31 protein-coding genes, 2 tRNA genes and 2 pseudogenes are annotated in these 41,004 nt (G+C 39.3%); 20 read left to right on the top strand and 15 right to left on the bottom strand.

Features of this window, described 5'->3' with window-relative positions:
- Positions 1-182: 182 nt before the first annotated feature.
- Positions 183-1,841 (bottom strand): hypothetical protein, encoded by a 1,659-nt coding sequence (locus B3B27_RS05820; RefSeq protein WP_238868673.1) that lies wholly within the window; start codon positions 1,839-1,841, stop codon positions 183-185.
- 46 nt (positions 1,842-1,887) lie between these two features.
- Positions 1,888-2,181, bottom strand: coding sequence for a DUF721 domain-containing protein (locus tag B3B27_RS05815; protein ID WP_238868672.1), 294 nt, complete (start codon positions 2,179-2,181; stop codon positions 1,888-1,890).
- 133 nt (positions 2,182-2,314) lie between these two features.
- Here B3B27_RS05815 and B3B27_RS11830 point away from each other — a divergent pair.
- The 6 genes and pseudogenes from B3B27_RS11830 to B3B27_RS05785 form a co-directional block, all read left to right on the top strand.
- Positions 2,315-2,826, top strand: a pseudogene (locus B3B27_RS11830) (alpha-L-fucosidase); the annotation flags it as partial.
- Positions 2,827-3,282: 456 nt separating this feature from the next.
- Positions 3,283-3,543: an acyl carrier protein gene (locus B3B27_RS05805; RefSeq protein ID WP_238868671.1), complete on the top strand. Its 261-nt coding sequence runs from the start codon at positions 3,283-3,285 to the stop codon at positions 3,541-3,543.
- 45 nt (positions 3,544-3,588) lie between these two features.
- Positions 3,589-5,568 carry an asparagine synthase (glutamine-hydrolyzing) gene (asnB, locus tag B3B27_RS05800; RefSeq protein WP_256448723.1) on the top strand — a complete coding sequence of 660 codons (1,980 nt, stop codon included), beginning with the start codon at positions 3,589-3,591 and terminating at the stop codon, positions 5,566-5,568.
- A gap of 23 nt (positions 5,569-5,591) precedes the next feature.
- Complete coding sequence (gene nadE / locus B3B27_RS05795) at positions 5,592-6,575, top strand: NAD(+) synthase (RefSeq protein WP_238868669.1); 984 nt, start codon at positions 5,592-5,594, stop codon at positions 6,573-6,575.
- A 24-nt stretch (positions 6,576-6,599) separates the two neighbouring features.
- Positions 6,600-8,111, top strand: a complete 1,512-nt coding sequence (locus B3B27_RS05790) for a class I adenylate-forming enzyme family protein (protein WP_238868668.1) — start codon at positions 6,600-6,602, stop codon at positions 8,109-8,111.
- 11 nt (positions 8,112-8,122) lie between these two features.
- The gene (locus B3B27_RS05785; protein WP_238868667.1) at positions 8,123-8,905 is read left to right on the top strand and encodes an acyltransferase; all 783 of its coding nucleotides are present in this window, start codon (positions 8,123-8,125) and stop codon (positions 8,903-8,905) included.
- Positions 8,906-9,412: 507 nt separating this feature from the next.
- On the opposite strand, the gene B3B27_RS05780 is transcribed toward B3B27_RS05785, so the two are convergent.
- Together B3B27_RS05780 and B3B27_RS05775 are read right to left on the bottom strand one after the other, a co-directional pair.
- Positions 9,413-9,485, bottom strand: a tRNA-Lys gene (locus B3B27_RS05780).
- A gap of 292 nt (positions 9,486-9,777) precedes the next feature.
- Positions 9,778-10,044 carry an HU family DNA-binding protein gene (locus B3B27_RS05775; RefSeq protein ID WP_238868606.1) on the bottom strand — a complete coding sequence of 89 codons (267 nt, stop codon included), beginning with the start codon at positions 10,042-10,044 and terminating at the stop codon, positions 9,778-9,780.
- 205 nt (positions 10,045-10,249) lie between these two features.
- Between B3B27_RS05775 and B3B27_RS05770 the strand changes: the two genes are divergently transcribed.
- The 8 genes from B3B27_RS05770 (at position 10,250) to B3B27_RS05735 (ending at position 16,495) form a co-directional block, all read left to right on the top strand.
- A complete protein-coding gene (locus tag B3B27_RS05770; protein WP_238868605.1) occupies positions 10,250-10,927 on the top strand; it encodes a rhomboid family intramembrane serine protease in 678 nt (225 codons plus the stop codon).
- Positions 10,911-11,798 (top strand): rhomboid family protein, encoded by an 888-nt coding sequence (locus B3B27_RS05765; RefSeq protein WP_238868604.1) that lies wholly within the window; start codon positions 10,911-10,913, stop codon positions 11,796-11,798. Before B3B27_RS05770 ends, B3B27_RS05765 begins: the two co-directional genes overlap by 17 nt.
- On the top strand, positions 11,782-12,906 hold the full coding sequence (locus tag B3B27_RS05760; protein WP_238868603.1) for an endonuclease/exonuclease/phosphatase family protein: 1,125 nt from the start codon (positions 11,782-11,784) through the stop codon (positions 12,904-12,906). The genes B3B27_RS05765 and B3B27_RS05760 overlap by 17 nt, the downstream gene beginning before the upstream one ends.
- A gap of 133 nt (positions 12,907-13,039) precedes the next feature.
- Positions 13,040-13,405 (top strand): 6-pyruvoyl trahydropterin synthase family protein, encoded by a 366-nt coding sequence (locus B3B27_RS05755; protein ID WP_238868602.1) that lies wholly within the window; start codon positions 13,040-13,042, stop codon positions 13,403-13,405.
- Positions 13,386-13,967, top strand: a complete 582-nt coding sequence (locus B3B27_RS05750) for a 7-carboxy-7-deazaguanine synthase QueE (RefSeq protein WP_238868601.1) — start codon at positions 13,386-13,388, stop codon at positions 13,965-13,967. Before B3B27_RS05755 ends, B3B27_RS05750 begins: the two co-directional genes overlap by 20 nt.
- A 1-nt stretch (position 13,968) precedes the next feature.
- The gene (locus B3B27_RS05745; protein ID WP_238868600.1) at positions 13,969-14,883 is read left to right on the top strand and encodes a ribonuclease Z; all 915 of its coding nucleotides are present in this window, start codon (positions 13,969-13,971) and stop codon (positions 14,881-14,883) included.
- An 81-nt stretch (positions 14,884-14,964) separates the two neighbouring features.
- On the top strand, positions 14,965-15,438 hold the full coding sequence (locus tag B3B27_RS05740; RefSeq protein WP_238868599.1) for a T9SS type A sorting domain-containing protein: 474 nt from the start codon (positions 14,965-14,967) through the stop codon (positions 15,436-15,438).
- A gap of 55 nt (positions 15,439-15,493) precedes the next feature.
- Complete coding sequence (locus tag B3B27_RS05735; RefSeq protein ID WP_238868598.1) at positions 15,494-16,495, top strand: aspartate-semialdehyde dehydrogenase; 1,002 nt, start codon at positions 15,494-15,496, stop codon at positions 16,493-16,495.
- 31 nt (positions 16,496-16,526) lie between these two features.
- On the opposite strand, the pseudogene B3B27_RS05730 reads toward B3B27_RS05735, so the two are convergent.
- Together B3B27_RS05730 and B3B27_RS05725 are read right to left on the bottom strand one after the other, a co-directional pair.
- Positions 16,527-17,237: pseudogene (locus B3B27_RS05730) on the bottom strand (metal ABC transporter ATP-binding protein); the annotation flags it as partial.
- Between the two features lie 73 nt (positions 17,238-17,310).
- Positions 17,311-18,198, bottom strand: coding sequence for a metal ABC transporter solute-binding protein, Zn/Mn family (locus tag B3B27_RS05725; protein ID WP_238868596.1), 888 nt, complete (start codon positions 18,196-18,198; stop codon positions 17,311-17,313).
- Positions 18,199-18,408: 210 nt separating this feature from the next.
- Between B3B27_RS05725 and mnmD the strand changes: the two genes are divergently transcribed.
- Positions 18,409-19,074 (top strand): tRNA (5-methylaminomethyl-2-thiouridine)(34)-methyltransferase MnmD, encoded by a 666-nt coding sequence (gene mnmD / locus B3B27_RS05720; RefSeq protein ID WP_238868595.1) that lies wholly within the window; start codon positions 18,409-18,411, stop codon positions 19,072-19,074.
- A gap of 111 nt (positions 19,075-19,185) precedes the next feature.
- Here mnmD and B3B27_RS05715 read toward each other — a convergent pair whose 3' ends face one another.
- Positions 19,186-19,809 carry a MarR family winged helix-turn-helix transcriptional regulator gene (locus tag B3B27_RS05715; RefSeq protein WP_238868594.1) on the bottom strand — a complete coding sequence of 208 codons (624 nt, stop codon included), beginning with the start codon at positions 19,807-19,809 and terminating at the stop codon, positions 19,186-19,188.
- 104 nt (positions 19,810-19,913) lie between these two features.
- Here B3B27_RS05715 and B3B27_RS05710 point away from each other — a divergent pair, with 104 nt between their 5' ends.
- Genes B3B27_RS05710 through B3B27_RS05695 form a run of 4 tightly spaced genes read left to right on the top strand, consistent with a single transcriptional unit; the run spans position 19,914 to position 24,163 of the window.
- Positions 19,914-20,606 (top strand): ABC transporter ATP-binding protein, encoded by a 693-nt coding sequence (locus tag B3B27_RS05710; RefSeq protein ID WP_238868593.1) that lies wholly within the window; start codon positions 19,914-19,916, stop codon positions 20,604-20,606.
- Between the two features lie 57 nt (positions 20,607-20,663).
- Positions 20,664-21,593, top strand: a complete 930-nt coding sequence (locus B3B27_RS05705) for an HlyD family secretion protein (protein ID WP_238868592.1) — start codon at positions 20,664-20,666, stop codon at positions 21,591-21,593.
- A 6-nt stretch (positions 21,594-21,599) separates the two neighbouring features.
- Positions 21,600-22,736, top strand: a complete 1,137-nt coding sequence (locus B3B27_RS05700; protein ID WP_238868591.1) for an ABC transporter permease — start codon at positions 21,600-21,602, stop codon at positions 22,734-22,736.
- 14 nt (positions 22,737-22,750) lie between these two features.
- Positions 22,751-24,163 (top strand): TolC family protein, encoded by a 1,413-nt coding sequence (locus tag B3B27_RS05695; protein ID WP_286845689.1) that lies wholly within the window; start codon positions 22,751-22,753, stop codon positions 24,161-24,163.
- Positions 24,164-24,408: 245 nt separating this feature from the next.
- Here the strand turns inward: B3B27_RS05695 and B3B27_RS05690 are convergent, their stop codons facing one another.
- The 4 genes from B3B27_RS05690 to B3B27_RS05675 all read right to left on the bottom strand — a co-directional run bounded on the left by B3B27_RS05690 (position 24,409) and on the right by B3B27_RS05675 (position 31,561).
- On the bottom strand, positions 24,409-25,053 hold the full coding sequence (locus B3B27_RS05690; protein ID WP_286847032.1) for a DUF4998 domain-containing protein: 645 nt from the start codon (positions 25,051-25,053) through the stop codon (positions 24,409-24,411).
- A gap of 87 nt (positions 25,054-25,140) precedes the next feature.
- Positions 25,141-26,400: a DUF4959 domain-containing protein gene (locus B3B27_RS05685; protein WP_238868588.1), complete on the bottom strand. Its 1,260-nt coding sequence runs from the start codon at positions 26,398-26,400 to the stop codon at positions 25,141-25,143.
- Positions 26,401-26,431: 31 nt separating this feature from the next.
- On the bottom strand, positions 26,432-28,345 hold the full coding sequence (locus B3B27_RS05680; protein WP_238868587.1) for a RagB/SusD family nutrient uptake outer membrane protein: 1,914 nt from the start codon (positions 28,343-28,345) through the stop codon (positions 26,432-26,434).
- 12 nt (positions 28,346-28,357) lie between these two features.
- Positions 28,358-31,561 carry a SusC/RagA family TonB-linked outer membrane protein gene (locus tag B3B27_RS05675; RefSeq protein WP_238868586.1) on the bottom strand — a complete coding sequence of 1,068 codons (3,204 nt, stop codon included), beginning with the start codon at positions 31,559-31,561 and terminating at the stop codon, positions 28,358-28,360.
- A gap of 1,008 nt (positions 31,562-32,569) precedes the next feature.
- Here B3B27_RS05675 and B3B27_RS05670 point away from each other — a divergent pair.
- Positions 32,570-33,571 carry a LacI family DNA-binding transcriptional regulator gene (locus B3B27_RS05670; RefSeq protein ID WP_238868585.1) on the top strand — a complete coding sequence of 334 codons (1,002 nt, stop codon included), beginning with the start codon at positions 32,570-32,572 and terminating at the stop codon, positions 33,569-33,571.
- A gap of 200 nt (positions 33,572-33,771) precedes the next feature.
- Here B3B27_RS05670 and B3B27_RS05665 read toward each other — a convergent pair whose 3' ends face one another.
- The 4 genes from B3B27_RS05665 to B3B27_RS05650 all read right to left on the bottom strand — a co-directional run bounded on the left by B3B27_RS05665 (position 33,772) and on the right by B3B27_RS05650 (position 40,955).
- Positions 33,772-35,532: an alpha-L-fucosidase gene (locus B3B27_RS05665; protein ID WP_238868584.1), complete on the bottom strand. Its 1,761-nt coding sequence runs from the start codon at positions 35,530-35,532 to the stop codon at positions 33,772-33,774.
- 383 nt (positions 35,533-35,915) lie between these two features.
- Positions 35,916-37,346 (bottom strand): alpha-L-fucosidase, encoded by a 1,431-nt coding sequence (locus B3B27_RS05660; protein WP_286847030.1) that lies wholly within the window; start codon positions 37,344-37,346, stop codon positions 35,916-35,918.
- A gap of 1,224 nt (positions 37,347-38,570) precedes the next feature.
- Positions 38,571-38,657: transfer RNA gene (locus B3B27_RS05655), tRNA-Ser, on the bottom strand.
- 237 nt (positions 38,658-38,894) lie between these two features.
- Positions 38,895-40,955: a hypothetical protein gene (locus B3B27_RS05650; protein WP_238868580.1), complete on the bottom strand. Its 2,061-nt coding sequence runs from the start codon at positions 40,953-40,955 to the stop codon at positions 38,895-38,897.
- Positions 40,956-41,004: the final 49 nt, after the last annotated feature.

Here is a 41,004-nt window from a genome sequence, read left to right as displayed (position 1 = left end):
TTTTTTTTTTGATTTTTTTTTTTTTTTTTTTTTTTTTTTTATTTGGGGGAAAAAAGTTTGGATTATAAGGGGGGGGGAGCAATAGTCCGGTGCGATTCTTACCCTGAAAACAATGTATTATGTTGATATACAGTTGTGTTTGAAAAATATTCTTACCGGAATTATTGTGGTAAACGACAGGGTCAGAAAAGCGACAACATAAATTCGGGGTTGTCAAACGCGGAGGCATTGACGTGTATTTTCTTTTTCAGGTACGATTTTTTCGATTTCAGGTTGGCCGGAGTGGTGTTAAGTAACGCCACAATGTGCTCGTTTCCGGCTCCAATGGCCAGCATAAAGAGCAGTATGCGGTCGGTTTCATTTAATAGTTCCAGCCCATTGGCGGTTTTCAGCGTTTCTGCCAACAACTCGTCAGTAAAAAGTTGCTGAGTGGTTTTATCGAAAAGTTGACGGTTGTCTTTTAATATTTGCTCGTATTTATCGGCCGTGTCGTTGTCTTTTGCCCGTATTTTGTTTGAAAAAGTAAGCAGTTCTTGCTGTAAACTGTTGTGCAACTTCAGGTAAGGCAGCACAATATTTATCATGCGGCGGTTTTCGGACGCTTGTTGCCGAGCCAATCGCAGTTTGCTTCGGGCATTGTTTTTTTCGAGCAGGGCTATTTTTCTACGGCGGTTCCAGTCGAATATGACCGCGGCCAAAAGTAAAAGAAGCGATAACGAGACGCTTGTAAATATCCTGCCCCGTTTTTGCGCCTTCAGGGCTTTGTTCTCTGCTTCGGCAAGGTTGTAGCGCTTTTCCAATTCCTGTATTTGGGTATCGAGCCGGGTATCGATGCTTTTCTCGTAGGCCTCGAACGCTTTTTGGCGGTACTCCAATGCCAGCCGCAGGTTATTTTGCCTCTCAGCTATATCGGCAACATTATCATACAATAAATAGTTAAGTTTGTAAGCAGAATCCGTAATATGTTCAATGGCAAGTTTTGCATAATACATGGAACTGTCAGCTTGCCCGTTACCGGTGTAAGCATCGGAAAGAGAGTAGTAGAGGCGAAACAACTGAGGAGTTTCTTTCAGATAAGGAATCAAATTAAAACGTTTTTTGGTGTATTCCAATTTTTTGTCATTAATGTTCTGAGTACCAAAATAAGTAGCTTGAGCATTGTGCAATTTATATAAAACATCGGGCGATTCATCGGCAGAAATTTGCGCAGAATCTAAATACACTTTACCTTCTTGGTAATTTTCTTGCTCCATTTCATTCCAAAACAACGCCAGATATGTGTCAAAAACGTGAATTGAATCTCTTTCTTGTTTTGCCGTTTGCAACGCTTTATTGAAATAGTTGTAGGCTGAGCTGAAATCATTGTTGTTCGATAATAAATCACCCAGATGATAATAGAGCATATATCCGGTGCTGGGATTGGACCGTTTTTGTTTTAAATATAACTGTTCCGCCTCTTTCAAGGGAGTAAAGACAGTGCTGTCCGCAACTCCCATCCGGTGTCGCACAATGGATAAATACGTGAGTGCACGGATGTGATTTTCGCTCCGCTTACCGTTATGGTGGTAATGGCGGTGCACGGCGTTTATCAGCGAATCGGAGGTGAACTGCACAAACCTTTTGTCGTCGGCAATAGTTTTCAACAAGCCGTAATATGCCCGGTTGGCGCGGGAGAGTTCTTTAGGGTTTAATTGAAGCAAACTGTCGTGTATGGCCTCGGGGTGTTCTTCCAGTAAGGAATCCCATTGTTGTAGCCGGGCATATATTGACCGGTTGTGATCACGGCGGCACAAAGCCAGGATCAACAATAAGGCAAGCAATATGGCTGCTTTTTTTAACATAACGGCTTCCGCTTAGGGATGTGGTTACCGCAAAAATAGCAAAATTTTAACGAAAAACAATATCCTTCACAATTTCCATTCCGACGTGCTCGTTTAGTTTATCCATCAGGGTCTGTTTGTTCAGGATCAGCTCGGCGCGCAACACCGATGAAGTAAGCTGCACGTGCAGGACGTTTCGCCGGAAATAGACGTTTTTGGTGTAGTGCGAAACCCCTTCGCCCAACAGTTCCCGCCACGCCGAGACGGCGCGATGTTCGGCCACCGATGTCTTCAATCCGGGATTTTCATCGAAGAATTCCGAAAGGATGTTGGCTATGGGTTGGGCGTTTTTTTTAAGCATACTCTGTTATCTCCCCGTCTTTCACCCAATAGATGTGGTGGCTGTTGTTGATCCGTTCCAGTATTTTATCGAACGACCCCCGGTTGGTATCGGAGATAAAAATCTGGCCAAATTCATTACCCTCAATCCAATAATGACAACAATATCATTCACATTACTAATTATCACTTTCCTTACACTGCAAAACGGCATTGCCCAACCTCTGACTAAAAACTCAAAAAGTTTTCCTGTGCCTGCACCACACCAACTCAAATGGCACGAAGCCGGATTGGGCGTGATTTTTCATTACGACCTGCACGTTTTCGACGGTAAAAAATACAATCAGACCGCAACCGTATCGCGCCGGTTGAAGATTACAACATATTCAACCCGGAGGAATTAGATACCGATCAATGGATTCGCGCTGCAAAAGCAATGGGTGCCAAATTCGCTGTGATTACCGCCACGCACGAAACAGGATTCGCCATTTATCAAAGCGATGTAAATCCGTACAGCATGAAAGCCCTGAAATGGAGCGATGGCAAAGGCGATATCGTGAGCGATTTTGTGAAATCGTGTCGTAAATACGACATCCAACCCGGAATCTACATCGGTATCCGCTGGAATTCACTTTTCGGAATTCATAACTTCAAAGCCGAAGGCGACGTGAAGCGTTTGGAAGAATTTGGTGCTCGTGTGGAGGAATTAACCGCACATCCGTTGAAATCAACTGCCGGAACTGGCAAAATAATTAACCTCAGTTTAGATAAATGCCAATTCGCTAATCAGATAATTGTTCAAGAAAATATAGCCAAAGGTGAACGCATTCGTAAATACAAAGTGGAAGGCCTGACAAGACGTGGTTGGAAAACGCTTTGCGAAGGTGAATCGGTGGGGTATAAGCGTATTCAGGCCTTTGAACCTGTAGAGGTAAGCCGTGCACGGCTTACCATTGAGCAGCAAATAGATGTTCCGCAAATTAGGAATTTCAGCATATTTAACGTTAATTTGTAGTCTCAGAAGACCATTGTTAAACTTCAGCAATTGTGTTAAACTTTTAAAATATTAAACTTAATCGCTTATTTGCTGTTTTATTATTAAAATCACAAAATATTAATTAAGATGTTTAACAAAACTGACATTACTACCACAGTGAAGCAGTATATAGCAAGAGAATCATTTTATCAAAGCAATACTGTTCAAGAGGATACATTAATATTTGAGAACGGTTTACTGGATTCTATGGGTTTTCTTTTTTTAATTGACTTTTTGAAAGATGAATTTCATATTGAGGTTGAAGATAGTGATCTGGTGGATGACAATTTCAAATCCATCAACAATATATCGGCATTTGTCCTCAAGAAATTGGAGCAAAAAGAATAAAAATCAATGTGTATAGGTTAAGGTATTTCACTAACATTGAGAAAAATGTCTGGATTGGTTGGATTTTTTTCTAAAAGTGGGACTGTTGATTCTTTGGCTGTTTTAAGACGTATGCTTACACGGATAAAGCACAGGGGATCAGGGCATATAGGCGTATATGTATCAGGTTGTGTTGGATTGGGTGAAGGGCAGAACACTTCAAATGTTATGCAGGGACAGGAATCGCCATTTTCAAATGAAGAGGAATCGTTATGGATTGTATGGAGTGGATCGGTGTTTAATCGTTCAGAATTAAAATCAATACTGGTCAAGAGGAGGTGTCATGTCAAATCAGATGGAGATGCTGAACTAGTTCTTCGTTTGTATGAACATTTTGGGATAAAATGCCTGAATATGATCAACGGTCAATTTGCCTTTTCCATCTTGAATGTAGCGAAAGAAGAGCTGACTCTTGCCCGCGACAGAGTGGGTATATGCCCGATATACTACAGCTTGATACCCGGCGGATTGGTTTTCGCATCTGAAATAAAAGCTCTATTTGAATATCCACAGGTTACTCGAAAGATTTCAGGCAGGTCTCTCTCACAGATTGCAACATTCTGGACAACCATAACTCCTGATACAATTTTTGAAGGAGTTTCTGAACTTTCTCCCGGGCACTACCTCACAATAAATCGTGAAGGATTGAAAATTGAATCTTATTGGGAATATCCCGTTTATTTGCCGGAAGAATACTCCGGACTTAGCCTGGCAGAGTCTATGGATCAATTTGATGAGCTGATGTGCGATGCTGTATCCATCAGAACAGAGCCTGCCCAACCATATGGTGCCTATCTAAGCGGAGGATTAGATTCTTCAGTGATTATTTCCTACATAAAAAAGATTCACCCTGATCTGGACCTCAATACCTTCTCCATTGGCTTTAGCAACCCAAAATTCGATGAGTCAGCATATCAAGATATAGCAGCCGAATTCTTTAGAACGAATCGCCACAGACTGGCCTGCAACGATGAAGATATTGCTGCTAATTTTAAAGAGGTGGTATGGCATGCTGAAACCACACTGTTACGCAGCGCTCCCGTACCCATATTTTTACTCTCTAAACTAGTGAAAAATAGTAATATCGAAATAGTATTTACCGGGGAAGGGTCTGATGAAATATTGGGGGGTTACAATATTTACAAGGAGGCGGTGATAAGAGAGTTTTGGTCGAAAGAACCCACATCGAAGTACAGATACTTGTTGCTTAAAAGTCTCTATCCCTATATGTCGCAGATGGGAGATACAAACGAGATGGCGCTGAAGATGTTTTTCGGATACAAATTAAGTGAAACATCTTCCCCCATCTACTCACATTTGTTGCGGTGGAACAATACATCACGTATCAGGAGTTTTTTTTCATCCGATATAAAAGCTGAGACTAATGATTATCACCCTGTAGATGAGCTCTCAGATAAATTGAAGTCAAAACTGAAAGGAGTCGATCTTTTGTCACGTGCCCAATGGCTTGAAGCAACCATTTTCACTTCAGGGTATCTATTGTCTTCACAAGGTGAACGCATGGCCATGGCTCACTCTGTTGATGGGCGATATCCTTTCATGGATCACCGTGTAATTGAATTTTGTATGAAGTTGAGACCCTCTTACAAACTGAAAGGGTTGCAAGAGAAATATCTTTTGAAAAAGATGATGAGAAACAGGGTGCCTGAAAAAATTATTGCCAGACAAAAGCAACCTTACAGAGCACCCGTTGCATCTTCTTTCCGTTCAGAATACCTGCCAGACTACCTACAGGAACTTCTTTCTAAAGAAAAGATACAATCTATCGGCATTTTCGACTATGGAAGGGTGAAGTTACTTCTTGATAAGATGGAATTGATGCATCACATAACTGAAATTGATGGTATGGCATTCACTGCTATTTTGTCGACTCAGATTTTGAATTCCTGTTTTGTTGAAAAATCAGTTCCAACATTAATAGAATCGGAGCTTGTAAAGTTGGACAGGGTTGTTTATTCCAGATAACATCAATATAAATAATGAGATGAATGGGAAAAAAGCTGAAAAAAAAATTGTCTCATGATCTTTTATATATTGAAGACATTGAGAGTGCGTGCAATGCTATAGTAAAGAAACTGCATGACACTGTGGTTCACCGATTTAATCGCAAGGGTGCAGTTGTGGGAATTAGCGGAGGCATTGATTCATCAACAACACTGGCTTTATCTGTAAGGGCATTTGGTCCTGAAAATGTGCTAGGGCTAATATTGCCGGAATCAGAGTCAAGCTCTGAAAGCGAACAGATGGCCAGGCGACTGGCAATACAATTTGGAGTAGAGGCGGTTGTTGAAAACATAACTGATGCCCTAAAGGGGTTTAACTGCTATGCACGTCGCAATAGAGCTATTTCAAACGCTATTCCAGAGTTCAATCCACTGGCTGACAAGTCGAAAATCGTCATCAACCAATCTGCTGAAAGGAATATTCCCCCTCTCTTTTCTGTAACAATAGTCACCCCAAATGGTGAAGTAAAGAGGAAAATTCTCTCCAGGAAAGATTACTTGCAAATTGTTGCATCGTCTAATTTTAAGCAGCGTGCAAGGATGTCTATGCTTTATTATTACGCAGAGAGCCTTTACTATGCCGTGATTGGCACACACAACAAACAAGAATTTGAGCAAGGTTTTTTTGTCAAATATGGAGATGGAGGTGCAGATGTGATGCCAATTACCCATCTTTACAAAACGCAAGTGTATCAACTGGCTAAATACCTGGGTATACCAAAGGAAGTAATTGACAGAACTCCCACTACCGACACATACAGCGCGGAACAAACGCAGGAAGAATTTTTTTTTCAAATGCCCTACGAGACTTTGGATTTAATTATGTATGGTACGGAGAATCATTACACTGTAAAGGAAATTGCAGATTCGGTAGGCAAAACTGAGGAAGAGGCAGGCAGTATTATTGCAAACTTGCAGAGAAAAAGAAAGACAACCGAATATTTAAGATCCAAGACAATATACTTTTGAATTCATAATCAATTTTTCATTGCAATGAATCTTTTCGATTATCTGTTCAGTGAGGGTAAAGAAATGGATAAAAAATTCATTTTGAATGAAGGAGAAAAAATTTCCTTCAAAGAGCTTTATTGGAGAAGTTTGACTCTGGCAGACTATCTTTCTGATCGATTAGGCGAGGATAACAAGATTATTTTAATCAGTCAGAACTCACTATTTTTCATCACCTGCTACCTGGCTATCATCAAATCGGGAAATGTTTGCGTGCCATTGAATCCATCGATAGAGCAGGAAAACCTGAGTTACATCGAAAGTCTAACCCAGTGCAAATATTCGTTTGCGTCTGATCAATCAATGAAAAATCATACATTCAGAAGTGAATTATTCAATGAATCGAAGCTGGATGAGATCATACAATCCCAGAAGGAGCGCAATGGAAACAGCAGAACGGAACTTTCGCAAAATAGTTTGTTTAATGAAAACAGATTAGCTGATATCTTGTTCACTTCCGGATCTACGGGAGCTCCCAAAGGGGTAATGCTGACTCATAGGAACCTTCGGGCCAACACGGAATCAATTCTCTCCTATTTAAAACTGAGGTCGGATGATTCCATCTTGTTGGTTCTTCCACTCTACTATTGTTATGGTTTATCCATTCTACATACCCATCTTAAAGTGGGTGCAGCCATTCTGTTGCATAATAATTTTGCATTACTGGGATCTGTAATAGATAACCTTGTAAAGTATCGATTAACCGGTTTTGCCGGCGTTCCGAGTCATTTTCAACTGTTATTGAGAAAATCACTCACTTTTAAAAACACAAGATTCGCTCATTTGCGGTATGTTACTCAAGCAGGGGGAAAACTTCATGAAGCTTTTATTGAAGAGTTTGTCAATGCTTTCCCTGCCATTGACTTTTATGTGATGTACGGGCAAACGGAAGCAACAGCAAGATTGACCTACCTACCCCCAGCATTGCTAAAATTAAAAATCGGATCCGTCGGCAATCCCATACCCGGGGTTACCTTGGATATCGTGAACGAAGATGGTCAATCAACTAAGGTTGGAGAAGTTGGCGAAATAATTGTGAAAGGAGAGAACATCATGAAAGGTTATTTTAACGATCCGGTTGGCACAAGCGAAACGTTGAAAAATGGATGGCTATACACAGGTGATTTGGGTTATTTTGACGAAGATGGGTTTTTATTTCTGACTGACCGCAAGAAAGGAATCCTGAAAATAGGGGGGTATCGCATCAGCCCCAAAGAGATTGAAGAGGTAATCACAACAATTCCTGAAGTTATTGACTGCACGGTAACGGCTATTGAGGATGAATTACTGGGGGAAGCAATAAAAGCAAAGGTTGTTGTAAATGAAGGCTGCGATCAAGAGGAGTTGAAAAATAAAATTTCGATGTTGTGCAATCAAAAACTTTCCAGTAATAAAATGCCAAAAATAATTGAGTTTTCATTGATGTTTGATCTCAATGCGATTGGTAAAAAAAAGTCACATCCATCACATCCTTTCCAAGGGGATCAAACTCCATAAATTAAATGACGATGAGGACAAAAAGAAACATTGCGATAAGTAAATCTGCAATTATTGGATATAATGTGCAGATAGGGAGAAATGCAATTATTCACGATCATGTAGAGATTATGGATCATACCATCATAGGGGATAATTGTATTATTGGTGAACCGGATGCCCGCTACTACAAAGATGACAACTATACAAATCCCAAAACACAGATCGGGGCACATTCACTTATCAGGAGCGGATCAATTATCTATTCGGGTAGCCTGTTTGGAGAATACTTTGCCACCGGGAACATGGTTTCCATCAGAGAAAAATCAATATTTGGGAAACACTGTTCGGTGGGGACATTCAGCGATGTGCAAGGAGATGTGAAATTTGGCGACTATTGTCGTTTAAACAGTCATGTGCAAATAGGGAGCAAGTGCATGTTTGGAAGTTTCGTCTTCATCTATCCCATGGTAGTTTTCACGAATGATCCTTTACCTCCTTCCAATCACCTGGTTGGTACAACTGTCGACAATTTTTCTCAAATTGCATCTGGCTCAATCATATTACCAGGATTGACCATCGGAAAACACTGTCTGATAGGGGCCAAATCTCTTATAAACAAAAATGTACCCGATTTTGAGTTTCATGCAGGCAACCCTGCGATACGAATTGGGAAAGTAACTCATTTGTGGTCCAATGAAAACAAAAGACCACATTATCCGTGGCCCTATAATTTTGATAGGAACCTGCCGTGGAGTGGAATAGGGTTTGATGAGTGGACAAAAACAGAAGAGGGAAAAATGTATTCACTTTGAACATACTTTCAGTCAACATTCATCAAATCCCTTGTAGTGGACAATCAGTGGCAGGCCTTCTATCAGCAGTACATTCTGATGCTATACCTGCGTAAAAAAGGGTTCATTGATCAAATATGAGGATTCCAACTCTGGCAAATGTAAAGAAATTTATCAGCTTAAAGCATTGTTGCACTATAAAATAATGAATGTTCAAATATAAGCAGATTGACTATTTCAAAATTGTCAAACAGCTACAAGTTCCACAGAACATCTATTACATTCAAATATCCCCGGTAAGTCAGATCTGTTTGCCACACTATCTACAGTCAATGTTCTATACAGTGAGGGTAGTGGGCATATACAACGCCGGATCAACTTCGGAAAATACCGGAGTTACGCCTTTATAGGTCCAACAGAGAACCCTTGAAATAGTATCCAAAGATGTGGAATTGACATATTATGACCTATGTATGACATGAAAAAAAGCACCTACCGATTTGAATCGATAAGTGCTTGATTTTTTAGTGACCCCGGAGGGGCTCGAACCCTCGACCCATTGATTAAGAGTCAATTGCTCTACCAACTGAGCTACGGAGTCATTTTTAAGAGGCACAAAGGTACAGATTTTTTTTATTTTAAAAGCAATATGCAGCAAGAAATTGACTATTTTGTTAAGCCGGATGAGCATAATCCAATCAAGATTGTATTATTCCTAAACGAGCAATTTTTACGTTACGCGAAGCAGAGAAGGTAAATTCATAACAATTATGTAGCGGCGAAGAAAAAATAGATCAGAGTTCAAATATGGAATTATTGATTAACAGGTACCATAAATCAAAAAAGGAACAAACTTATACAATTTGCTCCTCTTTTATTCCACTTGCAAGTTATCAGAGATTTGACAGTTCTGAGCCCGCTTTAAATTTGGCTGTCTTCTTTGCCGGAATGTCGATTGGTTTTTTCGTACGAGGATTGATACCTTTTCTGGCGCTTCTTTCCGAAACCGAGAATGTACCAAATCCAACCAATACAACTTTTCCACCTGCTTTTACTTCTTCAGAAATTGTTTCAAGTGTTGCATCCAATGCTTTCTTGGAATCCACTTTGCTAAGGCCTGATTTTTCAGCGATAGCGCTAATTAGTTCTGATTTGTTCATAAAAAACGTAAATAAAAAAATTAAACATACTTTAAATCAAGGCTGAGCCTTATTTTGGCGTCAAATATAAGTTATAAATCGAAAACAATCAAGAAAATAGGTAAAAAGTATTTGATTTTAATAAAAAAACATCTTTTGTGAGGTAAAAAACCACAATTCAAACAAAATAATACGTATTTTTGCGCCACAACAGTATTTTACTAAGATGAATAATTCAAGAAATAGCTTTGCAGGAATACTTCCTGTAGTTACTAAAAACATCATTATCATAAACGGAATCGTATGGTTGGCTCAGTTTGTGTTGTTGCAAAGAACAGGTATAGACCTCTCAAATAAGTTCGGGCTACATTTTATTGGTTCGGAACATTTCCGTATCTATCAGCTTGTCACCTATATGTTCCTGCACGATCCCTATTCTTTCTCGCATGTATTCTTCAACATGTTTGCAGTCTTCATGTTTGGACGAACACTGGAACAAGTGTGGGGTTCAAGGCGGTTCATCGCTTACTACCTGGTTACAGGAATTGGTGCAGGACTAGTTCAGATGCTGATCATTTACTTTCGGATTCAGGCAATATTACCACAGGAGATGTTTTCACTGGTGAATAGTGTTACTGTAGGTGCATCGGGAGCCGTTTTCGGTATTCTGCTTGCATTCGGTATGCTATTCCCAAATGCTCAGCTTTTTATTATCCCTTTTCCATTTCCCATAAAAGCCAAGTGGTTTGTTATCGGTTACGGCCTGCTGGAGCTATTCTTTGGTGTAGCCAACCGCAGTGGCGACAATGTTGCTCATTTTGCCCATCTGGGAGGAATGCTTTTCGGAATTTTCATGATATTATATTGGAGAAAAACGGACAAGAGACATGGCAGATTTTATTGATACGCTGAAATATAAATACAAAACAGGTAGTGTGATGACAAGGCTGATCTTCATCAACGTTCTTGTTTTTGTAGTTATAAAAATATTCCACGTGGTTTTTACATTATTCAATGTTTACGCCATAGACCTTATTACGTTTCTGGGAATACCATCTCATATACCTTTACTGCTAAACAGGTTCTGGACACCCATAACCTATATGTTCGTTCATGAAGGGTTTCTTCATCTCCTGTTTAATATGCTATGGTTATACTGGTTCGGTCATATTTTCCAGCAGTATTTCTCCGGAAGGACATTAGGCAGCCTGTATGTGCTGGGAGGACTGGCGGGCGCCTTGCTCTATGTAGCAGCCTTTAATACAATTCCATATTACCTTGACATGGGCAGGGGATGGATGATTGGAGCATCGGCGGCAGTGATGGCAATTGTTATGGGCACCGCTTTTTATCGTCCCGACGTTCAGGTTAATCTTCTTTTTCTTGGGCCGGTGAAGATTATATATATTGCTGTCTTTGCGTTTGTACTTGATTTCATTTCACTGGGCAGTCCTACCAATCCCGGTGGACATGTAGCACATATAGGCGGAGCATTGTCCGGGTATATTTTTGCCATTCAGTACAAAAAAGGGAAAGATATAACACACTGGATGGGCAGGATAATCGACCTGTTTGTAGACCTGTTCAAACCACGGAAGAGGGGGAGTACTTTAAGAGTAAAAAGTTCCCGTCGCGAAACCGATTGGGAATACAATAAGCGCAAACATACCGAACAGGAAGAAATAGATGCAATTTTAGATAAGTTGAAACAATCGGGATACAGTAGTCTTTCCGCCGAGGAAAAAAAGAAACTTTTCAATGCCAGCAAGAAATAAAAAGCCAACATTCAAAGAGGTTGTAAAGTGGATTATTTTTGCCACTAACGTGGTAGCTATAATCTTGCTTTTCAGCTCATTCCTCTCATGGAATATTTCTCCACTGAAAACAAACCTATTCTCTTACATAGGGCTGGGATTCGGAATTATATTTTTTTTAAATGCCGGATACCTTGCATTTTGGATCATTTTCTCGAAATGGAAGCTAGCTTTTGTTTCCCTGGCAGCCATTATGCTATGCCATAAGCCTGTAACTACATTTTTCCCCTTGAATATTAAATCTCCTAAAGTCCCTGAGAATACAATTAAGGTTCTTACATATAATGTGCAGGGATTTCCTGAAGAGAGAAACAAGAATACAACTGACCACCCAATCTTGGATTATATCTCCAGCACCGACGCCGACATAGTTTGTCTGCAGGAGTACCTGGTAAGCAAAACGGGACAGTCCATTTTCTCGCAACGCGACGTGAATCGTATACTAAATAAATACCCCTATCGTTCGGTTACAGGTTTGGAATCTTCCGGGAAATATCATATCTTCGGGCTGGCATGTTTCTCAAAATACCCGATAGAGAAAACCCAAGAGGTAGTATTTGAGTCCTCTTACAACGGGGCTGCTATATATACTATTAATATTGACGGAGCGAGATATGCCGTTGCCAATGTGCACCTGGAATCAAACAGCATTAAAGATGAAGATAAAAAACTTTACAGCGATTTCCTTCAGAACTCCGATTCGGTGAAACTGGAACAGGTAACCACTAACATCAGGGCGAAACTGGGCGGAGCTTACAGAATGCGAGTGAATCAAGTAGAAAAGGTGAAACGGTTAATCGATGCACAGGATGCCCGGGGGACTATCATCTGCGGTGATTTTAACGATACTCCCATTTCGTATGCATACAGTCAGATGAAGAAGGGTTTGAAAGATGCTTACGTCTCCACCGCTTTTGGACCGGGTATCACTTATCATGAGGATTTATTCCTCTTTCGTATAGATTATATTTTGCACAGTACAAATATATATGCCTACGCCACAAAGGTTGATAAAATTAAATATTCTGATCACTATCCTCTCAGGACTCACTTAAGATTAAAAAACTGACTATGAAAGATGTTTCTGAGAAGGCGGAAAAGTAAAAAGGTAATATTGTAACAAGTCGCCCTGACATAACCATAGAAAGGAAACGCCCTAATTAATGCCAGTGGCAGTAAAAAGATAAAAATCTGAAATTTCAATGTATAAGATAAGTAAAAAATTTTCTTTCTCGGCAGCACACTCACTGTTTGGCTTGCGCGACGATCACCCCTGCAGCCGTGTTCACGGGCACAACTATGTTGTTACCATTCATCTCCGTTCAAAAGATCTGAATGAGCAAGGCTTTGTAAGGGATTATAACGAACTGAAAATCGTGAAAGAGTACATTAATAAAACATTAGATCACCGGAATCTCAACGATATACTTTCACCGCTCAACTCGTCTGCAGAAAATCTGGCAAAAATGCTCTACGAGGTTTTCAAACCACGGATACCTGAACTATACGCTGTTGAGGTAAGTGAGACGCCTAAAACATCAGCAATCTATGAACCTGACAGTAAATGAAATATTCTACTCGCTCCAGGGAGAGGGCGGCCGGGCCGGACAAGCATCTATCTTTATCCGACTGGCTAAATGCAATCTGAATTGTAGCTTCTGTGACACTGAGTTTGAGCAGGGAATAAAAATGTCACCTGAAGAGGTACTGAGCACAATAGGAAAATATGGATGCAGATGGATCATCTGGACCGGAGGTGAGCCCACACTGCAACTTACGGATGATGTTGTTGCCTTCTTTAAGGAAAAAGGATACTTACAGGCGATAGAGACCAACGGAACAAAAAAGGTGCCTGCCGGGATCGATTATATTTCATGCAGCCCAAAACAAAATTTCGAGAAAATCAGAGATCTTATTCCCGAGGTTGATGAATTGCGTTTCCCCATCAAAAAGGGGGATCCATTACCCGATATATCTATTCTCCCCAAAACAGATAGATATCTGCTGAGTCCAGTCTTCGATAATAACAACATCATTAAGGAGAATGTGGATTATTGCATATCACTCATTAAGGAAAACCCTTTATGGGCATTGAGTCTTCAAACGCATAAGCTTATCGGTATACCCTGATATGACAAATTTCCATTTAACCATATTGGGCTGCGGATCGGCTATGCCCACAACTCTGCATAACCCTCCCTCACAACTTATAGATGTGAATGAAAAGCTTTTCATGGTTGATTGTGGCGAAGGGACGCAGCTTCAAATGCGGAAGTTCAAAACACGAATGAGCAAGCTTCACAGCGTTTTCATCTCACACCTTCACGGTGACCATATATTCGGGCTTCCAGGATTGCTCTCAACACTCAGCATGCTGGGCAGGACAGGCGATCTGAATATATATGCCCACAAAGAGATCGATTTTTTGTTAAACCCTTTCCTGCTATATATGGGAAGACACCTGTCATTTAAGATTAACATTATACCCCTGAATCCCGATAGCCATGAACAGATTTTCGAAAACAGGTCTATTCGTGTTTTTTCTTTCCCGCTGAAACACCGTATTCACACCAACGGCTTTATTTTTGAAGTAAAGGAGTCGCCAAGGCATATCATTCGTGAAATGATAGATTTCTATTCCATCCCTGTCAGCCAGATAAGAGATATTAAAGAGGGAGCTGATTTTGTTACACCAGATGGAACGTTGGTAAAAAACGAGCTGCTCACCAACCCCGGCACTCCGTCACGAAAGTATGCCTACTGCTCCGATACAGCTTACAGTCCGGAGATAATTCCCTACATCGAGAATGTTGATTTGCTTTACCACGAGGCAACATTTGCCGAAAGTGAACTTGTCCGGGCCGGGGAAACCTTCCACTCCACCGCACGTCAGGCTGCCGAAATTGCCAAGGCCTCAAATGTAAAAAAACTGATCATAGGACATTACTCGTCCCGATACAACGAGCTTGGGATACTTTTGAAAGAAGCTATTACAGTATTCCCCAACACTGAACTTGCCATTGAAGGAAAAATTTTTGAAATATAAAGGAAGACGAATGCAGTATTGTTCCGGGATCGACTGGTTTGTTCACATATTTTCTCTAATTTTGTGAGCAAACATCACTCTATGAAGATAATCGGTTCCATAATAATGGCGACATATCTAATTTGCTGGCCTGTTTTCACTTTAGATGCACAGGAGAGCTCGAATTGGGCTGCAGAGATGGAATCACGAAAAGACAATACCCGCCGTTTTATCCATAAGAAGCCAATAAAAGAAGATAGCGGTAAGATTGTTATAACTGAGGCACAAAAGAATAACTCCGGCTGGAATATCACAGGTAATGCCCAAAAAGAGAATCTAAACCGACTTAATGAAAAGGAAGAGTCACAGGATGAAACAATAATCAAGCTGGTTGAAAACCGTTTAAAAATAGAAAATCTTCCAGAAAACAGCCTGCTGGAGATATTTAACATAATGGGTGTAAAAGTTTACAACAGGCGTATAAACGCTGGTACAAATGAATATACACTAGCCCTTCCAAGAGGGTATTATATAATAAAAATCGGTAAAATCACAAAGAAAGTGGCAATAAAATAATTCCTTACCCTCTTTTTTATATCTTTGCAATTCCATTTTTTAAATAACTACTAAAATGAAGACAGCTATTGTAGGCACTAGTGGAGCTGTAGGCCAGGAGCTGCTCCGAGTGTTGGAAGAAAGAAACTTCCCCCTGGACGAGTTGATATTATTCGGTTCTTCAAGAAGTGCCGGTACATCATATACTTTCAAAGGCAAATCTATTAAAGTAAAAGAATTGAAGCACAACGACGACTTCAAAGGAGTTGATATAGCATTTGTCACTGCAGGCGGAGGCACCTCTCTTGAATTTGCCGGAACCATCACCAGACACGGAACCATTATGATTGACAACTCCAGCGCTTTCCGCATGCATGACGAAGTGCCTCTTGTTGTTCCTGAGGTGAACGGAGAGGATGCTTTGAACCACCCCTTGGGCATCATAGCCAACCCAAACTGTACTACCGCTCAGTTAGTAGTATCTTTACAGGCAATTGAAAAGATAGCCCACATCAAAAAAGTGCATGTAGCTACCTATCAGGCTGCATCGGGTGCGGGAGCTGCCGCCATGCAGGAACTGGAAAATCAGCACAAACAGCTGGTGAACGGTGAAGAGCCAACAGTATCCAAATTTGCTTATCAGCTGGCCTACAATCTGATCCCTCAGATAGACGTTTTCACCGAAAACGGCTATACAAAAGAGGAGATGAAGATGTACAACGAAACCCGAAAGATCATGCATTCTGACATAGAAGTAAGCGCTACCTGTGTCCGTGTACCGGTAATGCGTGCGCATTCCGAGGCTATTTGGATTGAAACCGAACGTACTGTGTCTGTTGATGAAGCACTGGAGGCATTCAACAATGCCGACGGTATTGTAGTTATCGACAATCCGGCAAACAAGGAATATCCAATGCCGCTGGGCCTTACAGGTAAAGACCCAGTTTATGTTGGACGCATCCGCAAGGATCTAACCAATGAAAAAGGATTAAGCTTCTGGAGCGTTTCAGACCAGATAAGAAAGGGAGCAGCGCTAAATGCCGTGCAGATAGCGGAGTATCTTATCAAACATAGTTAGAGAGTTGAAATTTTTCATTTAGGCCAGTTATCTAATCGTTGGAATGCAAATCATTTTCCACATGGTCATGATTCATAAGCACCCTGTGCGGGAGCGTGCCGTGCCCAAGTATTTCTATAGGACAGGACTCATAGGCACCTGCAAGCCACTCCTGCGATATATCTGTACCCGGATGATAATGTAGCCCCTGGTTCACGCAGGCGATATTTTTCACGAGAGAGAGTATAGTTCCCACATCGTGCGATACCAGCACAATGGCAATATCTTTATTTATTTCACCTAAAAGCTTGTAAAAATTACTTTCAAAAAATTTATCCACGTAAGTACTGGGCTCATCCAGAATAATCAGTTTCGGATTGTCAATTATTGCCCTTCCAAGCAACACACGCTGCAGCTGGCCACCAGACAGCTCTCCTATGGCACGTTTTAAAAGATGGTCTATACCAAGACGTTCGGCCACCCTTCTCACGCTCTGCCTCTCTTCCAGCCTGAATCTACTTAAAAGGTGCTTCGGGGGAGTCAGTCCCGACAAGATCACTTCCGACACAGAGATAGGAAATTTCTTATCAATCTGGTTTATCTGAGGCAGATAGCCCATATTAATAGAAGGTACCTTTTTCCCGTTTTCAAAGAAACTGATTGTTCCCGAATATGGCTTTAATAATCCCAGTATCGCTTTCAACAGTGTAGTCTTTCCACCGCCATTTGGGCCGATAATACCAAGGAAGTCGCCACCGTAAATAGTAACTGACACATCCGTCAGTACTTTCGGTTTGTTATCATAGCCAACCGTAAGATTCGATATTTCTATCAGTTTATTCATCGGTTTCACGTGCTAAGATAGATGCAATACGAAGCAGTTCCTCATCCCACTCATACTTCAACGGGTCAATCTCAAATACTTTTGCGTTGATCTCTTTTGCAATCACCTCAGCATTTTTAATATCAAAGCCACGTTGAATAAAAATTGTGTTTATCTTCTCCCTCCTTGCAATGTCTATCAGATCCTTAATCTGCGAGGGAGAGGGGCTCTTACCTTCGAACTCAACACTGTATTGACGAAGGCCGTAATCCTTTGCGAAATAGCCCAGTGCGGGATGGTATATGATAAACGACCGGGAAGGCGTATGCTGTAACAGGTTACGAATAAGGCTGTCTGTCCTGTCAATTTTATCAGATAGTTTTTCAAATTTGGAGAGATACAGCTCTTCGTTCTCAGTATCAACATTTACAATAGCATCTAACATGTTCCCTGTAAAAATCTTCACAGCCCTTGGTGATGACCACACGTGGGGATCCATGGCGCCGTGCAAATGGCTATCCTCATCTGAGTGGCTATGATCATGCCCGCCCATTAATTCTATTCCGGCAGAACAATCCACAATACCCACATCTGGGTTGTTGCTGGATAAGCGTGCCGTCCACGCATTTTCAAACCCCAGATTTCCCACCTTAAAATAGAGAATGCTTTTCCCCATCTCAATCATAACCGATGGTGCAGGTTCATATGTCTCGGGACTTGTTCCGGGTGGGACCAGTGTATTAATGGTAAACGCGTCACCAACAATCTGATCAAGAAAGTAACGCTGGGGTTCAATAGTAACAGTCAACACCCTTTTATTATCAGCTTCACCTCTTTTAGAAGCTGAGTTACATGCCTGAGCAAGCGTAAAAATCAAAATAATGCAAAGATATTTATTCATCCGATTAAATTATTTCTTTGTAGTGTAAATCACCTGATTGCCTGTTTTTCTTATCCTGCAGAACTAAAAATAATTTTAGCAAAACCTCAATCTGCCAATATGTATTAAGTAACACACGACTTCAGGCCATTTAAATACAAAATTAAAAAAATTCACCCGAGGATGAAATAGTAAACAAAGATTTCCTAATTTTGTTTGTCAGATAAATATATGAAGGCCATTATTGAAACAACTAAAGATGGATCGCACACACTGTTTGTGCCTGAACTGAATGAACATTACCACTCCACGCACGGTGCCATTCAGGAGTCGGGCCATATATACATCAATGCCGGGCTCAATTATTGCGATAAGCAGACGGTCAACCTCCTGGAAATTGGGTTCGGCACGGGCCTGAATGCTTTCATGACTCTCCTGGACAGCGAAAAAAAGAACAGAAAGGTAAATTACACAACTTTTGAGCTCTACCCACTCCCGGTTATAAATGCTGAGAAATTAAACTACAGCAGGATTCTGGCCCCAACCCAAAATGAAGTGTTTATAAGTCTACACAATTCGCCTTGGAATACCCCAACAGAAATAACCCCAGACTTTACACTTAATAAACTTCTGATTGATGTTCAAGAACTCCCGGATTTTCGGCCACATCAAACATTTGACGTGATCTATTACGATGCCTTCGCACCTGAGAAGCAGCCAGAAATGTGGACACAGGAAATTTTCGACACCCTCTATTCACTCAGCAACTGCGGAGCTGTACTCACCACCTATTGCGCTAAGGGGTCTGTCAGGAGAATGCTTCAAGTATCCGGTTTTTTTGTGGAGCGCCTTCCGGGGCCTCCTGGAAAACGGGAGATAATAAGAGCTGTAAAATAAAAATGATCCCTGACAAAACAGGTATTCCCTGTTGCCTTCTAATCAGAAGCCTTGTTAACATGGTAAGCTATTTTTACAAAAAAGAACATTTCTGTATTCCCCTGCTGTCTTCTAATCAGAGGCGCTGTCAAGCTCTGCTACAATCTCATCCAAACTCTTTTCTTTGCCACTCATGAATATTCGTTGATGAAAAGAGCAGAGCTCTTTCTGTATACCGGCAAACAGTCCTTTTTGTTTCGGCGAAAGAGGATAAGACAATAAAAAAGCACTTTTTTTCAAATCAGGGAAGATAGTAATAAGCTCATTTCGTCCCTTTCCGGTAATAAAAACACGCATACTCCGTCTGTCAGCCTCATCACGACGTTGATCTATCAGCTCTTTTCTAAGCAGCCGGTTTATAACTTCATTACCAGATGTCTTCTCCATTGCATTCATGTTGTTTAACTCCGTTTTGGAGAGGCTTTCACAATTCAAGAGCGAAATCAGATAGGTATATTCATCCATCGTCTGCAATAGAGAATTTTTCAGCAATTTTTTTACATAAAATTTGGAATAGCGGTGCAACAGGCTAATCTGTTGAGCTATCTGGACTTCGGCTGAAGTTCGAAGATCAACATTTTTGCTACATAAATATAGTATAAAATCGTCAATTTCCGGTGTATCATCATTCGAGAGCGTATTCTCAAACTTTTCCAGTTCATCAATAATTCCCAATAATATTTTTTTTGTCCTCATATAATACAATTATAGACGTAAATGTACTATTTATATAAATATTATACAAATTTATTTGCTATTTAGTCCGTAAATGTATTACTTTGCTGTAAAAACAATTGAATATGAATATTGCGGCACGACTTTCTGATGCCGGGAAAGAGTATAAAACAGGAGATACTACTATTGTTGCGCTTCACCCCTCTACAATTGCATTCAACAAAGGTGAGGTAACGCTTATAGTAGGCCCTTCAGGCTCCGGCAAGACAACACTTTTATCGTTGCTGGGCTGCGTGATCTATCCCACCATGGGCAAGGTGTGGGTGGGCGACACCTGTGTAAACGAGCTTTCGGAAAGAGCCCTGGGCTCATTAAGACTGAATCATATAGGCTTCGTATTTCAGGGCTTTAACCTGCTAGCACCACTAAATGCTTTGGAGAACATCATGCATCCGCTAATCTTGCAGGGTAAAAGCCGGAAAGAGGCAAAGAAAAGAGCACTTGAACTGATACGCACCTTCGACATGGAAGACCGGAAAAACAATCTTCCGCGCAACCTGAGTGGAGGACAACAGCAACGCATTGCAATTGCCCGTTCACTTATCACCGACCCCAGATTAATATTGTGCGACGAGCCTACTGCCTCTCTCGATCACCAAAGTGCAAAACAGGTGATGGATATGTTGAGTAATCTATCCCGTGATAACAGGGCGGTAATCATTGTAACTCACGACATGAGGTTAAAAAAATATGCAGACCGTACAATATATGTCTCTGAAGGAAAAATAGTCGACAGCGGTTCGGAAGAGGATTTTTAAATCGAAGATTCAGATTTCAAACATATGATTTAAATAAAAAAAGTAAACCATATATAAATGAAAAAAGATTTTTTATTGCTTTTGATATCACTGGTGATCACCTCAGCCTGCAGTAATCAAAAAGATCGGCAGGTTACCGTAACACTGTCATCCCCTTCACGTATAGTGGGAATAGGAAAGATCACTCCCCATGGAGGAGTCAGCGAGCTAGCCTCCCCCGCTTCGGGAATTGTAACAAAGGTGTGTGCCAAACCAGGTGACACGGTAAAGGAGGGAGATCTGTTGCTCCTACTGGATATGACAGACGAAATGCTTTCGGTAAAAGAGAGCGACACCCGTATCATCTCTCAGCAAAATGCCGTGGGTTCAGCAGCTGCAGCTTTGGAACATGAGAGGATTTCACTGGTCGAAAAACTTCGCCTGCTGACCGATGCCCGTGAGCTGCTGGAGGCAGGAGCCGCTACCGGAGAGGATGTACGCAAATTGCAGAATGAATATGATAAGGGTTGCGAACTGTTGAAAAAAATGGAAAACGACTACCGTGAACAACAGGCACAACTCAAAGAAATAACCATACAGCGATCTTCACGGATAAAAGATCTGGCCCGTACCCGGTTCCAGGCACCGTTCGACGGGATTCTGCTTGATATCACACCCCGTGCTGGTGAAGCGCTAAGCCTATATGAGACTTACGGACGCATCGCACCCGATGCGCCGCTCATTGTGATGGCTGAGATAGATGAGTTATATGCACGTGATCTGGCTTTGGGAATGCACTGTACAATAAATCTGCCGGGGGACTCTGCCGTTACGGCTTTGGGAGAAATCCTGCACATCTCACCCTACCTGAAGCGAAAATCTCTCTTCTCAGACAGCGGCAATGAGTTGGAAGACCGTCGCATACGTGAGATAGAAGTATCTCTGCACAGTATGCGAAAAGATCTACTTATCGATACAAAAGTGGAATGTACAGTCCATCTAAATTAACCGACCATGATCTCGACAGCCTATAAATTTGTACGATTTGAAAAATCCAAAAGCCTGGGTATCCTCACTGCTATAGTCATCAGTATCTACCTGATTGGAGTGGAGTTGGGCATGTTCTTTTACCTTGCAAATCTTATCGGCGGCATTGTAGGTAATTCAAATTCCGACTATGCACAGATTTTTGTAGTAAAGAGACAGACCAATAACGTGAATCAGCTCTCTCCTTTCGATATAAGATGGGTGAATCAGCTAAGGAGCGTTGAAGGGGTGGATGAGACCCATGGCTTTATTGTTGCGAACGTATCGGTCAAGCTCCCCAACGGCAATGATGCACCGGCAATGATAATAGGCAGTGATTATCCTGCCATGGCAGCAGGTCCTCATCCTGGACTGCTCCTGTCTGGCGACATACATAACCTTTCTTTTCCCGATATGGTATCTTCCGATTATTACGACAACAGAACATTCGGTTTTGACCTTCAGCAGGGTACTCAATTTGAAATCAACGGAAAAACGGCCACTATTGGTGTAACAACAAAAAGTGCTAAAGGATTTTCTACTCCGCTAATCTATACAACCACATCAAAAGCACGGTTCTATTCCGGATTATCAGGTTTTATGGTCAGCGGAATCATTGTCACAGTAAAAGACCCTGACAAAATTGAGCCGGTTATTTCACAGATCAACCATATTGCACCCGACCTTAAGGCATGGCGCTCCGATATGCTCAGTAAAACTACAATTGTAAATGTAATGACGGCAAACAATATGGGTATGAGTTTCGGAACTCTTATAATTTTCGGTATCATCAGCGGTTTCTTCATTATCGGGCTCACTATGTATTCTGCCACCTACGATCGGATAAAAGATTACGGAACACTGAAAGCTATAGGGGCATCGGGCCATTATATAAGCCTACTCGTTATATCCCAATCGGTTATCTACGCCGTAGTTGGGTTCACCGTTTCCCTGTTATTGCTAATTATCACCAAAGCGGGTATGGCAAAAGCCGGGCTGATTATCGGCCTGACACCTCCCTTTCTCATCTTCCTCTTATCAGTGACATTACTCATTTCAGTGGGCAGTTCATATTTTTCGATCAATAAACTAAAAAAAGTGGAACCATCATCGGTGTTTCGTTAAAATTTATTTTTCCTATGAAAAAAATTACACTCATAGCAATATTCATTCTATCGGCTGCTTCTGTTGCACAATTACCCGCAAAGGAAGCTGTGTCACACGAGCATTCAAAGAAAGTTGTTGAACAAAATCCCCCAAGAGAAGCTTTGTCACAAAAACCAATTTCTGAATCGCTTACGCTTGACAGAGCTATGGACTATGCACTGGGTCATTCACCCATACTGAGTGTAGAGAAGCTGAAGCTGGAAGATGTAACTATTCAGGTTAAAGAAAGCCGCCTGGAACACATCCCCGACATTTATCTGTCAGGAGAATTGAGACGCAACCTTATAATTCCGGCAACCCCGGTACCTGCACATGCTTTCAATCCCTCATCACCGGAGAGTGAGATTATGTACCTGCAGTTTAACACGAAATGGAACTCCTCTGCAGGTGTTAACCTAAAGTACGACCTGTTCAATCCTGAAAAGTTACATCGAGTTGCACAACAGAAGCAACAGTTAAGAATTCAGGAGTATGAAGCACAGATTTCAATTGATGATTTCAAGGAGAGGCTTGCTCTCGCCTATGCTGAATGCGTAATTGCAGAAGAGCAGAAGCTTCTGCTTTTGAAGGATACAGTCTATTATGCCGGCCTGTTGAACAATGCAAATCAGCTCTATATGAAAGAGAGAATTACACTTGCGGTGAAAAACGATGCAAATAGAATCTACAATGAATCGATTGCCAACCTCCTGGAAGCTGAAAAGATTGCCGGGGAGCGAAAAGCGGAACTACTTTACCTGATGGGCATGGAAGTAACACTCGAAAACATTGCATCACTCAACTTAAAAGAAGATATTACTGCTTTGCTGAAGAATATTGAAGAAAATTCATCCTACACTCCTGCATTGAACAACCTTGAGGAGCTACGACAGCAGGAGGTGGTGAATCTGGCAATACTAAGGCTGAAAACGGCCTCATGGAAATATGCCCCCACCCTAACCATTAACGGCTATTACGGTTCCAGCTACTACAACAACGAACCATCGTTTTTCAACAACAAATACTGGAGGGGGAACAGCTATATCGGCGTTTCCCTGAAAGTACCGGTTACACAGTCACTCACCACATCGAGTGAGGTTTCCCGCTTACGACTACAAAAGCAGATAGAGGCGGAGAACCTGCGTGACATTAGAAACAACAGGGAGAAAGAGCTACTCAATGAACTCTCGCTTCTGCAGGTAAGAAAAGAGAGCTATCGCCTTAGTCGCGAAAATTGGGAGATGAGTCAACAAAATTCAAAAGCAGTTCAGTTACAGTTCGACAAAGGGTATATACAGCAAACCGACCTGCTCAGTGAGCAACTTAAGATTCAACAGTCCAGGCAAAATTATCTACAGGCAGCCTACAATCTGTTCTCCAGCATAATAACAGTAAAAAACAGATAAAGATAGCAAAGCCTATATGCCTATCTTCTCTTACCAATTTCCCATTCTGGGCAGCTATGTCTGAAGAAAACTCAAATCCATAAATTAAAAGATGCCCACAATCAGCTCAAGTCTAAACTTTTACACATTGGGCTTACCGACTTAATTGAGACAAAAAACAAAGCGAAACTGACTCTTGGGGTCAGTTTCGCAATGATTTGTTATGCCCTTTTTACTGGACAGCAACAGTGTATATGAACATGCTTTTATGGAATTACAATATCATTACTCCATTCGGCAGGAAACAGATCAATAGCTAACTCCTCTGGTTTATAGAATGTTCTATATTTAATTACTTTGCCTTTAGGTATTTCATTAATAACTACATTATCGGAATTTTCTACTGTAACAATTTTTACAGAATTGTCTTCAGGCGAGATATACTTTACTTCAAGCTTATTATAATTACTTGGTGGTACATGCCATTCTATCTTTACTCCCTGATCTTGGTTGATTTTGGAAACTTTTTTTATAACTCTATTCGTTAATCCACTAGCATAAACATCTCCATAGATAGAGGAAAATGCTGGAACTTTGAGCGAACGTTGATCATATTTATTAACGTTTACAATCTCAAAACTGTAATTTCCTTCTTCCATTTCATGGATAATAATTAAAGAGTCTTTACCAGCCTTCAAGCCTTCACAATCGAATGTTATTGAATTAGCACCATTATTCCAGTAAAGAATTGTATGGTTCAATTTATTACCATTCGAATAGAATAGTTTAAATTCTGCTCGTTTATTGCCGGGGCAAATTGATACCGAATCTACCTTTTGAAGGTAAACCGTTTCACCATCTTCCAAGTATACTTGATGTTTATCCAAGTAACTATCGCATGATGTAATCATTAATATCGATATTAGAACTAATATATAGTTTTTCATATTTCTGATCAATTAAATATTATTTAGAAATTAATTGGTTTCTTTTCAACCTTAATCTTCATCTTCCTCACCTTCAAGGCGGTCGTCACCAAAAAGATTAACCTCGGAAAGCAAACCACCTGAATTAGCACCGTCAAAAGTAGTGGTTACTCTGAATCGCAAATAGGTGTATTTTACTGGGACCTCACTTAATGGTAGCACAAATTCGTGTCCTCGATTCTTGGCAACATCAAAGTCTTCCTCTGTCATAGAAGCATTATTTACCCAACCTCCCGAAGGCATTTTAATTTCGCAAGTCATAATATACTTCCATGAAGGATTATTAACAGGATCTTCAGTTGATGGATTGACTTCCGTTGAACCGTAAAGTTCCAATACACGAACATTAGCACCATAATAGAAGTGTGAATAGTTGGTAGCGCCCCATGCATATTGCCATAATACAATGCGTGACAATGTGGTAGGAGTTGGAAATTTCACTGTAGAAACATGTGGCAATGGTTTATCGCCTGCCGGCCAGAAAATGTCACCCCATCCTGGAGCAGATTTTTGGTCATCCCACCATTTTCCCATACCACTTGGATTACTGATATTGATAAAATACTCAGAACCTGGGATAGTCAATTTAGTATAGTCGAGTTCTTTTTCATAAAGAGGGGTAATGGTAAAATTGTTCATATCAGTATAGTTATTCCAACGGTCTCTGATTTGTACTAAGTATTCGGTCTTTTTACTCTTTTCACCACGTATGGTTAATTCACCTTTTGCGTTTTTAGAGTAGAATTGATCTATCAATATTGTATCAGGAGACTCTATTCTGTAAATAAACAATGCAATAGTACTTTGGTCTACATTATCCCAAGTTATTTGCATACCGCCAAAGTCGGGGTATACAGTTAATGATTCTAGAACTGCGTCCAATGGCGATTGGTTAGGCACGAAAGACAATGTATATGGCTCAGAATAATTTTCTGAATTATCTACTACATATAATTTAATGTCATGTGCGTTAGTATCGCGATAACCTTCCACTATTAAAGAGTCGGACAAGAATGATCCTCTAACAGTGAATTTTTTGCCACTTGTAATGGTATATTGAGCTTCAACACAACGTAAATCCTTCTCATCAGGTAGTGAATATTTAATAACAGCACCACCTGCGATTGGACGGTAACTTACATCTGCAGCAGTAAGTGCGGCAGGGGGATTAGTGTCAACCTTTATTGGCACTTTAAGATCATCTTCATTTGTACAGGAATAGATGAATATACAAAGAAGTGTGAATATTAATGATAAAATTTTTATTTTCATATCTTATATGATTGTTTGTTTAACTAATTTATCACCATCCTTTTGTTTGAACTAAGGCCGGATTCTTAACCATACTCTCTTGAGCAATAGGCCATAAATAGTCCTTCTTTTTGAAGTTAGGCCTTTTTCTCACAGTTTCAGTATAAAATGTTTCAGGAGTTTTTCCTTCAGTATCCCAACAAGTGATAGGCTGGTTGTTCACTGATTCAAGTTTCAACCAACGACGGATATCCCAGAAATTGTGTCCTTCGAATGCCAATTCAATATCACGTTCTTGTTGGATAATCAATCTTAAACCATCTTTAGTAGTTGGTTTGTTAGGATTGGTAGAATTATTCCATGACTCCACAACACCTTTTAATCCGGCACGCTCGCGTACCAAATCGATGTAGTGAATAGCATCGCCATCTGGGTCGCCAGCTTCGTTTGCAGCTTCAGCATACATCAAATAAAGATCGGCTAAGCGCAATAGAGGGAAAGGATAAGGAACATAATTAAATGTAGATGTTTGTGCACTACCTGTTAAAGTAGTTTCAGGATTAACCAATTTCATCGCTTTCATACCTGTCTTGTCTCCCCAACCACTGGAGTAACCTTGTTTGTTGGCAGATTCACCTTTATAACCTCTTACAATGTGGAAGTTATCACCATTGTTACCATTCGAGTAGCGTTTTGCCCTATTGAATGATATGGCAGAGTAATAACGTGGCTCGCGTTGAAGATTAAATTCTGCTTGCATTTCATTTGGTGCTACATAGTCGATTTCTTCAGCTGTAGGTAAACGCAAATCAGTTATTTTCTTATTAGCCCATGCTGGATCTTCTTCCATTGGCAATCCGTTGGCTGTATAGAAACGTTTTGCTGTGTTTAAAGTAACGCAAAAGTTTGGGTAGATCACACCTCCCCCTGCAGCTTCTGTTACGCCTAAGAAGTTAACTATTGATCCTGTTTGCAGGTTATGAGTGTTAGCTTGAACATTGCCCCAGATCAACTCGTCAGTCCAGTCTCTGTTTGTAACAGCACCTCTCAATGTCAAGTCCATTCTACGTGGTTTAGCAATTGAACTTGACTCATATTTGTAAAGTTTTATGCCTGCTTCGTGGCATGCGTTAATGGCTATTTTAGCAGCTTCACGAGCTTTTTCCCATTTTGATTCATCGTATTGGCTCAATAAAGCTTTTCCATCAGGGTTTGTCCAGTCGGCCAAGTATGCATTACCATTGAACAATGGGCTTGCTGCCAATAAAAGAGTTTTTGCTTTTAGGGTCAAAGCAATAGGCTGAGTAAAACGGCCCAACTCTTCAGATTTGTTGCTAATTACTGGTGGTAAATGATCAGCGGCTTCATCTAAAGTAGTAACAATAAAATTGACACATTCGTCCATTGTGTTACGATTTAAACGAATATCATCAGTACTAGAGTCAATTGAATACTCTTTAGTAATCAAAGGTACCGGGCCATATTGACGTACCAGATAGAAGTAGCAATAAGCAATAATTACTTTTGATTCAGCAATCCAGCGCTGCTTATTTAGCTCGCTAATATTAATCACCTTATCAATGTTATTTTGAAAGATATAACACTTCCTTATAGTTTTGTACAATGGAGTACCTCCATTAGTACCTCTATAATTATCTACATAAGGATTGTTAGAATTTTGGAACCCGTCTTTAATTCTAAAAGGAGTCTTAAAAGGGGCATCAATTTCTGTATAAGAATCTTTTTGCCAGAATTCGTATGATCCTGCCATTGCGGGATCGGTATTGCCGTTATGCTCTTTCGGAAGGCCGGCATAGCATGTAAATAGATATCTTTCGGCAGTTGTTTCATCTGCAAAAGCATGATCAAGCGTTGCAACGTTGTCTGGAATAATATCCAGGTAACTGCAAGAGCCAAATGACATGATTGCCATAAGAATGCTAAATATTATTGATATATGTTTCATAGTTAAACTATTTTAAAATCCAATCTGTAAGCCAAAATTTATAACTCTCTGAATAGGATATCCTAAACCATTTCCTGCCATTTCAGGATCCCACAATTTAAACTTGCTTAATGTAAGAAGATTTGAACCATCAACATAGATACGGAAGTTGTCGATGAGTAGTTTACGCTGAATTTTTTTGGATATAGTATAACCAATTTCTACCGATTTCAAACGCAAAAATGAACCGTCTTGCATAAACCAAGTACTGGTTTGGTTATTATTTTCAATTACGTAAGATGACAAACGAGGCCACAAAGCATATATGTTTTGATTACTTTCTGACCAGTAATCATCAGCATAAGCTTTCAACATTGTGTTGTTGCCAATCCTATTGTCCATTGAAGATGCGACGAATGGTGCAGTAGCTCCTTGGTCAATCCAGAATGATGAACGTCCTGAACCTTGAAAGAAAGCCGAGAGATCAAAATTCTTGTATCCTAATGATAAACCGAAACCGTAAATTATTTCTGGAGTTGTAGGATATCCAATTGGCACTCTGTCTTTAAAGTTGATAACACCGTCACCATTGATATCTTTGTATTTAATATCACCTGCCTTGTAATCACCAAATTGAGAAGGTGAGTTCTTCACATCGTTTTCATCAACAAACAAACGTTCTGCAACATAACCCCATTGCTGTGTAATAGGTTGGTCAATGTGGCTCAACCATGGCGCATCGGCATATTCAGGTTCTTCATATAAATTAAACTTACCTTTGGCATAAGTAAAGTTAACACGGCCTTGTAACCACAAATCTTTGTTGAATGATTTATTGTAGTCGATAGAACCATCAAAACCTTGAGAGAATGCTTTACCGATGTTAGCCTTTACATTATCCGGAAATTCAACTCCAATTTCATCGGTTATAGATGCACGAGATTGTAGGATATTACTACGATCTTCACGGAAGTAGTCAGCAATAATTACGAAATCGTTGAATAGTTCTAATTCGAAACCTAAGTCTAATTTATTAGCAACTTCCCACCCAATGTTATTATTGGCATAACGTATAATGCTTGTTGTTGGCCTGTGAATCGGCCTGTTCATATTTAAACCGAAACCAGGTCCGGTAGTTGCAGATAAATTAACATTAGAAAGATAGAAGAAACGGTCGTTTACATCACCAATTCTCTCGTTACCTACTTTACCATAAGTTCCTTTAAACTTTAACAAAGAAAGGACGTTGTTATTCACATTTTTCATAAATTCTTCGTTAGTAAGTATCCATCCAAAACCTACTGATGGGAAGAAACCCCAACGGTGTGATTTATGGAAACGTTCAGATGCATTGTAACCAAAGTTAGCTTCAATAAAGTAACGTGAGTCATAACCATAAGTTGCTCGTCCGGCAAGGCCTAAATTTCTATAAGGAAGTGATTGAGATAATGATGAGGCTGCCGATCTTGATTCGTCACGCATAGTGAAAACCATAAGACCTGATACATCATGTTTATCATTGAAGGCTCGGGCATAGTTAAGTGCAGTTTCAAGATAAACAACACTTAAACTATATTCATTACCTTTTGTATAGTTAAGATATTCAGTACCTGTCTGCTCGTTAGAGTTAAAAAGGACATATTCATCTTTAATCCTATCGTAGCTATCTACATAATAGTAGTATGGATTGTATTGACGTGATGATTCATAGAAACCGGTTCTGTTCGTGTTAACCGATAATCTGAAATTCAACCCTTTGGTGATTAAATCTAATTTTTGATTTAACTCTGCTTGCATTGATAAGAAAGTGCGGCTATAGTTTCTATAACCTTTTACCAGCTCTGCATATGGGTTAAGTGCATTAGCTTGATTATTGTTACCGAACAAAATATGGTTGGTGTATTTATGATCAGCATCAGCATCAAAATAAGCTGGATAATCAACCGGGCTGGTTTTCATAATCATAGAATAAACTTTAGTACCATCATGAACAGGACCTTTGTAATCATCGAAGCTGCCATTCATGCGAATTGCAACCTTGGTAGTAGGGGCCATGTTGATGGTTATATTTGAACGAACATTAACTCTATTAATAGATATGTTTTGATTAAAGTTGTTTCTTTTATCTACTTTCAAGTTACCGTTATCATGACTATAGTTGGCTGCGATATAGTATTGGGCAACTTTACCACCTCCATTGATATTCATATTGTATCTTTGATTCCATGTTTGGTCTGCGAACAATAAATTATACCAATCCGTAGCCGGATAAACGTTTTTGTTCAATCCTGCTTTGGTATTATCAATTTGCATTTGTGAGTACCTTGCTCTTTCCAAAGGGTTACGAGTCGAAATAGCTTCATTAAACAGTTCCATATATGAAATTGGATCAACTGTTTTAACTTTGCTTACAGGTGAAGACAATGAACCTTCTACACGAAATGAAACACGAGCTTTTCCTTCACTTCCTTGTTTGGTGGTAACCATGATTACACCATTTGCAGCACGTGAACCGTAAAGAGCAGCAGATGTAGCATCTTTAAGTATTGAGAAACTCTCAATATCATCGGTGTTCAAACGTGCTAAATCTTCAGTAGTTAATTCCAAACCATCAATCAGGATAAGAGGAGATTTTGAATAACCGAAACTGGTGACACCACGAACGAAGAATTCGGCATTGTCAGCCCCCGGCTCACCCGAACGTTGATAAGATACCAAACCTGAAATGCGGCCGGCAAGCGAGTTGGTTAAATTGCTTGAAGGTATTTTCAACTCTGCCGGCTTAATCGTTGATATTGAACTAACGACACTCTCTTTCTTTTGTCGGCCAAATGCTACAATTTGAACTTCGTCAAGCAATTCTGAATCTTCAAACATCGTTACTACGCGAAATGCATTTGCATTGTTTCCCGTAAAACGTATTGTCGATGTTTTGTATCCGATAAGTCTGAATGTCACTTCAGCATCTCTTTCTACTTGCAAAACATAGTTCCCATCCATATCAGTTGATGTTCCAGCTTGTATCCCTCCCTCTTTCGATGTATAAAATACATTAACACCAATCATCGGTTCATTATTGATGTCTATTACCATACCTTTAATTTCGACTTTTGATGATTGTTGTTGAGAGGATAGCGCATTCAAACTAATGGATATCTCATTCATTGGAGCTTGGTGAGCTTTGAGCTGCATAAAGGCAGACAATACCATAAAAATAATTAATTTGCTTTTTTTCATGTGATAAATTTTTACATGTGATAAATTTTTAAGTGAAACAATACATTACATTTAGAGCAATTCTAATAGAAAAATTTGATAAATATTAATAATCATTCAATGACGTAATTACAATGCCATATGCCAAGTATACCTTCAAATAAAAGGGCAATTACATCAATAAATTTGAAATATACATTCGTTATGTGTGAAGCATTTATCTCTTTTTCAATACTCACACCATTGTCACAAGCATCGACTATATATTAAAACGTGCCTAATCAATCATGCTTTACTGTGTGACCATTGATAGTATAAAATCAGCTAATATTCCTGTCAACTCTTTTAACACGGCAAAAGCATATGCCCAAATAACGATGGAAATTAATGCCAACTTCAAGGCAACTTCATCTGTTGATACTCCACAGGTCACAGTAATTAACTCCAGACAACATTTGTTGTTGATTTTTTTAATACATGCGCATGCACTTAGGCTGCACAATATTTTTTAATAACTTTTTTTGTATTTGACATGTGAATGTTGCATTTTGTTTAATGCATTTATAATAAGTGTTTTACCTTACGTCAACTATTTTTTTTGAGATAATTAAATATCATCAAGACACTGAATTGAATCCATTTTTTATGTTGATAATGTACTAAAAGCAAAAATGCACACGTGTGCATTGCAAAAGTAAATATTATTTTTATATATGCAAAAAATAATATTCTTATTTTATGTAAAATATTGTTAAGGCAGGCTAGTGAGCACAGAATTTCCTGCAAATTAATGTATATCATTCTATTTAACAGCGATATATCAAATGTGAAATTAATTTTACAAAAACGATTTAATCTTGTTATAGCTTTGCTACAAATTTCGTTGTACTAAAGTTTTCGATTTACTGGTTATAATTATCTTGCGATATAATCACTATATTTGTCAGATATATAAGTTAGTTATTATGTTATTATTTTTAAGATATTATATCAAAAGTCATTAATATATCCCTTGTTTCAATAATGATTATGAAAAAAGAAGTAACTATAAAAGATATAGCCAAACAGTTAGGCATACATCACACTACTGTATCAAGAGCTTTGCATGGCAGTAAAAAAATAAAAGAAGAAACTCGAAACCGAGTATTACAGGAAGCTCATAATTTAGGATATACCCCTAATCTATTAGCTCAAAATTTAAGAAATAGGCAAAGCAGAATTATTTCATTCATCATTCCTGATTTCAAGCATCATTTTTTTTCAAGGCTAATTTCTTCCATAACTGAATTAGCTTATAATAATGGATATATGATAATGATATTCCAATCAAATGATAACCCATATATAGAAAAAAAAATTATAAACTCATTAATTAGTTTGCGTGTTGCAGGCGTTGCCATTTCAGTGGGATTAAAAACTAAATCAACCGCTCATTTCGATAAATTAAAAGAAGAAGGAATTCCATTAGTTTTTTTTGACAGAGTACCGGTAAAGACTCAATATTCTACAATTACATTGGATAATTATCATGCAATTCGAATGGTAGTCGATGAATTAATAAAGCGGAATAAAAAAAACATTGCTTACATTTCGTTTAATAGCCATATGAGAATATTTAAAGATAGGCTGAACGGGTATAATGAAGCTATTTCAGATGCAGGCTTGTCTTATAATAGATCTATAAATGCGAAGCAAATATTTATCAATGACGGATACGAATCGGCCTCTTTACTGTTTAAAGAAAAAGAAATACCAGATGCCATAATATGCATTAATGATGAAATTGCCATTGGAACGATGAATTTCCTAAAAGAAAAGGGATTTACCATTCCCGATGATGTCGCTGTTATTGGCTTTGATGATAACCCAATGGGAGCTGTATGTGATCCGCAATTAACAACTTTGTCTCAATCTATTGATAACTTGTCACAAACACTATTCAGTCTTCTCATAAAACAGATAGAACAAAAAACCGAGATAAAGGAAGATGTTATATTACCATTGAAATTGAAAATAAGGAGCTCATTATAATATTCAAATAAGTTGGTTGGAATTGTAATTCAAATTGTGCCAGATTATATACCAATCATTACTTCTTACTTCTACGTTATACAACGCAATCTATCTTCAATAAATGGTTGATTATAATTTTAATTCCTCACACAATTTGAATTACATTCCCAACTAGTTTTCTGCTTTAATAATACATTAATAATATGAATTAATATATTTTACAACTTCCATTTCCCTGTTAACTCTATAACTGTTGCAGGTTGTTCTATACGGACATGACTTACGTCTAATATGCATTGGTTCTTGTCATTGAACTGTGATAATTTTACTTTTTTCCCGTTCTGCAGTAAATGTGCTTTAACCACCCCTTTTTCAAAAGAGCAGGGTATTTCTATTTTCCCATTTTCAGGTTCGGAGTAAAGAATGAGATATAATTTATTATCACCTTTGCGAGTCACTCGTCCCCATTGAAACTCTTTGTCGAAAGGATTAGCTCTGGTTCCGTAGATGGCATCGCCATTTACTTTCATCCATTTTCCAATTGTCTTGAAAATTTCCACACTCTCTTCGGGTATGGAACCGTCAGGCTCAGGGCCAATATTCAAAAGGAAATTTCCCCCTCTACTTACTACATCTATCAGTTCATGAATAAGTTCATCAGCAGACTTCCATTTTTGGTTAAAAGATGAATACCCCCAAGTTCCATTCAATGTTTGACAGGCTTCCCAATCACCATCAATGCCTGTAGCCGGGACATGATGTTCAGCAGTAGAATAATCACCTTTCCAAGTGGGGGTAACTTTTATTCCTCCTTCACTCAGATGGTTGTCAGAATGATAAAGACGATTGTTTTGAATTGCTTTTGGGTGTTTTTCGAATAAGGATTTCATTAAGCGGGTTGCCCCCCATGCATAATCTCCCTGAAATTTGGGTTGGCTGAAATCCCACCAAATCAAATCCACTTTATATTGGTTGATTAAATTATTGAAAGTATTAAATAGATATTCCTTGTATTTCTCATGGTTTCCAAAATGACGTTTTCCCTGTTTTTCTGCTTCATAGTTTCCTTCTGGGTATGAAATGCCAGAATTAGTAGGATCATAATCAGGATGATTCCAGTCTAACAGAGAAAAATAATATCCAGCTTTTATATTATTTTTTTCGCATGCAGCTGCATATTCTTTTACGATGTCTATACCTTTTTTATTCTTTACATTGAAATCATAATGTGGTGTATCAAACATATTGAAGCCTTCGTGATGACGACTTGTCAGTACCGTATAAGTACATCCGGCTTCTTTTGCCAGTTTTACCCATTTCTCTGCCATTCCAGATTTAGGATTGAAACGAGGCATTGCCTCTTTTTTATAAGTTTCAAAATCTGCACCAGACTGCATTTGAATCCACTCAACACATCCTTCATATTTTTCTCCCTGGAATTCACCTGCTAAGCCAGAATAAAGCCCATAATGAATAAACATCCCAAATTTGCCATCTCTCCACCATTTCATTCTTGCATCACGTTGTTCTTTGGTTTCATAAGGAGCACCTTCTTCACCTATACGCTCATCATATACAAGCTCTTGCAAATATACCGATTTGACAAATGAGTTCACTTTGGTTGCAATATCTAAAGATTGAAGATTTCCAGCCATAGACAAACGTTTGACAGCATCTTGCATTTCCGATTGCAACTTCAATGCTTGCTCATATTCAGATTTCAAATTTTGAGGACAGGTTGTATAAGTCAATCGTAACACTGCCTGCAATGCCGGATTGTCCTCACATTTCTTTTGAAGTTCTTCCAATGTCCGGAGTGCATTTGTCCAGTCAGCAGATGAGTGTACTTCGTTCAATGTACGAGTAGCTTCCGTATAAATATTGCCTAATTCTTGAAAATTATTGATTTTAATATCAATACCCAGGCAAATCAATGGAAACAACAGCGTCAAGCTTGCCAATAAAAAATTCTTTTTCATAATACACTATAAAATTAAAAAATGAATTTATAAATAGTAGTTTTATTTAATATCGAAAAAAATATAATCATATTCTCACATTTGATTGTCAAAAAATTGAGTTATTCCACATGCAAGACAAATGAATGGTTTAGTTTCTAATTTCTTTAATATTTAGATAATTATAAAGGAATAATACCACTAAAATATAGCCAACGAGAGAAGGATGTACATGGTCTTGCAGCAGATTCTCTTCCAAATTTTGTACAAAGAGAGTATATGTATCTAAACAATCAACCCCTTCCTCAATGCAGTGGCTCCAAGGGAATAAAAACACATCACCAGATACTTTTCTTTTAAATATCTTTGTAGACGGGCAAGATAGTTTTTCTCACATGATTTGTTCATTTTGTATGTACCATGATTTTCCTCAACATAGGTATACCCACACTTTGCTTTACTTTCAATCTAACTTTATCAATTAATGGACAATCTGGTATCGGATCAATTTTTCTGCGCCCTACGGATGTTCCGGATGCCAATTCTATCCAACATTTCTTGTCTACATCAAATCCTTCAATTACATATGAGCGAATACGCTGTCCGTAATTATAAGCCTCCCATACATCTGTATAAGTTACATGTGTGGGAACCGGTAGGTTCAGACAATGTTCATTACCAACTTCTTTATCCAATACAGCAATAGGATGCCCGAAGGTCCTTTCTATCTCAACTCCAAATTCTTTATAACGTTCCATATCGTCAGGATGAATACTCCCATCGGCTTGAGGAGCACAATTCAGCAGGAGAAAGCTGTTACGTCCTACGGACTTGATATAACATTCCATCAATTCATTTACACTACGACGGTGTTTTAGTGCTTCAGGCCTCATGTGCCAAAAATGATTGTGCAAAGGAACATCAGCTTCATGTGGAGCCCAGTAATCACCGTCGGGATTATCCGCATCTTGTGTTTGGTTAGCATCTGCTTCAAACTGAGTTTCAAAAACACGGTTCATCCGTTCTAATGTAGTTACTGACCAACAGGGGTCTGACACAACTCCCTTTTCATTTCCGGGCCAACGCACCGTAGGTAATGGATCGTGACAACCAACAGCAGCAACCACAGCATTTGGCAATAATTCTTTCAATATGTCTCCAAGATGAGCATTAATGGGCTGGTCAATCCATATTTCTGTAATGTGGTCACTGCCTAATCGTTCTACTATTTCACGAATACGCGTATGTAAAATTTGATCTGCTTCCTTACGGGTACTTACTTTATCTATTTTAGTATATGTCACCGTGTTGTTGTCTTCCGCTTCTTCTTCGGGGTGTGGAGACCAGCAATAAAAGCCCATGTTCAATCCATTTTGTCTACAAGCTTCTCCAAATTCTTTTACTACATCGCCATTACCGCCTTTATAGGATGTATTTCCAATATGATATTGAGTGGTTGCGCTAGGCCACATACAAAAGCCACCACTATGAGCCAGCATAAAAATAATTTCTTCTGCTCCCCATGCTTTCGCAGCTTTTACCCACTCATTTACATCTAACTTTTCAAAACGAATATCTTTTAATGGTGTGCTGCCATCATCATATTCACGTTCTTGTATAGTTGCAGGATCTAACTGTATAAACATTCCTCGTTCCATTTCCTGCCATTCATACTGTACTTTTGTTGGTTTTGCCAAATGTGCAGCCGATGGGTCATTTGCTGCTCGTTCCCATTCTCTAAAATGGGAATTACATGAAGACAGAAAAGTAGATAAAGCAAGAATTGCTACAATTGATTGTGAAAAATGAAAATTCATATTACATAAGAATGTCATTAAATATTTTATCCAAATTTTGAACTGTTTAAATTTCGTTATTGATCAACTTCCGGTGATATTAATTTTGTAAATTTCCCCAATTCGTTTAAATTAATCATGATTTGATACAATCCTGTTTTTCTTAATAATTCTGTTTTTGTCAATTTTCAATATATTTTTGGTTTGTCATTGATCAAATTCGTCATTTTTTAAAACTTTCGCAATTATTTATTTTATTCAAAAAAAACTATTTGTGCTATTCTTCACATTGCATTATAAAACAAATCGACGCCAGTAGTATCTTATTAAAATACAAGCTTTAGGGAAACGGTTGTTACAACGAAAACACAACTATTTATAAATATAATCAATTAAGTTGAGAGCCAAATCAACTATCGGTCTGCTTGCACATGTTAAAAATAATTGGTAATGATCTACTCTATTTCATTTTTTAACTCCGCACTCGCATAATTGTGAAGTAATTACCCTCGTGTTAATATCACTAAAATACTAAATGAAATCCTCTTTTCGTAAAGTAAGTAAATGAAATTAAAATAAAGATGCACACGTGTGCATTGCAAAGATAAATATTATTTTTTTATATGCAAAAAATCATGTTCTTATTTTTTACAAATTATCTCAATGATAATTTATGTTATGGATTTTTTCTCCGTTACCGGATCTTTTGCCGAATTTTCCTCAAGTATATCTTCATCTGTATCCCTACAGTTTTCGAAGCAGTTGTTTTCAATAAGAACTTTGATGATCTGTTTAAGGAAGAACGGGTATTTGTTCCGGTCAAACTGTTAAAATTAGGTATAGTATATTATAGTGTTATTGCTACGAAAAACCATTCAGTAGGTAGATTTGACGTAAACTATCTGACGGTCGAATATTTCAAACATATTGTTTTAGTCTGCTTGAAAAGTCTCAAATAAGAAGATTTGACATCATAATAACTTGAAAATCAGAAATCATTTTTAACAAAACGACTAACTAAAGTGGACTCACTGTTTTAGATTACGATTACAAAGTAGGAAAACTGCTGTTTATAATTATCACCTCATAGCTGGCAGCGGACTCGAACCAACTACTGCAATCGTCCGTTTATAAAAACTTTAATTCCACACCTGCCACTGCATGTAACGTGTATATAGTGTGTTCTCATTCACTCTTATGGCTACCCTCTGGAAGTCCCGTGTACATTTATGGCGTCACCGCCCATCCCTTTAATATTTCCTGCGGAAAGAAAGGGATTCGAACCCTTGGTACCCGCGAGAGTACAACGGTTTTCGAGACCGCCCCGATCGACCACTCCGGCATCTTTCCTTATTTCAATGCAAAATTACATTATTTATTCAAACTACGGCTACGAATAGTTCACTAAAGTTAGATATTCGCTCGTCAAGGAATAATAAAAGTAAACTTGGCTTCTGCTCTTTTGACTTAATGCGAATAGTTCACTAAAGTTAGACTATTTCTCGCTATGGCATAGTCCAAATAAATTTGTCCTCTGCTCATTTAGCTTAACGAAACAGTTCACTAAAGTTAGATATATATTTTAAGCTACTTATTTAATGACTGCAGTGCATCATCTGTTGATGAAAGCAGAGGCTCTATAGAGATGGGAGATCCTACTGCATTTTTCATCCACAACTGCGGTATTATTCTGCCCTGGGTGTACATCCGTTCAACTTCTTCAGCAAGATTTTTTCCGCGTACCTGCTGTTCAATCTGGAAGTCGATCAGGTGCCCCATCGGGTAGTTGGGAAGGTATAGAGGGTAATCGATCATGTGAGAATAGATTCCCAACAACGTCTCATCTTCTCCTCCCAATACTCCTGCATAATATGTGTTCCAGACCTCTTTTGCAGCATTAATAACAGTCTCTTTCAACTGAGCCGGTGTAGCATCGGGGTGAGCGTAAAGCCACTCCCATACTTTTATATCGACCAGCGACACCCCCATTATCTCGTAACTAGACCAGAAGTTATCCAACGCGAGATAGTATTCATCTTCAGTATTTGGGTTTTTCAGGCCAAGCAGCTCCAGATCACGCTTTTGGAATAAAAATGCCACAGCTTCGGTAAAAGAGGTGTTAGGAACACCGTTGAGCATGTAGGAATCCACATTGTTCATGGTAATGGTCTGCTCTACATTGTGGCCAAACTCATGAACGGCAATGTTGTAACCCTTATAATCCATCCCCCCGGGTCCTATGCGTGTACGAAGGCGGGCAACATCATTGCGCATCTCAGCTCCCCATGCATGCCCGGCACCACGTGATGAGTCGACTGTTACTAGCGAAGATATATCATTTGCCTTATCGGGTGACCAACCAAGTTTCTCGAGAATATTGGGAAGATCTTTTTCAAGTGCTTTCGCATCAGGGTATTTCTCGGAGGTGATTGAAGAGAGCTGTTCTTCGGAAATGCTACCACGAGCTTTAAACCCGTTATACCAGATGTCAAAAGGTTCCAACTTCCGTCCAAGCCTCGACTCGATGAATGACGCCACCTCTTTAACCTGCGGTGAAGAGAGCAATCCTTTGAACAACTCCTCCACATCTTTCTGAGGGATCTCCATGGAAGCATCGAAAGCCCGTGCAAGCTGAGTGGGATAATGCGGAGAATAGACATCAAGCTGACTCATAGCATGAAAATTCTTCAGGAACACCTCATATCTCTTAGTCTCTTCAGGAGTGGAAGAGACCTTTTCTTTCCCTTCAAAAACATCGTTCGTCTCAGGCCTCCATGTATAGGTATCGCTGTTAATAATCTGCAATGGAATGGACTGATCAATTATACGTTGCATCACAGTATAGATAATCCGCTGCTTTTCAATACCTCCCTCTTTGTCTGCATAATTCGATTTCAACTCATCGCGTAATCCCCAGTGAGATATCAGTTTCATGTCATCTGGAAAGAGTTGTTCATCCTTAATATTCCTCAAATTCCCCATGTAAATATTGTAATCTGAAATATAGGTATCAGCTTCTGTAAGAGTCTTTGAGATTTCTTGCTTAACAGTTGCGGGGACTCTCGAAATAAACTTGTCTCCCATACGTGCATACGCCCACTCTTGCCGTGTCCACTTTTCCCCAAGCTCGCTCTTTTCTTCCAACGAGTAAAACGGAAAATTCAATGCTGTAATAAAAGCTATCCTGTTGGTATAAAGATCATCCGTCAGATGAGCTGCTGCGTCGTAACTGCCGAACATCATATCCACTGGAGTGATCTCAGGCCCTTCGAGCTGCAGAGGTGCTTTAAGCATCACATCCATCTTGTGAAAATAGCCGTTGATTACCTCTAAATTTCGTTCCAGAGTGTTGAAAAGTGATGCCAACTGCTCCTTATCGGCCACAAAAGAGCTTTTACAGAAGCGGGCAAAATCGTCCACAGTGCCGTCCGGCTCCCGCCACAGACCAGCTACTTGCTTTACACCCCGTTCAATACGGAAAGAGTGTGGCTCGCCAAGTGAATCTTTCAACTGTTTCGTAACATTGCCTATCTGTGAATCAGTTATAAAGTCAGCGTTTTTCATATCTGTCTTATCTTTCGTGTTGGTACTGCATGCCGCTAATCCGGCAAGAAGTAACATGATGGTAGTGAAAAGGATTTTTTTCATTATTCCTGGTGTTTTTTAAGGGTACAGTTATGAACGAACTATTGCACTG

It is taken from the genome of Proteiniphilum sp. UBA5463, assembly GCF_002427225.1.
GTDB classification, from domain to species: domain Bacteria; phylum Bacteroidota; class Bacteroidia; order Bacteroidales; family Dysgonomonadaceae; genus Proteiniphilum; species Proteiniphilum propionicum.
The sequence above is the reverse complement of the archived record's forward strand: the minus strand, read 5'-3'. Positions and strand labels throughout refer to the sequence as shown.

What these genes read in the sequence shown, in the direction of transcription:
- B3B27_RS05790 (WP_238868668.1), top strand. Translation starts at nt 6,600, where the DNA reads ATGAATCTTTTCGATTATCTGTTCAGTGAGGGTAAAGAAATGGATAAA.
- B3B27_RS05815 (WP_238868672.1), bottom strand. Translation starts at nt 2,181, where the DNA reads ATGCTTAAAAAAAACGCCCAACCCATAGCCAACATCCTTTCGGAATTC.
- B3B27_RS05680 (WP_238868587.1), bottom strand. Translation starts at nt 28,345, where the DNA reads ATGAAACATATATCAATAATATTTAGCATTCTTATGGCAATCATGTCA.
- asnB (WP_256448723.1), top strand. Translation starts at nt 3,589, where the DNA reads ATGTCTGGATTGGTTGGATTTTTTTCTAAAAGTGGGACTGTTGATTCT.
- B3B27_RS05700 (WP_238868591.1), top strand. Translation starts at nt 21,600, where the DNA reads ATGATCTCGACAGCCTATAAATTTGTACGATTTGAAAAATCCAAAAGC.
- mnmD (WP_238868595.1), top strand. Translation starts at nt 18,409, where the DNA reads ATGAAGGCCATTATTGAAACAACTAAAGATGGATCGCACACACTGTTT.
- B3B27_RS05820 (WP_238868673.1), bottom strand. Translation starts at nt 1,841, where the DNA reads ATGTTAAAAAAAGCAGCCATATTGCTTGCCTTATTGTTGATCCTGGCT.
- B3B27_RS05745 (WP_238868600.1), top strand. Translation starts at nt 13,969, where the DNA reads ATGACAAATTTCCATTTAACCATATTGGGCTGCGGATCGGCTATGCCC.
- B3B27_RS05710 (WP_238868593.1), top strand. Translation starts at nt 19,914, where the DNA reads ATGAATATTGCGGCACGACTTTCTGATGCCGGGAAAGAGTATAAAACA.
- B3B27_RS05805 (WP_238868671.1), top strand. Translation starts at nt 3,283, where the DNA reads ATGTTTAACAAAACTGACATTACTACCACAGTGAAGCAGTATATAGCA.
- B3B27_RS05650 (WP_238868580.1), bottom strand. Translation starts at nt 40,955, where the DNA reads ATGAAAAAAATCCTTTTCACTACCATCATGTTACTTCTTGCCGGATTA.
- B3B27_RS05670 (WP_238868585.1), top strand. Translation starts at nt 32,570, where the DNA reads ATGAAAAAAGAAGTAACTATAAAAGATATAGCCAAACAGTTAGGCATA.
- B3B27_RS05755 (WP_238868602.1), top strand. Translation starts at nt 13,040, where the DNA reads ATGTATAAGATAAGTAAAAAATTTTCTTTCTCGGCAGCACACTCACTG.
- B3B27_RS05725 (WP_238868596.1), bottom strand. Translation starts at nt 18,198, where the DNA reads ATGAATAAATATCTTTGCATTATTTTGATTTTTACGCTTGCTCAGGCA.
- B3B27_RS05750 (WP_238868601.1), top strand. Translation starts at nt 13,386, where the DNA reads ATGAACCTGACAGTAAATGAAATATTCTACTCGCTCCAGGGAGAGGGC.
- B3B27_RS05665 (WP_238868584.1), bottom strand. Translation starts at nt 35,532, where the DNA reads ATGAAAAAGAATTTTTTATTGGCAAGCTTGACGCTGTTGTTTCCATTG.
- B3B27_RS05740 (WP_238868599.1), top strand. Translation starts at nt 14,965, where the DNA reads ATGAAGATAATCGGTTCCATAATAATGGCGACATATCTAATTTGCTGG.
- B3B27_RS05690 (WP_286847032.1), bottom strand. Translation starts at nt 25,053, where the DNA reads ATGATTACATCATGCGATAGTTACTTGGATAAACATCAAGTATACTTG.
- B3B27_RS05660 (WP_286847030.1), bottom strand. Translation starts at nt 37,346, where the DNA reads ATGACATTCTTATGTAATATGAATTTTCATTTTTCACAATCAATTGTA.
- B3B27_RS05770 (WP_238868605.1), top strand. Translation starts at nt 10,250, where the DNA reads ATGAATAATTCAAGAAATAGCTTTGCAGGAATACTTCCTGTAGTTACT.
- B3B27_RS05760 (WP_238868603.1), top strand. Translation starts at nt 11,782, where the DNA reads ATGCCAGCAAGAAATAAAAAGCCAACATTCAAAGAGGTTGTAAAGTGG.
- B3B27_RS05675 (WP_238868586.1), bottom strand. Translation starts at nt 31,561, where the DNA reads ATGAAAAAAAGCAAATTAATTATTTTTATGGTATTGTCTGCCTTTATG.
- B3B27_RS05715 (WP_238868594.1), bottom strand. Translation starts at nt 19,809, where the DNA reads ATGAGGACAAAAAAAATATTATTGGGAATTATTGATGAACTGGAAAAG.
- nadE (WP_238868669.1), top strand. Translation starts at nt 5,592, where the DNA reads ATGGGAAAAAAGCTGAAAAAAAAATTGTCTCATGATCTTTTATATATT.
- B3B27_RS05785 (WP_238868667.1), top strand. Translation starts at nt 8,123, where the DNA reads ATGAGGACAAAAAGAAACATTGCGATAAGTAAATCTGCAATTATTGGA.
- B3B27_RS05705 (WP_238868592.1), top strand. Translation starts at nt 20,664, where the DNA reads ATGAAAAAAGATTTTTTATTGCTTTTGATATCACTGGTGATCACCTCA.
- B3B27_RS05765 (WP_238868604.1), top strand. Translation starts at nt 10,911, where the DNA reads ATGGCAGATTTTATTGATACGCTGAAATATAAATACAAAACAGGTAGT.
- B3B27_RS05735 (WP_238868598.1), top strand. Translation starts at nt 15,494, where the DNA reads ATGAAGACAGCTATTGTAGGCACTAGTGGAGCTGTAGGCCAGGAGCTG.
- B3B27_RS05695 (WP_286845689.1), top strand. Translation starts at nt 22,751, where the DNA reads ATGAAAAAAATTACACTCATAGCAATATTCATTCTATCGGCTGCTTCT.
- B3B27_RS05685 (WP_238868588.1), bottom strand. Translation starts at nt 26,400, where the DNA reads ATGAAAATAAAAATTTTATCATTAATATTCACACTTCTTTGTATATTC.
- B3B27_RS05775 (WP_238868606.1), bottom strand. Translation starts at nt 10,044, where the DNA reads ATGAACAAATCAGAACTAATTAGCGCTATCGCTGAAAAATCAGGCCTT.